The organism is Anaerobacillus sp. 63XJN7_5_ISO-PGPR-S23-430, assembly GCF_056173695.1.
In genome coordinates, this window is record NZ_CM149686.1 from 3,684,039 (window position 1) to 3,741,709 (window position 57,671).

Below are 57,671 nucleotides of genomic sequence, written 5' to 3' on the forward strand. Positions count from 1 at the left end.
CCTTCAAAATGAAACTGACCCTTCTTCGGTTCATGAAAATTCCATGGTATATACGTTTCTACTGTATTCAGTCCAAGTGCCTTCAGCTTCTGAAGGCGATCTCTCCAATACTCAGGGACAACTCTGAAGTAATGAAGACCTCCTGAAAGAATTTGGAAGGGTTCGTCATTTAAGTAAAAGTGGTTCTTTCTCGCTTCCAGCATAACAGCCTCCTACTATTTCAAGGCGCTTCCGAGCATACCTGAAATAAATTGTTTTTGCAGTGTTAAGAAGAATGCAATGATCGGAACAGTCGCTAACGTAACGCCCATCATCACTTGACCGTAGTCGATATAAGAGAGTCCCATTAAGCTAGATAGCGCAACAGGGAATGTGTACATATCGTTCGTATTCAATACAACGAGCGGCCACATAAAGTTGTTCCACTGCGTCATGAAAAGGAAGATCGAAGCAGCTGCTAAAGCTGGTCGCATCGATGGAATGACGATCGAGATAAAGATACGCGTTTCGCTTGCGCCATCAAGACGTGCTGACTCCATCAACTCTGTAGGGAATGCCAGGAAGTTCTGTCTTAATAAGAAAATCGCAAATGGGAAGCACAATTGCGGTGCGATAACTGCAAAGTACGTGTTTAATAGATTAAAATCAGACATCATTTGGAACAACGGTATCAGTGTTGCCTGGTAAGGAATCATCATGGAAAGCAAGAATGCAGTAAAGATGAACTTTTTCCCTTTGAAGTTGTACTTCGCTAGAACGTAGGCTGCGCTCGCACAAACTGCAAGGGAAATCACTACATAAAGTCCTGAGACGAAGAGAGAATTAAACAGTACTCTGAAAATACCAATTGACTCATTTAGATTGGTTAAGTTCGTCATAAACTGATCGCCAGGTAAAAGCGTTGGCGGGTTCGTAAACATTTTACTAGAGTCGTTCGTCGCCCCGATAAACATCCAGTAGAACGGGAAGATCGAAACAACAAGGAAGATGCTTAGTAGCGTATACATCCAAACGGCTTTTAGCTTATTTTTCTTTTTCTTAGGTTTCTTTTGTTGCCTTTGAGCAAGGGTGAGTTTATTCGTCGACTGTTCAATTACCTCAAGGTTCTTAGCCATTAATCATCACCTGCTATCTTAAATTGGATAATGGAGAGAATACCAACCATCACAACAACCGCGTATGCAATTGCGGAAGCGTAGCCGAAATCAAAGTATTCAAATCCACTCTGGTAAATATAAAGTCCAAGGGTCATCGTTGAATCCGCCGGTCCACCGCCTGTTAAGTTGAATGGCTCGTCGAAAAGCTGAAGCGTTCCGATGGTTGACAGAATACCTGCAAAAAGAATAACGGGTTTTAGTTGTGGAACAGTAATGTAGAAAAATTGCTTAAACTTATTCGCTCCATCAAGAGAAGCGGCTTCGTATAAATCTTCTGGAATGTTTTGAAGAGCTGCTAAGAAAATAACCATGTTATATCCTGTCCATCTCCACGTCATGGCGATAATGATCGAAGCCTTTGCCCAAAACGGATCAGATAACCACGGAATTGCGGTAATCCCAATGTAGCTTAATGCCGTGTTAATAATTCCTTCTTCTTGAAGCATGATCGAAAATAAAATCGAGTAAGCTACAAGCGATGTGACAGCCGGAAGAAAGAATGAGACGCGGAAAAATCCTTTTAGCTTTAACAACTGGTTGTTCAACACGTTGGCTAGTACCATTGCAAGAATGATCATAACTGGGACTTGAACAACAAAGATAATGAATGTGTTCTGCATCGCCGTCCAGAAAATATCATCATTCCAGAGACGCGTATAGTTTTTCAATCCTGCAAAAACGTATTCTCCACCAACTCGTTCCTGAAAACTGAGAACGAAGGAAGCGATAATCGGATAGACGGTAAATGCTAGGAAAAGCAGAATGGCCGGAGCTGCGAATAAATATGGAAAACGTTTCGCTCGATTCATGAATATCCCACCTTAACATGACAGGGGTCGAAATGAATCAACCCCTGATGATTTCTGTAGCTTATTGAATACGGTTTTTCAAACGATCTTCTGAAGCTTTTAATGCTTCTTCAATGCCTTTACCGTTCGCAATTTCAGATTGCGCTTTAACAGCTTCATCCTTCGCTACGGCATAGTCTCCTGTGTAGTTAACAGCAGGAATGCTATCCATTTCGTCAGCAAGTAGACTCCAGATCGGCTGATTGTTAAAGAACTCAACTTCTTTTGTAAATGCCTCGTTACCATAAATCGTGTTTAGTGAAGGGAACAAACCACCTTCCATTGCAGTTAATTGAACATCTTCATCTGTTGAGAAGAATTCCATAAAATCATACGCTAGATCAGCATTGTCGCTTGCACTAGGAATCATGTAGTTACTTCCGCCCAAGTTAGATGCGCGATTGCCACCTTCTTCAAACGCCGGTAGCTCAATTAATCCCCATTTTCCTGAAGTATCCTTGCCCTGCTGAGTGATCGAACCGTACAACCATGCACCCGATGGAGCTGTCGCAACATCTCCACTAGTCATAGCGCTAATCCATGCGTCCCAACCTACTGTTTCTTTAACTAGTCCTTCTTCATTTAGATTCTTTTGTACTTCCATTGCTTTTTTTGACTCTTCTGAAGTGAGGGCTACATTTTTCTCATCGTCAAAGTAGAATGTGCCTTGCTGATTGAGCATCATACGATAAAGACCGTCATCACCGTTCAGATCAAGACCAATCATTGCTTTATCCGTTTTTTCTTTAATTGTTTTACCAGCTTCGATATAGTCATCCCACGTTTTAATATCTTCCGCATTTACGCCAGCTTCTTCAAAAATATCGGTGCGATAGAAAACTCCTGTTGGTCCACCGTCAAACGGGAATCCGTACATGGCGCCGTCTTTTGAAACAAGCTCTGTCTTATAAGACGGGAAGCTCTCTTTCATTTCGTCAAATCCTTTATCGGAAACGTTTACAAATGCGTCCGGAAAAGCACTCATATAACCTTGAACGCGGTCATCTTCCACAAGAACGATATCTGGTAAACCTTTACCTCCTGCTTGAAGACCAGTTGTTAACTTCGAGTAAACATCGTCAGTACCCATTTCAACAACTTCTAGTTCAAAATCCGGATTTTCTTCTTTAAATTTCTCGGCTGCTTCTTCAAGCACCGGTACATTAATATTCCAAGCCCAAGCTGTTACTTTATTGCTATCGCCTGATCCTTCACTATCATCTCCACCATTCCCACACGCCGCAAGAAACAGACTTAAGACAAGCATCATACTTATACTAACTAGACCCGTTACCTTCTTCATCGACTACCCCTCCAATTAATTACTGAAAACTTTCAAAATTCGTAATGAAAGCGTCTACACTTATTAGAATAGTCGAAGAGGTAAACATAGTCAAGTAAACTTTTACTAAAAGTTTACTACTTTATTTACTTAACAATTAATGGAAGTTGTTACACAAGAAGAAAGTGTCCATCTATGACGGACACTTTCTTCTTTTTGTCTTTATAGGGGGTCAGGTGCGTACCTGACCCCCGCACTATTATTGAATCCGATTCCTCAACCGATCTTCAGCCGCTTTATAAGCCTCTTCAATCGATTTCTGACCATTCATCACTTCGGATTGTGCTTTGATTGACTCATCACTTGCAAGCGCATAATTACCTGTATAGTTCACAGAAGGAATATCATTCATCTCGCTTGCAAACAGCTCCCAGATTGACTGATTGCTAAAGAATTCCACATCCTTTGTGAATGCATCATTTTCATAAATCGTGTTCAGCGTTGGAAATAAACCATTGTCCATCGCCGTTAGCTGTACGTCATCACTAGTAGTAAAGAATTCCATGAAATCGTAAGCCATATCCTGATTCTTGCTCGCGCTTGTAATCACATAGTTACTTCCACCAAGGTTCGCTGCACGGTTTCCATCTTCTTCAAACGCCGGAAGCTTAAACACTCCCCAGTTACCTTCTGTGTCTTTAGCTTGCTGTGTAATAGAACCGCTCAACCACGCGCCAGAAGGAGCCGTCGCAACATCACCTTGTGCCATTGCACTAATCCACGCGTCCCAACCCACTGTATCTTTAACTAGTCCAGCTTCTTTCATCATTTGTACTTTTTCTGCCGCCATTTTAGATTCTTCAGAAGTGAAGTTCACATTCTTTTCATCATCAAAATAGAATGTTCCTTGCTGCGTCATCATCATACGATAAAGACCGTCATCACCATTCAAATCAAGGCCAAGCATTGCTTTTCCTGTAGCTTCTTTGATCTTTTTCCCCGCTTCAATAAAGTCATCCCATGTCTTAATATCATCGGGATTTACACCAGCTTCTTCAAAGTAATCTGTTCGATAAAAAACGCCCGTTGGACCACCATCAAATGGGAAACCATACATTGCATCTTCTTTTGAAAGAAGGTCTGTTTTATAAGTAGGAAAGCTATCCTTGCTTTCATCAAACCCCTTATCAGATACATTTACGAACGCATCGGGGAATGTTTCCATATAACCCTGAATACGATCATCCTCGACAAGTACGATATCTGGCAACCCTTTCCCTCCAGCTTGAAGGCCAGTCGTTAATTTCGAATAAACATCTTCACGACCGAGTTCCACAACCTCTAGTTCAAAATCCGGATTTTCTTTTTTAAACTTCTCTGCCGCTTCTTCAAGAACTGGAACATTAATGTTCCATGCCCATGCTGTCACCTTTTTACCATTACTATCTCCGTCTCCCGCCGACCCTTCACTTGAGCTATTATCACTAGAACAAGCACCGAGAACTAACATCAGAATAAGCAAGAAACTAACTCGACCGATTACCTTTCTCAAAATAACCCCTCCTGTTTGTTTACTAAAAAACACCGAACAACATAAATGAAAGCGCATTCATATTTATAGATTAAGGTACAAAAGGACTATAGTCAAGTAAATATTTACTGATTAATTTACTTTTTGACGGCTATATTCTTTTCATTCTGCCTCATGTATTTTAAGTTTTTGTAAAATATTGAAGAAAAGCAAATTTCAAAGGTATAAATGCTATAGTATTAGGTGGATTATATTTAATTATTGGAGGAGCTATATGGTATTTAGTAATCTCGTTTTCTTATTTGCTTTTATGCCGATCGTCTTATTTTCTTATTTTTTTGCTAGAAAAAGTTTTCGAAACATCGTGCTTCTTATTGCTAGTCTTGTTTTCTACGCATGGGGAGAACCACAGTATGTCTTTCTGATGCTCTTCTCTATTATAATGAACTATGGTTTTGGGAGAGGAATTGGCTATTTTCATAATCAGCTCGCAATAAAAAAATTCCTCCTAACGTTATCGATCGTCGGTAACATTGCAATTCTTGGTTACTTTAAGTACGCAGGCTTCGTATTAGCTAATGTTAATGGCTCCTTTGGGACAAGTTTTGAACTTGGAGAGCTGCCTCTTCCAATTGGAATCTCGTTTTTTACATTCCAAGCGATGAGCTATGTCATTGATATTTATCGAAAAGACGCACCCGTTCAGAAAAATGTTTTCTCACTAGCTCTTTATATCTCTCTTTTCCCACAGCTCGTTGCAGGGCCAATTGTTCGATACAACACCGTTGATCAACAAATTCATTCTCGCTCTATAACTGCTGATAAGGTACACGAAGGAATCAAACGATTTATTATTGGTTTATCAAAAAAAGTACTGTTAGCTAATAGTTTCGCAGTTGTTGCGGATCAGGCATTTAACACTCCCGCAGGTGAAATGAGCGTGATGATGGCGTGGATTGGTGTTATTGCTTACACACTACAAATTTACTTTGATTTCTCAGGGTATAGTGACATGGCCATTGGTCTAGGAAAAATGTTTGGCTTTGATTTTCTAGAGAACTTTCGATACCCCTACATATCTAAAAGCATTTCAGAATTCTGGAGAAGATGGCACATTTCTCTTGGGACATGGTTCAAAGATTACGTTTATATCCCACTAGGTGGGAATCGCCATGGAAAGCTTGTGCAGGTACGTAATCTTCTAATCGTGTGGACGATTACTGGGTTCTGGCATGGCGCTAGCTGGACGTTTATGGCCTGGGGATTCTACTACGGGGCAATTATCGTAATTGAAAGCCTCGGATTTGGTAAATGGTTAAGTCGCCTATGGTCGCCTCTTCAACATATCTATGTCCTACTGCTCGTCATGATCGGCTGGGTCTTTTTCCGCGCTGATAACTTTACGTATTCATTTGAATACTTACAAACGATGTTCGGCTTTAATCAGGCTGCTTTCGCAGATTCAATGTTCCTATTGCAGTGGAATGATAACTGGGTGTTATTCCTAGCTGGCGTTATTTTCAGCACACCTTTCATAGCGAATATCGGCAACATTTACAATCGAATGGCGACGAAAGCAAAGGGACTACAGGTCGTCACGCTTTTCTCAGAACCAGCGATTTATATGACGCTAATGATTTTCGCTATGGTTCGATTAGTCAATTCTAGTTACAACCCATTTATTTATTTCAGGTTTTAATGCCAATAAAGGAGCTTTGCTATGATTCAGCGACTTGAAAAGGCAAGGAAGTGGATGCTCATTATCTTATTCTTTGCGTTTATCTTTACCGTTTTCTTCTATCTTACAGTTTCAGCAGATATTGAAGTATCTGACGTAGAAAAAAGAGAACTAGCTCAAAACCCTGATCTTTCAATTGAGAATGTTTCGAACGGAGAATACATGAACGATTTTGAATCGTATTTTCTTGATCAGTTTCCCGGTCGAAATATCTGGTTGAAATCATATCTTCAATATCAGCAAATGACGAACAAAACCTATATTTTTGATTACTATGTATCTGACTCGAATTGGATCATCCCAAAACCGAGTTATAGTAAGCCTTCTACCCATATTGATGAGGCAGTTGATAACTTAAATGAATTTGCGACAACGATAAAGGATGAGGGTAAGGAAGTTTATTTTGCTTCTCTTCCTCATAAAGTGAATACCATCGACATCCTGCCGTCTTATATTGAAGAGGGAACAGGAATAGAAAAGAAAGATTACTTTTTCTCAAAATTTAACCAAAAGAGCATCCCAACAGTTGATGTTGGGAAAGAATTTAAAGAAGAATATACTGATGATGAATTGAAAGAGCGCTACTTCAAGACAGACCATCACTGGAACATGTTTGGGGCGTTTGAAGGCTATCAAAAAGTAGCAGACCTTCTCTCTGAGAATTCAACTTACTACACAAACATGAACGAAGACGACAGTGACTATGAATTAAAGTGTTATAACGACAAACAATTTATTGGAAGCTATAATAATCAGCTTTATTTAACGGTTGATGCAACAGGTGAAAAGATCTGTCACATGTTACCTAAAGATAATCTATTTGATAACTATCAAATTACCTGGAACGGCAAAGAGCGTACATTTAAACAGGTCTATGGTACAGACATATTTAGAGATAACGATCCTATCGATTTTGGTGGGCTGTACATGAACAATACAGCTGAAATTACAATCGAGAACCCTGCCGTTCAAGAAGAAAGTCGACTATTGATTTTAAAAGATTCCTACGCAAACCCAATTGCGTTCCACATTGCCCAGCATTTCTCCAATACGACTGTTTATGATATCCGTTATAACGATGATCAGATATTAACAGAGTATATGGCGGATAAGGATTTTGATGTAGTCCTGTTCTTGTATAATGACGCCATGCTTCAAGGCGAATCCTTCCGCTTCTCAACACCAATGGAAGACTAAATCGAACGAAGTTTTAGTTGAGCAAAATAAATGAAACCAGCTCTCAATGAAGAGAGTTGGTTTTTTTGTCTTTGTTTTGAGAACAGCTGTCTTTTGTTGGGGACAGGTACGCACCTGACCCTCCCCTCATACTTCCGCAGTTACCCCATATACAGACTCATGAAAATGGTGTATTTGAGGTTCAAGTCCATTCTCTTTAAAAATCTGCATCATCTTCTCAGAAGAAATTCGCTCATGAAGTGGTGGGCCCATATCCATTTCAATGGCTTCCCATTCAAGTACAAGCAATTTCTGTCCCGCCTTAATAATTCGCTTAAATTCTTGGAATGCTCTCGTAAGATCGGGCACTTCATGAATCACAAACGCCGCAATCGCTTTGTCAGCGACGTGATCTGCCAAATTCATCTGCTCTAGGCTACTGACAACGTACTCGATATGTCCAGCTAGATCTTCTTCTGAAACACGCTTCTGAAGAAGATCTAGCATCTGCTTTTCAATATCAACCGCATAAACCTTTTCAGCTGCTTCCGATAACGGCAATGTAAAATACCCATTACCCGCTCCTAAATCAGCTACATGATCGGTTGCCTTTACACCAAGATGAGCGATAACTTGTTCAGGTGAAATAATTTCCTTTCGTTTCGGATCAAGTAGTCGATCCGCATTACCTGGTTTGAATCGTTTACCAGCCACAACGAGAACCTCCTTAGAATTTCTTTCTAATTCTTCACAACCCTACTGGCAGATATACAATATTTAAACACTAAAGCCCACTCATTAATGAGCGGGCTTTAGTGTCCTCTATAGAAAGACAGCTGTCCTCCGTGGGGGTCAGGTACGCACCTGACCCCTCTTATACCCATCAGGATTTTCCGACTGCCAGCGCCACGTGTCGCGGCACATTTCTTCAATGCCTTTTTCCGCTTTCCAGCCAAGCTCAGCTTCAGCTTTCGCCGGATCTGCATAGCATTCTCCAATATCGCCAGGACGGCGCGGAGCAATGGAGTACTTCACTTCTTTCCCAGTCGCTTCTTCAAAAGCCTTCACCATCTGAAGCACGCTATACCCATTTCCCGTGCCAAGGTTATACGCTTCTACTCCCGTTGTACCTAGGATATGCTCTAACGCTTTCAAATGCCCGTTAGCCAGATCCTCCACATGGATATAATCACGAACGCCTGTACCATCTGCTGTATCGTAGTCATCTCCAAACACGCTAAGCTTTTCGAGTTTTCCAACCGCAACCTGACTAATATACGGCATGAGGTTATTTGGAATCCCGTTAGGATCTTCCCCAATTCTTCCGCTCACATGAGCTCCGATTGGATTGAAATAGCGAAGAAGGGCAATGCTCCAGTTTGAATCAGAAACATGAAGATCACGAAGAATCTGTTCAATCATGAGCTTCGTTTGTCCATACGGATTCGTTGCGCTTAAAGGGGCTTCTTCAGTGATTGGCATAAGATCAGGCATACCATAAACGGTTGCAGATGAGCTAAACACAATGTTTCGAACGTTAAATTTCTCCATCACTTCACAAAGAATGAACGTCCCTGTTAAGTTATTATGGTAATAATGAAGTGGCATGGAAACCGATTCGCCAACAGCTTTCAAGCCTGCAAAATGAATGACTGCTTCAATTTCATTTTCTTCAAACACCATTTCTAAAGAAGATCGATCAAGTAGATCCACTTCATAAATCGGAAAATCTCGCTCAGTTAACTCTTTCACACGATCAAGCGATTCCATTTTACTATTCGAAAAGTTATCCACGACAACAATATCGGAACCTTGATTAAGTAACTGAACACACGTATGACTTCCAATATATCCAGCACCGCCTGTTACTAATATAGCCATTCTTACTCCCCCACTTCTTGTTATGTCACCAAAAAATTCCTTCTCATCATATCACATTCATTCCCATAAATTCAGCGCAAATAATGAAAAAATCGCTCTCTATGAGAGCGATTCTGCTATAGAAGGAAGCAAATCATCTAGACAAGAGTCTGGATTTCTTTCGTTTTCCTTTCTCTTCTGAATCAGCAGCTAAAAGACCTTCCTGCTTCTTCATTCCTTCTTCTTTGAAGCGACGCTTTTCTTCTTTCGACCACGATTTATACTCTTTAATAAAAGCTTCATACTTCGGCATGATATCTTTCATTGCGCCATACTCACGGATCGTGCCATGTTCAAGCCAGATTGCTTTATTACAAAACTTCTTCATCTGGCCGTTTGAATGACTAACAAAGAAAATTGTTTTTCCTCGTTCCTTAAACTCCTCCATTTTGACAAGGCACTTATCGGCAAACGTCTTGTCACCTACAGAAAGGGCCTCATCGACGATCAGAACATCTGGGTCAACGCTAATGGATATTGAAAAACCTAGACGTGATTTCATACCACTGGAATATTTTTTAACAGGCATATCGATAAATTTACCGATATCTGCAAAATCAATAATGTCAGGCTTCATCTTTTCAATAACGTCTTTCTTATATCCCATCATAAGCAGCTTCAATTCGATATTCTCGCGCCCTGTTAGCTCTTTATTTAAGCCAGCAGAAACAGCGATAAGGGAAACATCACCTTTTACGTCAATTTCCCCACTAGTTGGTGGCGTGATATTAGCGACAAGGTTTGAGAACGTTGATTTCCCGGACCCGTTCACTCCGATGATACCAACGACATCACCTTCACCTGCTTCAAATGTTAAATCACGAATGGCATAGAAATCCTCCCCGTAGCCACCAGGGAGAAGAATATCCTTGAGCTTATCAGAGTTCTGCCTGTGCATTTTATATTTTTTCGTAATCCCGTTTAATTTAACTGAATAACTCATAAACGACAGTCCTTATTAAATATAGTCTACGAAATGACTCTTGAACTTCATATGCAGGTAGGAACCAATCATCAGTAAGAGCACAACGACTACCCAGTAGTAAAGGGTATATTGCAGTGTCTGATGAACCCAGCCCATGCCGAGAAGTGCATCTCTGTAGCCTTCCACTATATAGTATAGCGGATTAAGTTTCATCCCAATCTGAATAAATCCAGGAAGATCATCAATTGTCCATAAAATTGGTGTTAAATAAAGAAACATCCGAATAAACGACTGAAGCATTTTGTGCACATCTCGAACGATTGTCGATAGCGTCGACGTAATGAGAGAGATGGCAAAAATGAGAATAATTAAAGCAAACATATAATACGGTAGTTGAAGCAAATGCCAGGATACCCCCTGGCCAGTTAATAACACTGCTGCAAAGTATATACCAAGTAAAATCAAATGTTGATAAAAGACTGACATAATCACATAGCTCGGAATCGTACTCATTGGAAAGTTCATTTTGGATACCATTGATATCCTAGTATAAATCGACTTTGATCCTTGAATAACAGCAGGATTAAAGAAGAACCATACAACAAGACCAGCGGACATCCATAGAACAAATGGGACGCCATCAACCGGGTTCCCGTTTCGTATTCCAAAGCCAAATACAAACCAGTAAATACTCATTTGGAAAAGGGGATTTAGAATCTCCCAAACCATACCAAGATAATTATTGCTATTCGTGCTCTTTACCTGATAAACCGAAAGCCGATTAATTAGGTAGAAGTTGCTAACTTGTTCTTTTAAAACTGCAATCATAGAATTCATGCTTATTTTGCCTCACTAACAAAAATTTGGTCAACAACCTTTTTGGTAGCAGACCCTCCTTCAAGGTAACAATAAGTGTTATAGAAATCGTTATACTTTTCTTCAAATACGCCAAATCCTTCATTTTCAAACGTTTGAATGGCGTGTAAAACTTCTTCAGATGTTGTCACGACAGGACCTGGCGCCTCTTCTTCAAGATCAAAGTAAAAGCCACGCAATTTATCACGATATGAAGCAAGATCATAAGCGAAGAAAATAATTGGTCTCCTCAAATTAGCATAATCGAAAAAGACAGATGAATAATCTGTAATCAACACATCAGAAATTAAATAGAGATCATTGACATCGACACCAAGTGATAAATCAAAAACAAATCCTTCATATGGAGAAAGATCAAACTGCTCTGCAATTAAATAGTGCATCCTTAATACAATAACATATTCCTCGCCGATTTCACGTCTCAATAAATCAAGATCTAATTTCAGCTCATGTTTATATTTCCCCGGTTGATAAAATTCATCATCTCTCCAGGTTGGGGCATAAAGAACCACTTTTTTTTCTGTAGGAATGCTATACTCCACTTTCAATGCATCAATTTTTTCTTGATGATTTTCAAGATGAAGACGATCATTACGTGGATAGCCCGATTCTACCATTTTTTTCTTAAAACCAAATGCTCTCTCAAAAATCTCAGATGAGTACCGATTCGGCGAGATTAAGTAATCCCACTTCGCTGCTTCCTTATAGAAATTATCTTTATAGGAAAGCGTGTTTGTTCCAGGCATGTACACTTCTTCCATATCACCTGCAAGCTTCTTAAGCGGCGTTCCATGCCAAGTTTGTACATAGACAGTGTGAGAAGGCTTAGGAATCCAAAGCGACATCCGACTATTAGTCACCCAATAACGAGCACGAGCCATGAGATAAAACCATCTTAGCGAAAAACGCTTTACAGTAGGTATACCCCTTTTACGGAAAGACTCAGCATGAGATTCTTCAACACTCCAAATCATGTCTAAATCATAGTCGTGCTCTAACAGATATTCGTAGATCGCCCTTGGATTACAGCTGTACTGCTTTCCAGAAAAGCTCTCAAAAATAACAAGGCGCTTGTTTGCTGGAAAACGGCCCAACGCCACAAAAAGAAGTCGACTAAACGCCTTCATTAACGGATATATTTTCAACATTCTCAATAGCTTTTTCATGAAATGGACACCATACTCCCGACTAGTAGTAGATTACCTCTATTCGAAATGCGCTGTCGCTTTGAAAAAACAGGATAGTGCCATATCGCCTTCACCAGCGGCAGTACCCTGTTTCTCTAAAGTCTATCTACATTTCAGCTTTCTCGGGCTCAAATACCCTATTAATTACTTTTCTAGAAGCGTGCCCATCATCAAGATGACAATATTTATCATAGAATGCATCAAAATTGCTTTGATAGGTAGCTTCTATTTTATCGATATGCTCAATCGCATCTATGACACCGTCCGACGTTTTAAGAAGCGGACCTGGTGCTTCATTCTCAAAATCCATATAGAATCCGCGAAGAGAATCGCGATATTTTTCAATGTCATAAGTGAAAAATAAAATGGGACGACGTAAATTTGCGAAATCAAAGAATACGGATGAATAATCAGTAATCAGAATATCTGATAATAAATAAAGCTCCGCAATATCTCCGTAGTCAGATAAATTGTATACAAAATCGCTCATTCCAGTCGTATCAATATGCTCTGCAATTAAATAATGCATGCGTAGACCAATCACATATTCGTCACCAAGACGTTCCTGCATTTCGCTAAGGTTCAGCTTTAAATCAAACTTATACTTCCCCTTACCGTGAAACTCGTCATCCCGCCACGTTGGGGCATAAAGAATGACTTTTTTATCAGCAGGAATACCAAGTTTAGCCTTTATTTCCTGCTGACGTCTAGCTTTTTCTTCATCCTCAAGATAGAGGATATCGTTTCTCGGATAGCCCACATCAAGAACTTCTTTCCCGAACTTAAAGGCTCTTCTGAAAATAGAAGTCGAATAATCATTTGGCGAAACGAGATAGTCCCATTTTTGTGCTTCATTGTAAAAGTTCCGCTTATATTTTTCTGTTGTCGTGCCAGGCATACGTACTTCTTTCATATCAGCTGCCAGTTTTTTGAGCGGTGTACCATGCCATGTTTGTAAATAAACTGTCTCAGGACGTTTAATCGCAAAGTTTGGCATTCTGGCATTCGATACCCAGTACTTGGCAGTCGCAAGATGGTAATAGTAAGCGGGGCTTAAGCGTCTCACCTGCTTAGGATTCCCCGGTATATCCTTTTTCTTTTTATCATAAACCCATAAATAATCATACTTATGATCGCTTTTTAACAGTTCTTCATAAATGTAGCGAGGGCTATCTGAATACCCCTTACCACCGAAGCTCTCAAGAAGTACTTTTTTCGGTTTCATTGGCATTTTCACAAGAACCGTTCGGTAAAGCTGACGCATGAGTAAGTGTTTCTTCCTCAATGATCTACGCCACTGCCTTAAGCGTACTCGAAACATCATTGACTTCAGAACGGCTTCTTTTTTCCCCTTTTGTAGAAGACGATGCTCTCTTCGTTCGATGATATTCCGTCTCTTAATCCTTCCAGGTGCTACTAAAGAGAGACTGTTCTTTAAAGCAGTGAAATGATCAAACAAAACGTTAGAGTTCTTCACGGCTTTATTAGTTATGCTCTTTGAATAATAATTTAACAAGAGAAGGTCCAAATAGCGACTAATGCTTTTCGTATCAGCGTACGACATCTTCATTTTATGATAGACATAAAATAAATCAGGCAACTTCTCCTCTACAGAATGGAGCATGAGAGTTGGGTGGTCGATCGGATCATAGCATTCTCCTTTTAAATAAGTGGGAACGCCTGTAATCATCGGAATCTCCTCTGTATTTACTATTGCTGGAATGGAGAAGGTAAGGTCCGTGTAAAAGGTAGCTTGTTCATCAAAACGAAGCTCATGAACATCCACAAAGTCTTTGCGTAGCAACAAGTTAGTAGCACTCCTACGACGAAGTGCTTTGATTTTTCTTCCACCACTTAATCTACGCAAATAGTAGGAATCTTCCCCGATTTCCATTGGAATAGCAATTTTTCCAGCTTTGAAAATAGAACCACCAATGAAGTGATCTTCTCCTATGTTGTTTAGGAGAAGGTCTAGTGTGTATGGCGCCAGGTAATCGTCACCGTCAACAAAATAGATAAACTCGCTTGAAGCGTACTCGATCCCCATGTTGCGCGCTTTTGAGACACCAACATTTTTATCTAGATGATAGCAAGTCATTCTCGAATCGCTGTAACGCTCAATAATCCCCTTACTATTATCAGTTGATGCATCGTTAATCAGAATGATTTCTATATCCTGAAAAGTCTGCTGTAATAGGGAATCAAGGCATTTTTCGATATAGTCTTCTTTATTATAAACGGTTACTATTACACTAATTTGTCCCATAACAATTCCTAGCACCTCAACTATTTATTCTTTCTTTCTACAATTGCTTATCCGTTAGATACAAGTAGCTCTTTCTTGATTTTCGATGTCGAAATTCCCGCTGTGCGAGGAAGATAAATGACTTCACAATGATCTTTCAAGAAATCAAATTTCCCTTCCCAATCATCACCCATCACAAAGATGTCTACATCGTGATTTTTTACGTCATCTACTTTTTGCTCCCAGTGTTCTTCTGGAATCACTTCATCAACATAGCGAATTGCTTCTAATATCATTTTGCGATTTTCATAGCTATGATATGCTTTTTTATTTTTAATTTCATTAAATTCATCTGTTGAAATAGCTACAATAAGATAATCACCAAGATCTTTCGCTCTCTTCAATATATTAATGTGGCCCCAATGCAATAAATCAAATGTACCGTAAGTCAAAACCTTCTTCATTTCGACCCCTCCAGTTAGTAGTGTTTAATAATTTTTACGAGACGTGAATTAACATACAATTTACAATCTTTAATAACACTTAACATCACGCGAGTTCATTATGATTTATAATGGATTTATATTGAATATTAGCTTTTATCAAATGAACGTGATGTAATGAAGACCCGTAGGCCTGTCTTTAATACAAGCATGGCAAGGAAAAAGGATATATAGTAAAGTAGCAGATCTACTCCTGTTAGTTGTTCAACAATGATGATAACAACGACAGCTACAAAGAAACCAGGTAGACCGAGCAGAACAGCTACAATATCAAAGAATAATGATCCATCTCGAATCGAATTAACAGGATCTTGAGTGGTTGATTGTGACATCGTCAGCTTCGTTAATTGATAAGCAATCGGAACGAGTAATGCCATAATAATCGCAACAAACGTCGCATAAACAAGAACCATTTCGAGAATACTAACATCTAGCATTCCAGCTTGTCTTAATACCGTTAAAACCATCGATAAAAAGACAGGTAGAGCAGCTGCTTGGATAATAATATCAATATAATAACCTTTCGACGACGTTTGCTTCGTAATGCGAGCAACTTCACCATCTACACAATCAAGTAGATAACCGAGATTGTAGAAGAGCGCCGCAAGTATAATGGATAGTGGTGTAGCGATCACAAGTGATAAGCCTGAAATGAGAATGAAGAATACACTCATCCAGCTTATCGTATTTGGTTTTATACGCATCTTACAAAAAAGAATTGTAAGGTAAATCGAAATTCGACGCAGTACGTACCATGACCACAGGTCTTCTTTGTAACTTAATGTTTGAGACTGCTTACGATATGCAAGGATCGTCTCATTATCAAGAAATGTGGTCGGTAGTAATTCTTGCCCATTTTTCATGACCGGTCTTCACCTTCCAGTATTGTTTGCTAAAGTATCCGCCTACTAGTCCAAGTCCTCTCGTAAAGTGAAGCAAAAAGAACTGCATCACAGTTGGGAAATAAGCGCGGAAACCATGTTTTTTAATAACTCCTAGCGAAGAAATGCCGATCATCATCATATAAATAGTAACGAGCGTGATTAAGCTGATTAGAAACCCATTGTTAAATAGCGCTCCAATTCCAAGACCTGTTCCAGTTAGAAATGCTATTAACGGAGCAAGCTGTCGGAATCTCATCACACCTCGAGTACTTCTCGATGCAATAATACCCCATTTTCCATCTGCATAGGATTTCTGAACAAATGCTTTCAGACTATCTCTTGCGTAGTAAGTGGAAGCAATTTCGCTTGATAAATAAAACTTGCCACCCTGATTCCGTACTCTCGCATGAAATTCAATATCTTCACTTCTTCTTAAGTTTTCGTTGAATAATCCGGCTTTCTGGAACACTTCACGTTTGTAAGCGCCATAGGGCACGGTATCTACTCGCCCTTCCCATTTGCTAGAGCTCTTTGTGATGCGGAACATAGAGTTCCCAACGCCCATAGGATGTGAGTAAACATAAGCATTAATCGTTCCCCAGAACCCTTTTCCTTCTGTTCGAATGACTCCACCAACGCAGTCCATATCTGGCTGACGCTGAGTTAAGTCGTAATAACTCGTAAGGAAATTAGTTGGAATCATAGTATGACCATCTACTCGAAGAATGTATTGCCCCTTCGCGTTTTGAATGGCAAGATTCCATCCTGTCGGCAACGTCTCTTTCGGATTTTCAAACAACCGTATTCTTCCCGGGTTCTTACTACTAACATCTTCTATAATATCCTTCGTTCGATCGGACGACATTCCATCTACTACTAGAATTTCATATGAATCTTGAGGAAACTCCTGTTGCAAGACACCTTCCAGCAACTTTCGTATATACCTCTCTTCATTCTTCACGACGAGAAGCACGGAAAAGAACAATTCTTTCATTTCTTTTCATCCCTTCACAACTTCGCCTTATCTCTCTTTTAATCTAAGAGACTTACATAAACCTTTTCAATCTAATATTTAAGTATACATGATACAGGTTAAAGAATCATTGTAAAAATAAGGGAAAAGTAATTTATTTTCTTTCAATTGTGTGAACAATCATTGGCCATTGCTGTCGTTTTCTAAGAATAAACAAAGACTTATCGCAGAAAAGCGAGTTTGAAATGAGCAGTATTTTAATATTTCATAATGCATTTACGTCTTAATTAACATACTGACATCCTTCGTCACTCTCATTAAGATTGTGGCCCTACAATCACTTGCAATAAATGGATGCTTAGTTAGAATCACGTACTTTAGTGACCTATGCAATCTAAATCCGGCACATACTTTTTGATTGCTATGGGAATAGGAGATTCTATCGTTGAAAAAAATGATCCATTTTATGCTTAAACAGACTTATACATAGTTAACCTACATTACCCTTTTAGATGTAATTAAAAACAATGAAGAAATGAGAAGTAAAGGTCAATAAAAGCAAACAAGACCCAATAAATACAAAGGAAAGCGTTATTTCGTTATGCTTTATCATAACATTACCCAAATGAGAAGGATACCGACTATCGCTGTCGAAAAATCTGTTATGGAGGCTAACGATAATGAAGAATGGCTTCTTATTTGGAAAGCTACGTTAGCTTAAATTGTTGATTCTTGATTTTAGGCTAATTCGAGTGAAGTCTTCCTATCGTCATGTCTTTTCATTATGAAAATGCAGGAAAATAGTCATGATATATGTTAATATTAGTAAGCACTTATTGGGATTTTGAAAACAATTAGTTACTGGGAGGATTCAACATGAGAGTTAGAAAGGCGATTATACCTGCCGCTGGTCTTGGAACAAGGTTCTTACCAGCAACTAAGGCACAGCCAAAAGAAATGCTACCAATCGTGGACAAGCCAACGATTCAATATATTGTAGAAGAGGCTGTCGCTGCTGGAATTGAAGACATTATCATCGTTAGCGGTCGCGGAAAGCGTGCTATTGAAGATCATTTCGATAAATCATATGAGCTCGAAGAAACGCTTATCAAGAAGCAAAAAGACAAGATGTTAAAAGAAGTACAACAAATTTCTAATCTCGCTAACATTCACTACATTCGTCAAAAAGAACCTAAAGGACTTGGGCATGCCATTAATTGTGCTAGCCGCTTTATCGGCAATGAACCTTTCGCTGTTCTCCTTGGTGATGACATTGTAAAATCAGACCAACCATGTATCGGCCAGCTAATGGATAGCTACAATCGTTACCGCACTTCAATCGTAGGTGTTCAACAAGTGGCTGACGATGCTGTTTCTAAATACGGAATCATCTCTCCTAAGGGAGAACAAATTGACAACGGCATTATTCCAATTAAGTCACTCGTTGAGAAACCATCCCTTGAAGAGGCACCTTCTAATTATGCCATTCTTGGACGTTATATCTTAACTCCTGAAATCTTCTCCATTCTTGAGAACCTACCTAAAGGTGCAGGCGGAGAAATTCAGCTTACAGATGCGATTAAGGTGCTAAATGAGCAGCAAGCAGTCTTTGCTCATGAGTTCGAAGGTCAGCGTTATGACGTTGGTGATAAATTTGGATTCATAAAAGCAACAGTTGATTTTGCCCTTAATCGTCCAGATCTCCAAAAAGATGTGATGAACTATTTAAAACAAGTTGTGGATCAAGAACTCACAACAAAGAAATAAATAAGTAAGTAAGACAAAAACCGCACTCCTCCCATAATAGAGGAATGCGGTTTTTATTATTTGATTTTCTCTAGCTGTTTCTCTGCAAATTCACCACCAATCGGTAGCTTATACATCTGTCCCTGATAAGCTTTTACCATTAAGACAATCCAAACAATTAAGCTTAGCGGTGGCAATATAAGAAGAGAGACAAGCGATCCTATAATTGGAATCACATTCATAACAAGACTTGCGACAAATAATGTTCCGAACACAACGATCGACTGCATGGCATGAAAACGCACAAACTTGTTTTCCTTTTCAATCAACAAGAAAATAATACCTGTCACGAACCCCAGCACATAGGTCAACAGTCCTGCGACATTTTCCTCCATACCACTCGATGTTTTGCGAGGGGTTTGGCCCATTTTTTCAGGGTTATTCCCTGTTTCCACTGCGATACCTCCCTTATTTTGTAAATTCTGAATATTGTTTAAATTAATTTTATCAAAAGAAGGAATTGGAGGGTAGTATACGAAAGTATACTACTTAGACAAAAATCGAGTACTTTTTCAGTGGAGTGTGATAAGGATGAACCTTCCAGATAACCCCAATCAAGAACAAATTCAGTCGAAGGCTTTTCCGTTTAATATTACGAGAGAAAAAGAGTTAGCCGTATTTTCTCGTTTGCTAGATCAAAACGGTAGCAGCATTCTATCCGTATATGGACAGCCCGGGACAGGAAAAAGTGAGCTAATGACGCATTATCAAAAGGAAGCGTCAGACAGAGATATTGTTTTCTACCTTGTAAACGCACAGTATTCAAAGGCTGAACCATCCGCTTTTCTCCAATTACTATTGGAGCAAATGGGAGCATCTAACCTATACATTTCGCCTCTTGAGGCAATTAATATGCATATTCAACATCTTGAACAACAAGGAATTCGTTTCGTCATAGCCATTGACTCCTATGAACGCTTTGAGAAATTAGATGAATGGTTTAGACAATCTTTCCTTCCATCTCTTCCCTCTTCAAGCATTCTTATTTTTTGCGGACGTAAAAAGCTCAGGGAATCCTGGAGGGCATCGATCTGGTATCCGTTCATTACTTCCATTGAATTAAAAGGTTTCAGCATCGGACAGTATGATTCTGCCTTTCGCACTCTTAAACCAGAGCTCACTAAGTTAGCCTGGCAATTTTCAATTGGTAATCCCTATGCATTATCGCTTTGCGTTCAGAAACTAAACGAGACGCAGGAATGGAATGAAAAGGATGAGCAGAAAATTTATAGAACCGTCGTCCAAGAATGGCTAAGTGAACTTGAAGATGATCGCCTCCTTCCCTACATAGAAGTGGCGTCGATTGGTCACTACATTCAACAGGAAAAGCTTGAAGTAATGCTGGATCAAACGATCTCGCGAAAAGATTTTGAAGCACTCGTATCCCTTTCCTTTTTTGAGGAAACAGAGTCAGGGTGGCAGCTTAACACTCTTTTTCAACGGGCAATGAGAGACGACCTGCGTAGAAGAAAACCCACGTATTATCATCAATTATGGAAACGCGCCCTGCTCTATTGTCGATCCTTTTTTAAGCATGACCGTGTCATGGATTCCACCGAAATTAGCGAATTCTTCTACTTGCTTGGTGAACCTATGATGCGTGCTTCTTTATTTGATCATGACACGCTTTCTACCTATAGTATGACATCTGCTAGCTCAGACGATTGGGACGTGGTTCTGCCTTATTTGAAGAGTCCTCCCACGATGAATGACGCCGGCGAAGTCTCGTTCATTAATGATCAAAGTAGCCAGGATTTTCATCAACGTGCTCCAAAGAGCCGTGATAAGCAATCAGCCTATATAACGAAGGAAATGATTGAGTCTGTAGGGATTCAGCATGTGAAACTGCTACGTCACCGTGGTGGAAAAGTCATTGGAATCGCGTTTCTTATTCCAATCCAGTCCTGCACGCTTAAGAAGCTACAGCAAAGCCCTGTTACAAGAAGTTATTTTAAGAGGCTGTCTTCTGCAGAAGAAAAACATATTTTATCTCAGGATAAGCCGGCAGGGTGGGTCATTCGATACCTCGGTGTTAAAAATGTGAGTCAAATGGAAGATCGCCAGGCACTTTTGTATCATCTTCTGCCTCTTGTTCTAACAGAAGGGATTCTCGTTGCATCGACACCGCTTCCTTTTTATCAAGATTTATTAGAGCAGTTCCGTTTCAGCGAAGTACACGAGGCAATGCATTTTGACTATGGTCCAGACCGACCTTCCAGGACTTATGAACTTGATTTAAGAAACGCTCGTCTTTCCCAGTACCTTGAAACATTCGCCCAGGCGCTCGGCGTAAATCTAACCGAAACACCACACCATCCATTTCAGTTTACTCCGCGTGAAGAAGAAGTTGTTACACTCGTCATCCAAGGATACTCAAATGCTAATCTTGCTGCTGAACTCTCCTTAAGCGAAGTGACTATCAAAAAGCATTTAAGTCGAATTTATGAGAAAACTGGTGTAAAGAACCGCACGCAGCTAACGCGTATTATGCTTGAGAGGAAATAATGGAAGAGCGGGGGTCAGGTGCGGACCTGACCCCCGCTCCTTTAAAGAGGTGAAGCACTAAATGAATGAAACGAAAATTTATCTTGTACGTCATGCTCATTCTTCTTATACACCTGATGAATACGGACGAGGATTATCACCGAAGGGCAACAGGGATGAAAAGAGCCTTACACATCTAATGAAAGAAAAACAAATTGATGTTGTGCTTTCTAGCCCTTATAATCGAGCGATTCATACAGTTGAAGGCATCGCAAAACATCACTCGATAGACATTCAAGTTATAGAAGCATTTAAAGAGCGAACACTTGCTGGACAACCTGTTGATGATTTTCAATCCGCGATCGACGCTGTTTGGCAAGATGAAACGTTTAGCTACCCTGGTGGTGAATCCAACGAACTCGCTCGTAGCCGAGGAGTGAGCGCCCTACAAAACGTACTAAAAACATACAAAGGAAAAAGCGTAGTGATTGGTACTCATGGGAATTTAATGGTTCTCATGATGAGTCATTTCGATGATCAGTACGATAGACACTTTTGGGAAAATCTCGATATGCCTGATGTCTATTGCCTCACCTTTCAAGGAGAAGAGTTAATGAAGGTGGAGCGTATTTGGGAAAGAACAGCATAAAAAATGACAGCCCTTATGCGCCGTCATCTTTTATGCTGTTCAAGTGTGTGGTTTACTTTCTTGCGAAGAACTTGAACCCTCGATATGTCTCAATTTAAAGAACCTTACTCTAAAACCCCCTCTTTCTTTAACTTCTCCTCTACGCTAGCGAGAATGTTTCGATTCCCTTCATTTTCAGGACCTTTACCATGAAAATCTTCACTACAGTGTGACTCTGTTAAATAAAAAGCATTATAAAGGAGGCGGCGATCTTCTATAGTGATTCCGCTATTTGGGAACAAATACGTACAGCTTGTATCAATTTCAGTACGCTTGTCTTTTTGATCCACATAATAGAATTCATCCGTTACTGCCCCGTATTTCATATCTTCCGTTGAAGTTAAATACGTACCGTCTTCGCTATAGGGAATAACCGTAAAGCCTTTTTCTTGTTTTAATTTCGGAGCGCCTTCCACGTTGTAAATCACGATCAATTTCCCCTCAAACCCTTCAGGAACTAAATGAACGGTATCTGTTTTTTCATGATGAACGGTAGTAGCCTTAGACGAACATGAAGCGGCCATCAACATTATCAAAACCACGATGAGTAATCTGATCGCATACATACGCTTCTCCCCCTGACCGTTTGTACCTTTATCTTTTTCGACGGTGATGGTTGCACTTCCTTCACATGGAAAAATTCCTAACAACAAGCTGACTGGGTTTTGACGATGCACTATGTCAATCGAGTTATTCTTCTCATAAAAAAAAGCCCGCCTTCTTTGGAAAGCGGGCTTCATCCGTTAGTTAAACGGCAATATCTTTTTCAACAGCATTTGAATCATTGAACTTATCGTGGTTCAACTTGCCAAGAATTCTTGATGTTAGTGTACCTGAAGTCATCGCACCATTCACATTTAACGCCGTCCGCCCCATATCAATGAGTGGCTCAACAGAAATGAGAAGACCGGCTAAGTAAACGGGTAGGTTCATAGAAGAAAGAACGATTAACGCAGCAAATGTCGCTCCGCCTCCCACTCCAGCCACACCAAACGAACTAATGCCAACGATTAAGACAAGTTGGATTAAAAAGCCAGGACTGAGCGGATCAATACCTACCGTTGGCGCAATCATAACTGCGAGCATCGCTGGATAAATTCCCGCGCAACCATTTTGGCCAATCGTTGCACCAAAGGATGCAGACATGTTCGCTGTTCCTTCATCAACACCAAGGCTATTTTTCTGAGCGGAAATATTCAAAGGAATTGTCCCTGCACTTGAACGAGAAGTGAAGGCAAACGTAAGAACAGGTAATACCTTCTTCAAATATGTTAGTGGATTTAATCCACCTGTCGCAACCAAAATCAAATGAATGATAAACATCACAAGCAGTGCTAAATAGGATGCAAGAACGAATTTCCCGAGTTCGAGAATACCGCCTACGTTCGTTTGAGCGACGGTAGTTGCCATCAAGCCCATAATCCCGAATGGAGTTAACCGAAGAACTAGTGTGACGATTCTCATAACGATCGCATAGACAGCATTCACACCTTTCGTGAAGATGGCTGCTTGCTCTGGATTTTTACGACGTACACCTAGTGCCGCGATTCCAACAATAGCTGAGAATATAACAACGGCAATCGTTGAGGTCGGGCGAGCTCCTGTCATATCTTCAAACGGATTTGCAGGGATAAACGCAAGAATTTTATCTGGCGTACTCATATCTTTCACACTACCAAGCGTTTCTTCTAGATAGCTTCCACGATCCTGTTCCGCTTGCCCTGCTTCAATTTGCTCTGCATTTAAATCAAAGACGAGCGAGCTACCTACACCAACAATCGCTGCAATCATCGCGGTTGATACAAGGATTCCAATAATCCAGCCTGACATTTTGCCAAGCTCTGAAGTCTTCTCAAGGTTCGTAATCGATTGAATGATCGAAACCATGACAAGTGGTATAACAATCATCATTAGAAGGCGTACATATCCGCTCCCTACAATGCTATACCAATCTGATGTTTGACTCACAATCTCTGAGCTAGCTCCGAAGACAGCTTGCAAGTAAACACCTAACACAACCCCAAATCCTAAACCAGCAAACACACGCTTACTAAAAGACACATGCTTCTGCTGCATCTTAATTAAAACACCAATAAGAACAAGTAAAATGGCAATATTCACAATGACTAAAAATGTATCCACGCTATTTCCCCCTTTTATTTTCTCTATAAAACCAAAACTTTATAATCCATATAAGTTTAGTCGGCATTAATCTAAAATACTACCAATTTGTGGCACTGTCAAGTGCTGGTGCCTGTCACTCCCCGCTATTTGTCGAATGGAGGAAAAGGCTTAGGAAATCTCCATCTTAAGTATGAGTTGAAAACCGAACTGGTGACTGGTTTATTTGATACGCATACGGCGTAGACTGTAATTAACAAGGAAAGAGAGAAACAAGGAGGTGCTGGACATGGAGAACATTTACGTTCTTGAACAGGAAATTATTAATAGGCGCTAAACAACACATTCGTTGAATCGGAGGGGAACATTTCAATGATTTTATTACTGATCAAGAACTATTTTCAGCCAGGTGCTGATCAACAATGTCAATGGAAGGAACATCGCAATCGCCCTCTTGATCTACTCGCAAAATCCATCTATCATATTTAATCCCCTGGGCGTTGAACCGTAACTTCCAGGGGACTTTTTTACTCACTAGATATGCCTAATCAACTTAACGTAACTTGTAATGCTTCTAATCCAAGAATCGCTTCAACTACATCATTTTTCGTCACATGACCTGAAGGGAAATGAATAGACTCCCCATCTCTCGTAGCGTATTCTGCGATGACTTGACCTATGCTCTCCACATTTGTTGGTTCAATGCCAATTGACTCTAACGAGAGGGGCAAACCAATTTCTTTATAATAGGCAAATAAACCTCTCACCTCTTCCCACTCACCTTCTAGTACAAGTTGCACAAGTATGCCATAAGCTACCTTCTCACCGTGAAGAAACGAATGAGCTTCAGATACATGTGTTAATCCGTTATGAATGGAGTGTGCCGCTGCAATCCGACCATAGCGATCTCCAAGACCTCCTACCATCCCTCCTGATAAAAGATTTGTTTCAATCACCCGAATAAACGCATCACTCAAACGACCATTCTGTTGATCCTTAACCGCTTTTTCACCATCTGCCACAAGGACATCACGGCAGCTTCTTGCTACTTCATACGCTAGTTTTACTGGGATTGGCGTCGAAGGCAGTTCCTCAATGAGTGCTCTCGCTTCATACCATTTGGCCAGCGTATCACCAATCCCCGCTTTCAAATAAGCGATTGGTGCCTGCACAAGAATTTCAGGTTCTACAAGAACAAGATATGTACTTCTTGGAAAAATAGTATACTCAATAAACTCTCCCTCGTCTGAATACTTCACACTAAGTGGCGTCGTTGCCGCACAAGTAGACGCAAGCGTCGGCACAAGAGCCACATCTTTGTTTACTTCATTACCAACCGCTTTCGCTACATCCAGAACCTTTCCACCACCTACACCGAGTATCAAATCGGCACCGTGTATATTGGCTAATTCAGATTGTCTTTTAATTTCTGTTTCTGAACATTCACCACTGTACGTAGAATAAGCTACATGAAAGGCAGATAGATCTGGAAAATAACCCTGGGCTGCTTCCCAAGATTGCTGTCCAGAAATCACAAACACTTTTTGAAACTGCCCTTCCTTAAGCAATCGTGGTAATTCTTGAAGGATACCTGATCGACATTCATAATGTCCTGGCGTTGCTCTTACCTGAATTGATTCCATCTTTTCTTCCTCCTAAATCTGATGAACAAACTGATCATGAAGTTCATTTATTGAAGACACACCTGCTAATGACAATAAAACAAAAAGATTTTCTTTTAACTTAATCCTTCTTCAAACGAGCGGAGAGAACATTCCCAAACGATTGTAGTCCCTGAACAAGGACAATAAGGAGAAATACCGTAACGTACATCACATCGACTTCATATCGCAAATGACCGTATCGATAAGCGAGATCACCAAGTCCACCTGCTCCAACGAGCCCAGCCATTGCCGTTGCCCCAATCAGTCCAATTGTCGCAATCGTTAATCCAAGAACGATCGATGAACGAGACTCCCTTACAAGAACATGCCAGATAATGTGTCTGGTTTTTACCCCCATTGCTTCGTAGGCTTCTACTACTCCACGATCTACCTCAAGAAGAGCGGATTCCATCAACCTTGCGATATACGGCGCCGTAAAGACAACGAGCGGCACAATCACACCTTTTACTCCAATTGTTGTACCTGCAATCATTTTTGTAAAAGGTAAAATGAAAAACAGTAAAATGATAAATGGAATCGACCTGATCACGTTTATAGCCGCATTTAATATACGGAAAAGAACTTTATTTTCTAATGCTTTTTCAGGTCTAGTTAAAACAAGTAGCACACCAAGCGGGAGCCCAATCAACACTGAAATCAGTAGTGAGATCCCAACCATTTGAAATGTTTCAATAATCGCGTTCCAAATGTCTGCACCCCAAAGATCAATAAACTCCGATACCTTAGCTGACATGAGCTTCCACCTCCTGAACATAGCCTTCTACTACGACGCCACTTTCCTCTAAAAACGCAACGGCCCGAGCCGTCTCTTCCGCTTCCCCATCTAAATGAACGACTAGCCTACCAAAAGGCTGATCCTTCAGTTGTGTAATGTTCCCTGCTAAAATGGACGGATACACGTCGAACTTCTTACTAACAAGCGCAAGAGCGGGACTACCTGATTTCTCCCCAATAAATGAAAGATTCACGATCTGACCACGCTCTTTCAATCGAGACACAAGCGACTCTGGAAGCTCATCCTGGAATAACGACTGAACAAATCGTTTGGCCGTCGTTGTAGCAGGCTTACTAAAGATATCGATCACTCGCCCCTGTTCAATCACCTTCCCGTTCTCCATCACAGCCACTTCATGACATATTTTCTGGACAACGTGCATTTCATGCGTAATGAGTAAAATCGTGATTCCAAAATCACGATTGATTTGTTCCAATAAAGATAGGATTGATTCTGTCGTATCTGGGTCAAGGGCACTCGTTGCCTCATCGCACAGTAGCACTTCAGGTTCATGAGCAAGCGCACGGGCAATCGCCACACGCTGCTTCTGACCACCTGATAGCTGGGAAGGATAAGCATCCCGCTTATCCGATAACCCAACGATACCTAAATATTTATCAACTCGCGCTTCAATCTCTTTTTTACGAAGACCCGTAAGCTTCAGCGGAATGGCAATGTTTTGATACACAGTGCCTGTTTTCAATAAATTAAAAGACTGAAAAATCATCCCGATGCGCTGTCTTGTTTTTTGAAGCTTTCCAGTAGACAAAGAAGTGAGCTCAATGTCATTGATAAATACCTTTCCATCTGTCGGTCGCTCCAGAAGATTCACCATTCGGACAAGCGTGCTCTTTCCAGCACCACTATAACCGATGACGCCATAGATGCTTCCTTTCTCAACTTCTATGGAAACATCATCAACCGCCTTCGTAATCGTCTCACCGCTTTTATACGTTTTCGTTATATTTTCTAATCGAATCATCGTGCTCACTCCTCTTTCGAATTACCAGGATGCAACAACAGAACCGTTAAATTCGTCCTGGATAAATTGCTTCACTTCATCTGATTGATAGTAGTTCACTAGCTTTTGAATACGTTCATCATCTTTGTTCTCTGTTTGTGTTGCAATCACGTTCACCCACGGGGAATCTTCGGGTTCCATTTCAAGAGAATCTTCTTTCGGTACGCGTCCACTTTCCATTGCAAAGTTCGTATTAATTGCTGCAATCGCAAGCTCACCAAGCTGTCTTGGAATTTGTGAAGCTTCTAATGGAACAAATTCGAGATTATAAGGGTTCTTCTCAATATCTTTGATCGTTGCTTTAACACCAACGCCATCTTTCAACTCAATAATGCCAGCTTGCTCAAACAACATTAGCGCTCTAGGTTCACCTGTTGAATGGTTAGGCAAGCCAACTTTGTCGCCTTCTTGCAATTCATCAAGACTCTTATATTTGTCAGAATAAATTCCCATTGGGAAAGTAATCGTAGTTGCTACCTTGGAAAGCTCGAGTCCTCTTTCTTTTACATAATCATTCAAATAAGGTTCATGCTGAAATACGTTCGCATCCAATTCCCCTTCATCAAGGGCTGTATTTGGCATCACATAATCATTAAACGCAATCACTTCAATTTCAAACCCGTCTTCCGCTGCGATTTCCTTCACCTTGTTCATCACATCTTCATGCGGACCAGCCGTTACCCCTACCTTCAGTGGGCCATCTTCTGAATCTCCAGAAGCCTCATTTCCAGAACAACCTGCCAAAAAGACTAAAATAAGTGCACCTAATAAATACAATGATTTCTTCATTTCTCAATCTCCTTTAAAGTTCATATAGTAATGTAAAGCGTTTTAGCGCTAAAATATAAAAGCGCAAAAGTGCTTCGATCTGCTAAAATCCCCTCCCAATAAAAAAACTCCCTCTGTAAAGTACAGAGAGAGTTGTATCATTTCATCATTATCAGCAGCGCTGAACTCTCTCTCATCTTTCAAACGATTGCTCGTCTGCTGGAATTAGCACCTTTCTCACGAACTGAGATGGTTGCTGGGCGTCACAGGGCCAGTCCCTCTGCCACTCTTGATAAGAGTTTTCAATATTATTTAACTATTTTCAATAGTATAGTATCTTTCTCGAAGGGCGTCAAGGGAAGATCTCAAAAAGTGCCTGTCACCGCCCGCTATTTGTCGAAAGATTTCTTATTGTCTTCCTTCTAGGTAATTGTCGAACCAGTTTCCTAGATGCTTAAGTCGTTCCACTCGTAGTTCTGGATGACCGCTTCTTGATAAATTATGATCAGAATCTGGGAATCTTACAAACATCGTTTCCTTCCCACGATGCTTTAAAGCCACATATAACTGTTCTCCTTGCTCTATAGGGCACCTGTAATCATTTTCGCTATGAAGAATTAAAAGTGGGGTTTCGATTTGGTCCACATACTTAAGCGGTGAATGATGCCATAGCTTAGCAGGGTTTTCATCTAAATCACTTCCAACTTCCCACTTTGTGAAAAAGTATCCGATGTCACTAACGCCATAGAAACTCTGCCAATTCGAAATGGAGCGCTGGGTAACCGCTGCTTTGAATCGATCGGTTTTCCCAACAATCCAGTTCGTCATAAAGCCACCGTAGCTTCCTCCCGTCACGAAAAGTTGAGCTTCATCAATAAAGGAATACTTGTTCAAAGCGGCATCAACACCCGCCATCAAATCCTCATAATCACCCCCACCATAATCTCCTCGGCAACCATTCACAAACTCTTGTCCATATCCCTGACTACCACGTGGATTCGTATAAAGGACAACATATCCTTTTGCTGCAAGAAGCTGAAATTCGTGCATAAATGAATTACCATACATCATATGTGGTCCACCGTGAATTTCAAGAATAAGGGGATGTTCCTGATCTTCCTTAAAATCCTTTGGCTTCATGAGCCAGCCCTGAATCTCCAAACCGTCTTTCCCAGCGTATGTAAACATTTCTGGTGTCGAGAGATCCAGGCATTCGAGAACGTCAGCATTTGATTGAGACAAACACAGTTCATTTACCCGATCTCCATGAAACGAAAGCGTATAAATATCGCCAATGTTAAGTGGATCGCTAATTGCAACAGCCGCTTCATTCGCGCCTGGCAAGTAGTGAAATGCATAATGGTGCCTGTCACCACCCGCTATTTGTCGAACCGTGCAATCTTCTCCGACGAAATAAACACCAGTGTTTCCTTCTTTACTAGCAAGGAAATAGAGTCCATCTCCATTTTGGCTCCACATCGCACCAGGAGAAGCGCCTCCCCAGTGCATATCTGAAATCAATACATCCGAACACTCTAAATCAACCTCCTCTGTTAAACAAGTAAACTCTTTCTTCGCTATGTCAACAGTCCAGATTTTATTCAACGTAGCTCCTTCATGCTCAAAGTTATGCCCAATGAATGAGAGCTTCTTCCCATCTGGTGACCAGTTCGGTGTGCTAAAGCTCCCACCCTCACGATTTAACTGATCAGGCTCTGATCCTTCATTCAGACCCTGAATAAAGATGTCGGCTCGCATGTAGGACCCCTGTTCTTCATATCGATCTCTCACATATACAATGGATTGTCCATCCGGTGACCAGTTAGGGCTAGAATGATTAAATGGTGCATCTGTTAGCCATTCTATTCTCTTTTCACCTGAGGTTACCTCGATCAAGACAACTTGCATATGGTGATTGTCAAGCAAACCACTGCTGTCTGCTTTATAGCGTAAGTCAGTCACAACGAGAGGCTTACGTCCTTCTTCTTTCTCTTTTGTATCCTTACTTAAAACAAGTAGCGAAGAACCATCGGGTTTCCAAACAGGAGCGGAAACACCACTTTTAAAATCAGATAGTTGTCGCGCTTCGCCACCATCAGTTGAGATAAGCCATATTTGATTTTCTCCTGATCGATTCGAAACGAAAGCAATCGTCTTCCCATCAGGCGACCAGCGCGGAGAGTGATCTTTTTTCTCCCCAGAAGCATATGTCCAATCATGCTCAATTTCAGTATCGCGATTTACTATGACTAAATTTGAAGTATATTCTTTGTTCTCATTTATTACTTTCTTTACATAAACAACGTAGCTCCCATCCGGTGAAAGTTGGGGATCACCAACAAAAGTAAAATCATAAAGGCTTTCTTCCAATTTCTTTTGTTTCTTGGCACTTCCAATTTCTATTTCCATCATCCACACTCCCTTTCTACATCTTCTCTACTTCCATTGAATAGGAAAAAACTCCTGCAGAGGGAACAAATCTCCTTCTAAATCCATCTCTAATTTTGATTCTAACCATCTCTTCTAGAATAAAGATCACTTCATCCAGTTTGTTTAAAAGGAGGAAACAACCAAAATACACATTTTTTTCAAGCCAAATCCAAAAAACAAGAACATACATTCTCTTTATTACTCTTATTCCCCGAACTTCCGCTCACTTTCATAGCAATTTCACATCGGTTCCCTGCAATATATCTCATTTTGGTATTTGAATCATCTCATTGTGAGATGTATAATAAAATTAACAAATTGAAAGCGGTTACCAAACAGGAATTGCCGCTTAAAATACAGGGAGGATTTACAATGAGCCAGCAAGCACGAAACCAATTTATTGATCTTTTGTGCGACAAAACGACAATGAACAGAGAAGAAGTTCTGAGAATGTCTGATGCGGAAGTAGAATATTTTCACTGGCTCTACTTTGATGACTCACCAGCGGACTTAATGATGTAATAAATATTTACAGCCCCTGCGGTAACTCCGCAGGGGCTGTTTTAATAGAAAGAATGCGATGTGTCTTTGTTGAGAAAACAGATGTATTTAATAGGGGTCAGGTACGTCACCGGTAACGCACCTGACCCCTTACCTATCTTCACCCCTCCATCGCAGCCACAAAATCCCCATCCTTCTCCTCAAGCAGTTGCCTCGCTCGATCCGCATCAACTCTCCGCAAAATCATCAGCACCGCTACCCGCGCATCACCTTCTGCCTGTTCACTGTAGCGTTCAGCTTCTGCTTCACTCACTCTCGTTAACTCCTGAATAATCGAAACTGTTCGCTTCCGTAGCTTTTCATTCGATGCTTGAACGTTCACCATTAAATTACGATAGACCTTCCCAAGCTTGATCATCGATGCTGTCGTAATCATATTTAATACCATCTTCTGTGCTGTTCCTGCTTTTAGTCGAGTTGAACCTGTCACCACTTCGGGACCTACTGGTAATTCAATCGGATATGTAACCATTTTTGAAAGCGATGCGCCTGTATTACACGAAATCCCTGCTGTCACTACACCCATTTTATTCGCTTCTTCGATAGCGCCAAGCACATAAGGGGTTCTTCCGCTTGAAGCAATACCGATAACCAAATCGTGTGCACTTACATGCTTCCTTATATCCTCTCCCCCCGTTTCCCGACTATCTTCGGCCCCCTCGATTGGATACCTGAGCGCTCGGTCTCCTCCAGCAATTACCCCATTCACTAGGTCAGCCGCAACACCAAATGTCGGCGGGCACTCAGAAGCATCTAACACGCCGAGACGCCCGCTCGTACCAGCTCCAAAATAAAAGAGCTTTCCGCCTTTTTTCATCACAGCAATAGCTTGACCAACCACTTTCTCAATCTCGGGAAGGGCGGTTTTTACAATTCCGGCTACGCTCCCATCCTCTTCGTTCATCAGTTCGATTATTTGAAGCGTTGAAAATTGGTGCAGATTTTCCGATTTAGCATTTCGCATTTCTGTCTTCATCTCATTCACATCTGTCAACGTCATCTCTCCCCTAGTTTAGCCGTCCATTACGTGATGAGACGACATCAGATTTACTTTTCGTTCGTCTACGATCGGTACGCCACAACAAAGCAGTGCACAAATGCATGCCCCTACAGCTGGAGATAAGTTAGGGTAATACACATCGCTTACCCCTCTTGTTTTCAATTCTTCAAGAAACCCATTTCGAAAGAAGGAGGATTGCATTAGCCCTCCGCAAATCACAAGTTGATTGCCCCTAATCTCGATAGCACGAACTAATTCACTCAAACTTTCACAAGCTCTCTGAACGATCTTCAACGCCGTTTGATTTTGTCGCTCAGCAAGCTCGATGACGTTCTCAGCAACAGAAGCGATTTTCATACGCGCATAGGAATCCTCATAAATCGCCGTAATTATTTCAGGCGCACCGTTTACCTGTAAGAAGGAAAGGATGTTACTACAAAAAGCTTCGTCCAACATCATTCTTCCATCATGCATCATCGCAACTGTCCGGAGCGCCTTCCGCCCAATATCGTAGCCGCTTCCTTCATCACCAAACAAATAGCCCCAGCCTCCCACACGACGGGAACCATTTGCATCGATCGAATAGGAAATCGAACCAGTACCAGCAATGAGAACGGTCCCTTCCATCGAAAATGTACCGCTTGCAAGCGCACCGTAAGCATCGTTCTTAACCTTGAGAATCCCTTCAAAACTCGGAAGCCTTTCCCTCAGCCATCTTTCCCAGCGCTTCTGATCCTCTTCTCGGTCACCACCCGCCGTTGAAACAAAGATTCCTGCAAGCTTTCCATCTTTTAATCCCGACGTTAATTCTGTAATCACGTGATGAATGGCAGATCGCACCTCTTGTTCTGCGCGAGATTTTAGATTTGTCGAACCTGCCGTACTTTTAGCTAAAATCACTCCATTTTGATTGCACAATAACCCAAGAGTTTTCGTTCCTCCGCCGTCTATGCCAATGTAGAATCGCTTATTTAATTGCACCTTGAGTAAGTCCTTCCATAAATTGTTTTGATGCGATGAAGAACAGGACAATCATCGGAAGTGACGCAAGGGTCAGACCTGCAAAAAGGGATCCCCAATCTGCAGAGTATTCGCCAAATAAGGAAAGCATGCCAACTGGGATTGTCTTTTTCATGTCATCGGTAATAAAAATAAGTGGGAAGAAAAAATCGTTCCAGGCTTGGATAAATTGGATGATCATCACGGTTCCAAGCGCCGGTCTCATCAGTGGTAGCACAACACTCCATAAAATACGAAGGTTTCCAGCTCCATCAATACGTGCAGCTTCTTCTAGTTCACGAGGCATCGTTCGAAAGAATCCAGTCAAAATCAAAATCGACAGTGGTATTCCCGTGGCAACATACATAAAGATCAGTGACCAGAGCGAGTTTAGTAGATTAAGATCTTTCATTAAAATAAACAGCGGCACAATGCCTAGTTTGATCGGAAGCATCATTCCCATTAAGAAGAAAAAGAAGATGATGTTATTCCATACAAACGTGAAGCGTGCGATATAGAAGGCTGCAAGTGACGAGGTAATCAAAATTAATAGAACAGAAACGACGCTCACAAACACGCTATTCATGAAATACGTTGTAAACGGTATAATCTCTAGTAAATTCCGATACGTATCAAGCGTGAACGTCTTCGGGAATGAGAGTGGACTTGTGAAAATCTCTGCGCTTGTTTTAAAGGAAGAGAGGATCATTAATAGAATTGGATAGATGCTAATGGATGCGATGAGAAAAGCAAATACATAGTAAAACGGTCTCGTCCAAATCGTATGGTTCATAGTATCGCCTCCTTACATGTCCACTTGTTTTTTCTGCATATAGCGTAAATAGAGTGCGGTAAAGAATGAGATAAAGAGAAAGAGCACCACCGCAAGTGCTGATCCTAATCCGACTGCCGTTGTCGATCCTCCTGCAGAACCTCCGAATGCGAGACGATAAAAGTAAATCGCAAGCGTATCAGTAGAATGGTAAGGTTCTCCCTGCGATCCCTGCATCGCGTAGACGAGTTCAAACGCTTCAAATGACTGAATAAATGTGAGGACTGTCATAATCATGAACGAAGGAACCATTAACGGAAGCACGATTTTACGTATCATCGACAAACCATCTGCGCCATCAAGCTTGCCTGCTTCGAACAGTTCTTTCGGGATCGACTGAAGACCTGCAAGAAAAATAAGGACACCGAACCCAATACCATACCAGCAGTTAACGAGAATAATAGAAATCAAAGCTGTATCTGGATCACCAAGCCACGCTTTTTGAAGCTGTTCCAAACCGAGCTTTTCAAGAATCACATTCAGTGCACCGTAGTTAGGATTTAGAATCAGCTTCCAGAGAAAACCGACAACGATGACGGATAGAAGTCGCGGCAGGAAATAAGCAATTTTAAGAAATTCCGATCCCTTCACTTTTTTATAAATAATATAGGCAAGTACAAAAGCAAGGCCGTTCTGGAAAATCATCTGTAGTACAAAATAAAGAATGTTATGGCCAAATGCGCCCCAAAACAGTCCCGAAAAAGGCTCCAGCGTAAACAGATCTTTAAAATTTTTCAGCCCCACGAACTCCCCACGTACAATTCCTTTCCAATCAAAAAAGCTGTAGGTTAAGGCTGCAAACAAAGGATAAACAATGAAAAGTCCATATATAATCAGGGCAGGAATCGGGAAAAGGTGAATGGTCCACCTTTTCCAGTTCCTTTCTTTTTTGATTTTCACGATTGAATTTGTAGCTAGTTTCATATTGTCCGCCCCTTATTACTGTAGTGGCTCATACCAGGACTGTGCGCTTTCTTGAATAGTCTTTGCTACTTCCTCTGGTGTACGTTCGCCAAGATACATCCCCTGAAGCTCTGTTTCGATCGTCGCTTTTGTGGAAGGATTTCCACCAGCGAACTGAACGAGCATCATGTACGGTGTTGACTGTTCTTCTGCTGCTTTTCCAAGCGCATTGACAAGTTCATCTTCCGACTCAATACCAGGGATTGCGCTGATCATTTTAAATTCTTCTGTGAACATCGTGCCAAACTCTTCTGTTGTCATAAACTGAAGAAATTTCTTCGCGGCATCTTTATGCTCCGAGCTTGCATTGATTGCATAAGATCCATCTACCCAAGTTGTAATCGTAGGTTCTTTTCCTACAGCAGACGGCATTGGGAAGAAGCCAAGTTCAAGATCAGGATTCATTTCACGTAGCACTTCAATTTCCCAGCTTCCAAGTGGGAACATCGCTGCATCACCTGTAAAGAACATCGTACGAATATCTTCCATTCCAAGACCTTCGTAATTTTCTGGGAAGTATTCTTTCAGTTCATCCATCGCGTCAATCGAACTCTGAAATTCATCACTTGTAAAATCCGTCTCACCAGCTGTAATTTGATCAACAAATTCATTACCACCATAGTGAGCTGGACCAATAATTCCGTGCGATAATGATAAGAGCCACCCTTCCTTTGTTCCAAGAGCGATCGGTGTAGTACCTTCCTTCTTTATTTTTTCATTTAGCGTCATGAACTCTTCCCACGTTTGCGGTTCTTCAAGACCCATTTCTTCAAACATTTTCTTGTTGTAGAACATTTGCGTCGTGCTCATATTTAGCGGGACACCGTACTGCTTATCATCCGATCCTTTCGAAGCAGCAAGGGTTTCCTCTGGATATTGATCTAGTCCTTCCAGATCATCTAGCGGCTCAAGGTATCCAGCATCCGCAAGCTCGATGCCCGGTGTATAAGGGCGAAGGTGAATGATATCAGGACCTTCCCCACTTTGAAGGGCCGTATTTAAGATCGTGTTATACTCCGTATTCTTTGAAGGTTTGAATTCCACGTTAATATCCGGATTTTCTTCATTAAAAGCATCAATCATTTTTTGATAGCTTGCTTTGTCTTCTGTTCTCCAGCTTCCGATCGTTATCGTAACGCTATCTTCACTTGCTTCAGAGTCTCCCGAATTCCCACCACTTTCTGAGCTACACGCAGATAGAACAAGAATCAACGCTAGAAAACCAGAAAAAGTAAACGCTTTCATTTTATCCATAATATTTCCCCCTCATTTAATTAGTAAAAGAGTCATGAATCAAAGAATGAAGATGAGGTCTAATCTGTCTCATGTTGTGGTTTCTTCCGTAATGCACGATATTCGTTAAAAAAGTGACGATCAGCTCTTCTTTAGGATCAATCCATAAACTAGTACCAGTAAACCCCGTGTGGCCGAAGCTTCCTTCTGACCACCCCCTTCCACATGATAATGCCTTTCCTTCTCCGTTCCAAACCTCAAAGCCAAGCCCACGATTTTGTATCACATGCTTTCTAGCATTCCTAATCGTCTCTGGTGACAGCACCTGCTGCGTTTCTGGATACAGAAAATATCGACCGAATTTTCCGACATCTTGAGCTGTAGAAAATACACCTGCACTTCCGCTTGCTCCGCCGAGGTGGAGCGCTTTCTCGTCATGCACCTCCCCCTGAACGTAATGATCGTTATGCCATTCTGTTGAAGCGATTTCTCGGTGTTGCGGAGGATTGAACATCGTTTTCGTTAACCCCCATGGCTTGAAGAGTTTAGTATTCGTGAAGGTAGGTAAATCCACGCCGCTCACTCGCTCTATTACTTCTCCAAGTAAAATCATGCCTAGATCACTATACTGCACAACGCTCCCTGGTTGATGGATAAGATCTGCGTTGACAACTTCTTGCAAAATCAACCGATTATCGACTCGTTGAACAGGCGGATCAATGTCTGCAGGTAAGCCTGTTGTATGTGTAAGTGCTTGGTGAATCGTGATATCTGAATGGTTCAATTCTGGGATGTAGGTTTGAATGGTGTGATTTAATTCAACTGACGTGTTGTCGATCAGCCATAAGATAGAAGGAAGGGTTGCCACCACTTTTGTTAGGGAGGCTATATCAAAAAGCGTTGTGATATTCATGGTGTGAGATTGTTGTATCCTGTCTTGAAAACGACCGTAAGCTTGATGAAAAACAGTGCTCCCTTTATGTTGAACATGAAGAACAGCACCAGGGAGCTCCTTTTCGTCAATTAATATTTTTAAGTAAGTATCAAAGTCATACATGCTTCTTCACAACCTCAACTGCTTTTCGCGTTCGCTCAAGTGCAGCAACGCTCTCATCGTAGTTTCGACTGGTCATGCCAACATACAAAATATCAATGACGTTCAGTTGAGAAATACGTGAGCTCATCGCACCACTTCGAATGCTCTTTTCAAGAGAGCTTGTGAAAAGCTTAATATCAGCGAGGTCAGAAACTGGATTTGTACCGTATTTGGTTAAGGTAATCACAATGGCACCATTGTCTTTTGCGATTTTCAGAGATTCAATAATGTCTCTTGTTTGGCCAGAATAAGAAATGCCGAAAACGACGTCAGCTTCTCCGAGGTTTGCGCTAATCGTCCCTTGTGTATCATAATCGACTGCAGCTTCACACCAGCGATTAATACGAGAAAGTTTTTGTTTGAAATCCTGGGCAATTAATCCTGATGCTCCAATACCATACAGCGCAATTTTCCTCGCACGACTTAAAACAGTGATTGCTTTCTCTACTTCCTCTTTTGATAGAACAGAAATTGTATCATTAATCGATTGAATATTATTGTTTGATACATTTTCAATAAACGAATCCACCGTCCCATCAATCGATATTTCTTGATAAGATTTGCTCGTCTGCTTCGTTGCAAGATCACCCGCGATTCGAAGCTTCAATTCTTGAAACCCTTTGTAGTTCAGCGTTCGAGCAAGGCGGATAATTGTCGCTTCACTCACTTCTGTTCGTTTCGAGAGTTTCTGAATGGAAAGGTTGATTACTTCTTCCGGATAATGAATGATGTATTCCGCTACTTTTCGTTCTGAAGGTTTTAATGAAGTGATTGATTCCTGAATACTGATCAGGCCTCCGTTCATTCCTAGCCCACCTTTACCTGAATAGATTTTCAATCATTTCATTTTAGCATATCTTATTTAGCGATTCTTACCTTAGCTTGTCACAAAAGCAGATTCAATCGCTTTTCGCAAATGCCCATCATACCTTTCTAATGTCGAATGAACGATTTCTCCTTTTAATCCTGTTAGTAACGAAAGAATCGCTCCTTTCGTTGATCCGTATTCTTCAAGAGCTTTCTCCGCCTCCTCAGCAGATACACCTGAAATTTCTGCAACAATGTTCTTACCACGCTGAACAAGTTTACTATTTGTTGGTACAACATCAACCATCAAATTGCTATAAACTTTTCCAATTTTAATCATCGAAGCAGTCGTTAGCATATTTAATACAAGCTTCTGGGCCGTCCCCGCTTTCATCCGCGTCGATCCCGTGACAACTTCTGGGCCGACATTCGCAACGATGCTGTGGTGAGCGACTTCTTCCATCTTTGTATTTTCACTACACGTAATCGCCCCAACCGTTGCACCAATTTCTTTGGCATAAGCCATTGCAGCTACCGTATAAGGTGTGCGTCCACTAGCTGCAATCCCTACGATCACGTCTTCCTTCGTAAGCGACAGCTCTTTCATGTCTAAGACAGCCTGCTCTTCATCATCCTCAGCACCTTCAAGCGCATATTGAAGAGCTTTATCGCCACCCGCGATCACACCAATCACCTGATCTGACGGCGTTCCGAACGTTGGAGGGCATTCAGAGGCATCAAGAACGCCAAGTCTCCCACTCGTCCCTGCCCCAACATAAATTAAGCGACCATTATGTTGAAAGCCATCTACAATTCGATCAACAAGACGTTCAATAACTGGTAGGGTTTCTTTAATAGCGTCTGGTATAACATGATCTTCCTCGTTTATGATGTTAAGAACTTCATATGTTGTCATTTGATCAATGTTCAGTGTGTTTTGATTTCTACGCTCGGTCTGGATGTTATTTAAATTCATTGTCTTAATTCCTTTCATGAGTAGCATCAGTTTTCAAAAGTAATTCAAATGGTTGAGATGCCCCAATGTAATTTAATAGAGGCAAATCTTCTCTAATCACATTTCCAATAACATTCACACGATCGTCCTCCGGAAGATCGTGCTTTACAAGTTGAATTTCACCAGCATAGCGGCCATAGTTCATATTATCAATCGTGATGGCGCCGCGTTTTCTTTTTAATGAAGGTATTGGTACAGGACGATGTTGTAATTGTCTCGACTCTACTGAACGGATCACATCCCGCGCTGGATCGGGACGGTTCTTATGTTTTCCCTTCACATGAAAACTTTCAAACTGATCATCCACTTTCGAAACCTCAAGCGGAATCACTCCTTTTGCAAGGAGTGAAAGCTTTTCTAATTGGTTATCACTGACTGAAATATCTCCTATCAGAACTTTATCAACTTGATAATGATAAAGTAGCTCAGCACAGGCCATATGAGGAGACATAGAACGATGTTTCTCAAGTGTTGGAAGGCCAGAGTAAATCGGTCCTCGAAGGTTTTGATCGCCTGGAATAAATGCCATTGTTTGAATGCCATATTCTCTAAATAAGCGATTTCGTTCTGAAAAAAAATCAACGTCTAATCCAGTTTCTGGTCTTGGGTAGTAGTTATGCCACGCCTCTAGGTTCGAAACGTTTGCACCCAATTCAAGCCACGTCTCAATTTCCTCTCTAGAAACAGTACTTGCATTTAAGCCCACTTTCATCAACTGAGATAAAGAAACAATTAGATCATCAGTATAACCATAGTCCGGACGAACGCCATTCACTCCCCAGTCCAATAACTCTTCATAATGTTGAATATTTAAATGGGTAATGGATTCTGGCGAAATATCTGCAACAAGCTCCACCTCAAATTTCCTTGCTAATTGACCAAGCTCTTTCAAACGAGTTTGATAGAGCGAATGATCATCCTCAGGAATATGGAGGGATGTAAAGATAGCATCGAATCCAATTGATTTAGCTCTTTCTAAGCGTTGCTCAACATCTCCTCCATCACTTCCAAGATAAACAGATATTCCAAGCATGACATCTGACCCTCCATTTTCTTATGCAGCTGTGTTCGTTGAAGCCCCTTTATCAATCGCAACGGTCATTTCTTCTTTAAACCCGAAGAGATACGTGAAGACAAAACCAAAGAAATAAGCAACAACGAGAGAAATAATATAATATAAAATTTGATTCGAATTCACGAGGAAGATCAGCGGTAAGCCAGATACTCCGATCGCAATTGTCGCCACTTTAAAGAATGCGGCAAACGCGCCTCCAATAGCTGCGCCAAGACATGCTGTAATAAATGGACGACCAAGTGGTAGCGTCACACCGAAAATCAGTGGTTCTCCGATCCCTAAAATGCCGACTGGCAAGCCAGCTTTGATCACTTTTCTTAGTTTCTTATTTTTCGTTTTGAAATATATCGCGAAGGCTGCCCCTACTTGACCAGCGCCTCCCATGGCAAGGATCGGAAGCAATGGATCATCACCAATCGTGTTGATTAATTCCATGTGAACAGGCGTAAGCCCTTGATGAAGCCCTGTAACAACTAGAGGAAGGAACGTTCCTGCTAGAATCAATCCGGAGAAAATACCTCCTGCGTCAATCAATCCTAGTAGCCCTTTTGTGATAAGGTCTGATACAAATCCACCAATTGGCTGTAGGACAATTAATGTCGCAAATCCCGTAATCAAAACAGAGATCGTTGGCGTCACGATAATATCAAGAGACGATGGAACAAAACGACGCACGCGGCGCTCGGTCCATGCCATGAAAAACGCTGCAAGCATGACGCCTACTAAGCCGCCTCGACCAGGTACAAGCTGTTCACCAAAAAGCGTAATATCAGCAAGTGCTGGGTTAATGATTAAAATACCAGCGATACCGCCGAGTGCAGGGGTTCCACCAAATTCCTTGGCTGCGTTTATCCCAACGAAAATACCAAGGTAGCTAAACAAGCCCCAACCAATAAAATTTAGAATAGAAACAAGTGACGTTTCCGGATCAACACCTGATCGAATCACAATATTCGTTATTCCAGCAATTAATCCTGACGCAACAATAGCTGGAATAAGTGGAATGAATATACTAGCTATTTTTCGTAAAAATAACTTAAATGGCGTTGCATTCTTTTGCTTAAGATCTGATTTTGTTTGATCTGCGAGTCCTTCAAAAATGTTCTCATCATCTTCCAAATCCTCCGCATCAACACCACTCAGCTTTGAAACTTCTTCAGCTACCTTTGTCACAATGCCAGGACCTAAAATAATTTGGATTGTTTCGGCTTCCACAACGCCAAGCACGCCGTCAATTTCTTTCAATCGATTAAGATCTACTTTTGTTTCATCAATCGGTGTTACCCTGAGTCTTGTCATACAACTTGTTAACGAGTTAATGTTCGATGGTCCACCTAAATGTGGTAGAATCTCCCCTGCTAAGCGTTCTTCTTTTCTCACAAGCCTTCCCCATTTCTTCTTATGATTTCGTGATGTATTCCGTTTCCTCATATTGATGGAGCCTCTGGCTATGTAGTAACTGTCTACAAATGTGCCCTAATCAATCCTGTTTATTTCGTTCGTGATCCGCCCTCCTTTATATCTGTTCATCGAATTGAATTTTCTAATAATTTCAGTTTAACAAGTTTTATTTAATAATGTAAGTGTTTTTGTGAAGTTTTATTACATAAAATAAAAAAAGCACTCGACGCTATGCGAGTGCTTATCAATCTATCTAGTATAGTAAATAGTCTTCTCTTACTTCTTTAAAATCTTTTAAATCATCTTCCCACTGCTTCTCCATCTTTTTCACGCTGTCTCCATTTTCAATGCCTTCTCGAATCCATCCGTTTCCAACGAGAAGGTCAAAGAATGAGACGCCTGCGCTATTTTCTGCGCGAAACTCAAAGTCTTCAGGATAGAGATCGTGAATGGTTTTCACGAGGCTTAATCCTGTTTTGACTGGCTTGAACGCTTCTTTATCAGTCACATGAATTTGAACGCCATGTGTTAACTCTCCCGCATGCTTCGAAAACGAAGGAGTAAAGGAAGCTGCCCTAAAATCAACGCCTGGAAGTTTCAATTCGTTCAGTTCACTGGCAAGTTCTGTTGCGTTAATAAATGGTGCACCAATTAATTCAAATGGCTTTGTGGTGCCTCGACCTTCGGATACGTTTGTTCCTTCGATCAAGGCAGCTCCAGGATAAGCGAGTGCTGTATCGAGCGTTGGCATATTAGGCGAGGGCAATACCCATTCAAGTGGCGTATCATCGTAATACATATCCCTCTTCCACTTATCCATTTCGACGACTGTTAAATCAGCACCGATTTCAAATTCTTCATTGAAAAGTGAAGCAAGCTCACCTACTGTCATGCCATGACGAAGTGGAATTTCATATTTTCCAACGAACGAAGAGTATTCATCATCAAGAACGGGACCTTCCACCGCTTCCCCACCTAGAGGGTTAGGACGATCAAGCACGATAAATTCAATGTCATTCTCGCTGGCAGCTTCCATAGCATAGGCCATCGTATAAATGTACGTATAGAAACGCGTGCCTACATCCTGAATGTCGAAAAGAAGAACATCAATGCCTTCTAGCATTTCTGGCGTCGGCTTTTTAGTAGATCCATAGAGACTGTAAACGGGTAACCCTGTTTCCTCATCCGTATAATACTCGACATATTCTCCTGCCTGTGCGCTTCCACGAACGCCATGTTCCGGTCCATAAAGTGCCTTTAAATCAACATCGGAATCATTGTGAAGCAAGTCAACAATGCTATTAAGCTCCTGATCTACCCCTGTAGGATTTGTAATCAGGCCAACGCTTTTTCCTTCGATAAGCTCTTTTTGATCTTCGAGTAGAACTTCCACACCAAGCTTAAACTTCTTACGCTTATCATGACCGTGTCCTTTCCCATTGTTATCAGCGAATGCCACAGATAATGATGATAAGACAAGCATCGTAGTTAACACCATCACAAGCCACTTTTTCATGTTTAAAACGCCTCCCCATTTTTTAAGAATCGGGAAGAACAAGTCTTCCCGATCACAATTTTAGTACGTTAATCCATGACCAAAGTTATAAAGCACGCCGCCCGTTTCCCCCGGGATCGTTATTGGTAGCTTACCTGACGGGGCATTTTCACCAAAAATGGTAGCTGCTGTTGCTTCAAAGCTAGCTGTTCTAAAACCATACTGAGCAATATAACTGTCAACGTTCGGATAAGCCATAATGTCATATGGATTTCTGATTCCAATCGCAATCACATCCGCATCCGTTTCACTCATAATCGTATCGACCATCATCATCTGTGGATGCTCAGGCGAACGCGTACTCACACTGTACGTATACGTGCCAATGATAATTTGATCAGCGGACGCAAGAGTTTCACGCTGTTCATCTGTTAGTGTGTAGCTTGCATTTACTTCAATAACCGTCGTATTGTCATGCGCTGCTTTTACTGAGTTACCGAGTGATTCAACAAAACTTCGTCCGATAACGACAACGTGATCATCACTGTTCCCGTCAAGAGGAAGGACATTGTCATTCTTTACAAGCGTAATGGATTTATCCGCCGCTTCTTTCTCAACGGCTTTATGCTCGTCTGACCCTACTGTCTCGAGCGCATCTTGAATTTGTTCATTTACGTCACTCGGGTTCTCCGACTTGATGATTCCGCGATTTACTTTTAATGTTAGGATTCGTTTCACTGATGCTTCGATCCGTTCTTCAGATATGTCACCTGATTCAACTGCTCCATATAATCCTTCTGCCACTTCTTGAAGTCCAACTGGCATCAAGACGATATCGGTACCCGCTTTCACTGCGCGAATCGCTGCGTCAACAGATCCGAAGTGATCCTGGATAGCACCCATGTTCATCGCATCCGTTGTAATGACGCCTTCATACCCCATCTCATCACGCATTAATTCTGTTAAAACTTTGTGCGAGAGTGTGGCCGGAAGAGAAATTTCTGTACCATCTTTTTTGGAAATCACTTTCGTATCATCGATTTTAGGGAACGTCACGTGCGCTGTCATAATCGCGTCAATCCCAGCTTCCATTGCCTTCTGAAATGGATAGAGTTCGACTTCCATGAGACGTTCTTTATCATAAGGCACTTCTGGAAGTCCTAGATGTGAATCAACTGCTGTGTCTCCGTGTCCTGGAAAGTGCTTAGCCGTTGCTGCAACGCCAGTTTCCTGAAGACCTTTTGTATACGCAATACCAAGGTCCGCAACAAGCTCTGGATCTTCTCCAAATGAGCGAACACCAATAACAGGATTATCGGGATTGTTGTTCACGTCCATATCAGGTGCGAAGTTCATGTTAATACCGAGGGAGGCAAGCTCCTCCCCAATCGCATGTCCAACTTCCTTCGTCAGATCTTTAGAACGCGTAGCACCGAGCGCCATGTTCCCTGGCATATCTGTGCCCGACTGAAGACGCGTTACAATGCCTCCCTCCTGATCAATTGTCATAAGCAGACCGTACTTCTCGGATGCTTCCTGATAATCAGCAACAAGCTTTGTCGTTTGCTCGGTTGTAACCACGTTTTCTCTGAATAAAATCACGCCTCCAAGATGATATTCTTCAATTTGCGCTTCAATTTCCGGAAGCATCTCTGTTACATTTTCACCGTTCCAATTTCGATAGTCCGGCATCAGCATTTGACCGACTTTTTCTTCCATCGTCATACCGTCAATCGCATTTTCGATAATGTCGTATTGCTGCCCTTTCTGTTTAATCAAAGACGGAGCGGATGATTTTTTATTTGATTTATCCACTTTATAATCAAGGGCAATCCGATCTTTGTTCTTACCATCTGAAACCGTAATGAACGTCCGGCCACGCTTACCTGTCAGCGTTACGTTCCCTTCACGATCTACTTTTGCCACCTTTTTATTGGATGACTTCCACTTCAGATTTTGATCTGTTTTCATAAAGTGACCATCATCGTAAATGTGAAGCGCATGCAATGCAATGCTTTTCCCATCAAATTCTGAACTCACTTCAGGAACATTTTCCATTAAAATCAACTCGGGTGAACCTGCTTTTTTTGCGGAAGCTTTCCCCGGTAACATAACTGCCTGGGAAAAGATCATTAACAATGCAAGAAAAGTGACAATCATCCGTTTCTGTCTCGTTCGCATGCTATCCCTCCTGGTTTTTAATATGATCGCTTCATCCATTCATCACTCGTCAGCGTGACTGTTGAGCCATTCACCTTCAAATCATCAACATACCAACCACGTTTGTTTGTAGAGCCATCTGTCTTATATGTGAAGCGAACGTACTTTGTGTTTGCAGGAAGAGCGACTTCTCTCGCCTCCCATTTCTTACTGCTTCCTGTTAGCTGAAGCGCTTCGGTCCATTCATTCCCATTCTCTGAAACCTCTACTGTTCCCATGTCGTAGCCTTCCTCAATTTGGTACCACGTATCAAAAGTAATAATAGATTCTTTGTGCACGTTAACTTTAGCAGTCAGATACTTCGATTCGTTATCTCCATAGCCGGCAAACCAGGGATCAGCTTTCTTGTTCATCGCAACTGGAATCGCATCGGCTACCTTTCTTGCAAACTTCCGTCTCGTTGGAGAAGTAGATACGGTTTCACGCGTCGGATGAACCCGATTCGTTAATAAGATCGCAATTGTCTGATTCGTTGGACTGACAACGATTGACGTCCCTGTATAACCTGTATGACCGAGCGTTGTGCTTTCAGATAGAGCATCCATGAACCAACCTTGTTGAAGCTCCCAACCGAGGCCATGATCGTCACCTGGAAACTCTGGAATCCGATTTTCTGTTAAAAGTTTCACCGTCTCCGGTTGAAGAATGCGTGTCCCACCATAGCGTCCTTCCATCAGAAACATATGAGCAAATTTAGCGAGATCGGATGCTGTCGAGAAAACACCTGCATGACCAGCGACTCCGTCCAATGACCAGGCACTCTCATCATGAACTTCCCCCCAGACAAGCCCTCTGTTCGTCCATGGCTGGTATTCCGTAGCCGCAATTCGTTCCTTTAATTCAGCAGGAGGATTGTACATCGTATCCTTCATATCAAGCGGATTGGTGATTTCTTTTTTTACATATTCATCTAGACGTATCCCAGACAATCGTTCAATGAGAGCACCGAGTGTAATCATGTTAAGATCGCTGTATGTATACTCACTCCCCGGCTCTGATTGAAGTGGATAGCCAAAAACATACTCCAGGCGATCTTCTCGATCGCCTTCGATCGTATAGAGTGGAATCCATGGTTTGAATCCCGATGTATGTGTCATCAGTTGTTCGATGGTAACGCTTTCCTTTCCGTTGGCTGCAAATTCCGGAATATACTTCGCTACCGGATCATCCAACTTAAATTCCCCATCTTCATAGAGCGTCATTGCCGCCGTTGTTGTGAAAAGTTTGCTAATTGAGGCAAGATCAAAAATGGTTTCCTTACTCATCGGAATTGGGATGTTCATTTCAGTAAACTCATCATCTGTGTATTGCGCAGCATAACCGTAAGCTTCTTCCTTTACGATATGTCCTCTTCTCGCTACAAACGCAACCGCGCCAGGCATAACCTGTTCATCGATGGCGCCTTCAATCAAATCATCAATCTCATTAAGTGGTTCTTCTCGCATTCCGGCCCCTTTGACTGAACCAGGATGCAGCACAGGCGATGTCGGTCCAGGATTGTCCCACGAAAAAGTTGGATGACTTTTACTTTGACTCATGTTGATCTTACCCGCTTTCTCAATCGTTGGACCAGGTGCAGCCAAACCAGATCCAGGAGCTAAAAGTGACGTACCAAGCGCGGTGGTCAAAAGCAGTGACAGCGTTTTTCTTTTCATAGTGCCCTCCCCATTGTTATTGAATACAAGTAATAACGAGCTACCTCCTCAATGAAACAAAATAACATTCAGAATATTCTATTCAAATCGTAACCTCTTCCTTTATAGTCGTCTATACCACTTAAGTCATAGATAAGAGAAAAACACCCTGATTTATCTATCTTTATACCCGGGTCATTGGAATGATTTTGGAGTTTTATACCGTTTTATTTATTTTATTTCTGTAGCTTTATTTCAGAATATGAGTGTATACGTTAAATAAACGTTTGTTTAGTAGCGGTATATTAGGTGGTGCCTGTCACTCGCGAATTCGCGAGTGACAGGCACCACGAATTCCGCCCTTCTCACTTCAACGCATTAATCAACAATCCCCAAAACTTCTCTTGATTAATGCCATGCGCAAACTTCACATTCGGCTTTCTTCTCGTCACATGCAGACGATCAACGCACGTTGTACCGTATGTAAATTCTCCTTTTGTCTCAATATCCACTCGAACCGTCTCGAATTCAAAAATCGATTCATCAATTAAATACGCTATCGTGCAGGCATCGTGAATGGGAGCTCCTTCAAAACTAAAAACCTCTTTATACGTTTTCGTGAAGAATACAAGAAGATCCCCCACAAATTTCGAAACATTCGTGCCAATAGAAGAAATCTCCTGAAGAATCGCTGGCGTTGTAATCGCCTGATGCGTAACGTCTAGACCAAACATTGTCACAGGCACTCCACTGTTAAAAACAACATCCGCCGCTTCGGCATCGACATAAATATTAAATTCCGCCGTAGGTGTCCAATTCCCAAACGTCCCTCCCCCCATCAGTACAATTTCACGAATCTTTCCAACGATCGCAGGTTCCTTTTCAATCGCTAAAGCGATATTCGTGAGGGGACCTGTCGGAACTAGCGTGATCTCTCCATCAGAAGCTATCAATCTCTCAATGATAAAATCGACAGCATGCTGATCGATCATCATTTTCTTTGGAACTTCCGGAAGCTCTGGTCCATCAAGACCAGAATCTCCATGAATGTCTGGTGCGAATTCACGCGTTTTAACTAGTGGCTGCTCAGCTCCACGAGCAACTGGCACGTCGAGCCCTATGAAATCACATACTTTTAACGCATTAAGCGTTGTCTTCTCAACATCTACGTTCCCCGCTACCGTCGTAATGCCTTCAATCTGAATCTGATCACTAGAAGCTGCAAGAATAATCGAAATCGCATCATCATGGCCTGGATCACAATCTAAAATCACTTTTCTCTTTTCCCTCATTCAGCATCTCTCCTCGTTGTTAAAATAGAAGAACCCTGAGCACCTCCAAGAAAGGAAGCTAATCAGGGTTGAGTTATTATTGAATAGACTCGTATACGATATTCGCGATATGTTTCGAAAGTCCTCCAGTGCTTGGATAGGATCCAGATTCGAGAGGGCCGTTATTTTGTTTATTAGTTAACACAATAATTTGGAGATCATTAGATGGGTCAAAGATCACTTGGGTCCCTGTAAAACCTGTATGCCCAAAAGTCGCTTCTGAATGTTTGTCACCCATGTACCAGCTCTTGTCGAGTTCCCATCCATAGCCCTGTCCAAAACGCTGTGGGGTTGTGAAGTCTTCAATAACCTCCTGATCATATAGCTTCACTTTACCGTAACTCCCACCATTCAACATCGCCTGTCCAAGTACGGCAAGATCTCGTGCCGTGGAGAACAAGCCAGCGTGTCCAGCTATACCTTCGTTTGCATAAAAACTATTACCGTCATTAACTTCTCCAACAAGTGTTTCAGTTCGCCACCTTCCAAAATCCTCAGCTCGCTCAGGAACGTTGTAGCCGAAATCAGGATCATCCACCATTTTATATTCAAAAGGATTCCCCCATGAGGTGGCTGCGATTTTATCATCAAGGTGATCTAAAGGAGTAAACATCGTATCTTTCATTTTCAATGGCTCATAAATATTTTTCTGAAGATAATCATCAAGCTTCTCTCCGCTTATTTCCTCAATGATAAACCCTAGCGTCATAAAACTAAAATCACTATAGCGACGATCTGTACCGGTTTCGTATTCGAGTGGAAGTGCATTAATATAGTTTAGAACTTCTTCCGAATTCTTAGCATGAAAATAAGTCGGCTGCCAAGGAGTTAAGCCAGAGGTATGTGTTAAAAGGTCTGCGATTGTAATATCGTCCTTACCATTAGAAGCAAAATTAGGAATATATTTTGCTACTCGATCATTTACTGATAATTCCCCATCACTGACAAGCTTCATAATTCCTTGCGTTGTTCCCATTACTTTAGTTAAAGAGGCAAGGTCAAACATTGTTTTCTTTTTCATTTTCCTTGGTCTTTCTAATAGATTTCCCATATCATATTTTTGTGCATCTCCATAGGCAGACTCTTTTACGACTTTACCACTTTTAGCCACAAGTACCACTGCTCCAGGAGTTATATCATTACTTATAGCTTCTTGTACTACGTCATCAATTTCCTCAAGTGTAGTAGCATTCATTCCAGCACTCTTCGGACTACCATGACTCAGCTTCTCTCCGTTGGCAGTAGCTGAAGCTGTGGAAAAGACAGAGATATTCAACAGCAGAACCACGATCGGTATTATAAAAATTCGTTTCTTCATATATACTCCTCCTTAGTTTTTGAGGATTTGATTAAGAAAGCTAGTACCTGCTTCAGTGGATTCAATACGAAAATAATCACTCAAGGTTGCCCCTATATCTGCCATAGTATTTCTTGTCCCAATCGATACTGGCTTCACTTTAGGACCAGTAACCATAAGAGGAGTATACTCTCTTGTATGTTTTGAGTGTCCGATCGTAGGGTCATTCCCATGATCGGCCGTTACTATTAAAATATCATCTTCTTTAAGTAGAGGAATAAAATTCTCCAGCCAATCATCTACTTCTTCAAGAAGTGATGCATACCAATTCGTATCTTCTGCATGACCAGCAAGGTCCGTTTCTTGTACATTTACTAGAAAAGCCCCATGCTTTTCTTTACTAAATGCTTCTTTTAGTTGTTGAAGCACCTCCGCTGTATTCACAATAGAATAAGCCAAATGCTTTCCTTCGAGTACATCTGCCGTTTTCCCAATTCGATAAACTGGAATTTTAGATTCAGCTAGGGTCTGGAATTGTCTTTGTACGTTAACACCATATCCCAGGTGACGAACTTGATAGTCTGGCCCATACAAGCCTGCTTTAGGGCTATCAATTCCCCACTGCCCCGCTTCCCCTTTTTTTACTACTGATAGAAGTCGCTCGACCGAAGTGTGAGGACCGCCTAATGTAATAACTCGACTTGTATCAACGACTTTCCTTACAACGCTTCCTACTTTAAGCGCATACTCAAACGAAACCTTTGTCAGGTCTGCCGTAACATTAATAATATTTCCAGGGGTTGATTCAATGTTATCTGCAACAATGATTGCATCGTCAATTAACAATATTGGCAAATCTTTAAAAGGATAAGTTACTTTGAAATTTTCCCTTAGTAGACTCGTAGCTATATTCTTATGAACGTCTTTCATCAATCGTTTGGCAGGACGTTTCGGAAGACTTCCTACAATCTCTTGGTGTCCCATATAAGTATCAGCTCCGTAGTGTGCGAGTCGTGCTTTTCCGTAAGCTCCTTTTGGTGTTCCGGTTTCATCTACAAGTTGATTAAGTCCAAGCGAATACATGGTGGGAATGGCCATCGGTACTTTTTTTCGAATATGCTCGTACGTATTTGCTATGCAGTCCCCTGGCTCAAAATCTGCACAGTCATCCATTGCTCCAATCCCAAAACTATCGAGAACGAGCACTACGATACGTCCCATCGTTAACCTCTCCTTTCAAAATGTACAATTTCTGGAACACCATCATGTAACCCACGAACAAGGGCAACATTTGCCCTTGTTACAAACACTTGCGTCCGAAAAGCATATATTGCCGTATCACCGATAGATACTCTTGAGTCACGTTCAAGTCTTCCATAGTAATCAATGTACTCAGAATTTAAAGGCTTGCCTTTTAAAAATGTATCAAAAATACGTTCAGGGGAGCTTCCGACGTAAGCGCCTGTCATATTTCCCCTTTCATAAAACCCTCCTCCAATCACATAAAAATTCTCCTCGTCTTCATGAGAGACTTCAGATACATAGATAATAGCAGGATCCTCAGGAAGAGTTCGAACCGCATGAAGTGGGGTAGTCCCTGTTAGAGCATGTCCAGGTTCCCCATGTGTAACCCCGGCTTTTTTTAGCATTGGAATCGTTTCTGTACTTGTTGCACTTGGACCATTTACCTGACGAATGCGAAATCCCGATGCTTCAAGTATTGCTTTTGCCGAAAGTATTGTTTTCAGGTTTTCTGTAAATAATAGCTCCTTACGTTCTTTGTCCATTAGCAATAACGGAAATGAAGTAACGCCCATTACTTCGATTCCTTTCAGCTGCTTTAGCTCTGAAATAAAACCTTGAAGCTCCTCTACCTGAAATCCTCCCCACTGTCCAGGATAAATCGTGTCTGATGAATTGATTACTCGCAGAATGACCTCCTGTTTTTTTCCCAGTTTCATAGCTGCATCTGATACTTGTCTTGCTCGCTCAATCGAAAAAACCGTCACAACTTCTGGATCGAAACTAAGAACCTCATCCCACTGATGTTTCCCAGGTTGGACAAGATGACCCACGTTACCAATACTGACACCGGAATGATATAGTCGGTAAGCTTCTTCAAATTCAACGGCAACAGCTTTTTCAATTCCATGTTCCGCAATCCAATTCCCGAGATCGCCTATACGACCAAGCTGCTTACTCATAAAATACAATGTGAAATCATTCTCTTTAGCAGCTTGCGCCATTCTTCTGACATTGTGGGCTATTGTGTCAAGGTCGAGAACATACGTATTGGGAGGAATAAGCCCAGATTGGTGAAGTTTTACTCCCGCTTTAATGAGTTCTGGATTTCTCTTCTTTGTAAGTGAAAGAAACAATGTAGTAGCCTCCTAAACAACAGCGTATAGATTATGTCTTGATGTATACTTACTCTCCTCGCAATGATTCTCGAAGAATACGAATAACAGTCTCTGCTCCAGCCTTCATAGGGTTAATCCGTAAACCATATTCAAGTAATGCGGGTGTACTTTCGAGGAAACTACCAGAAACTCGATAAATCATTGGAACAAGTTCAAAACGTGATTCTGCTCCAATTGGATATGTTGCTGCTCCAAAGGCCTTACTTCGCTCGATTACTTCACGGGCAACTGGCTCTTTCAGTTCAACAATGACATTCTTTGATTGAGAGTTTGTAATATATGCCTCTTTTACTCCATACACTTCACCTTTATTTAACAAGTCACATAGAACTTCAACTTGCTGACTCTGAATAGCTAATGAGACAGGTGCAAAAGGTAGGGATCGAAGTAACTCCATCGCTTCTGGTCCCTGAACTTGACTGCCTCCAGAATAATTTCGCTGTTGAATTGTTTTAATGGCGCTCTTCCCTATCACTACTCCAATTCCTTCAGGTCCAAGTAGCTTAAATCCGGAAAAAGTGGAATAATCAGCGCCAGCCTCTACACCAATTCCATGCATTTTCAATGCACAATAATTATCATCAACAACTACAATCATTTCAGGGTTGATCGTCTTAACTAACTTAATCACTTCTTTAAGACGATAAGTGTCGATTGGTTGCTGCCTTGCATGTTGGATATAGAAAACCTTTGCTTCTGAATGAGGAAGACTTTGTTTAATAGCATCTAAATCATTGAAATTCACTTCTTCCGTTCGTAACCCAAGCATTCGGATCGTTTCTTTAGTCGTCATATAAATAGGTGCAGTGTGAATAATCATAGATTCTCCCGGTTCAAGGAGGGCACTTAAGAGAGATCGAATTGCACCGGTACCCGATCCTCGTACAAGTACTGCCTGATCACCTCCAAAAATACTAGCAAGAACGTTCTCAACTTTCGCAGTTGTTCTAGGTCGTTTATAGATCGGATGCACACCGCGATCGCCATCATGGAACATTTCATTGTCTTTAAATTCCTTTGTGATATAATCCACAATTTCAAATTGTTTATTTGTTGCTTCTGCAAGTGACATCTGAGGTATAACAGATTCCTGGTGTTTCAATGTTATGCAATCCCCTTTCGACTGAAAGCATGAGCAGGATTATCGATTAACATCATTCTGATATCCTCATCAGACAAGCCTGCTTCTTTTAAACGAGGAACAAATTCATTGAGAACATAGTCATATCCAATACCTCCGTGCTTATGCCAATGTGACTTTCTAGTTAAATCAGCTGATAATAAAATCTGCGCACCATATCCTCTTTCAAATAGATGACAAATTGTATGAATTCGCTCTTCATCAGGTCGATAATTAATTTTTCCAATCGTATCAAATCCTACAAATGCCCCTGCTTCCACAACAGAAAGTACTCGTTCATCATCTTGATTAAGGTCTTGATGCCCCACAATCAATTGGTTCATTGGCAATCCAAGGGCAGAATAAAGTTCAACTTGCTCGACTCCCATCGTTCCGAGCGTTGTATGTGTGGTGAGCGGAAGCCCCGTTTCCATTGCTGCGATTCCCGCACCAGTTAAGAGCTCTTCTTCAATAGGCTTGATTTCATAGTGACTGCTCCCTATTTCTCCAATAACGCCAGGATAAACGTCTGTTCCTTCAATTCCATTCTTTATTTCATCAATCATGTATTGTGCAAACTGATCGCGATTCCACTCAGTCGCTTGGTTTGGAAGGAATGGGTCTTTGTAAAAACCGGTACTTGCGATCAAATGCACTCCTGTCGTTTCGCTTAACTTTCTAAGGAGACTTGCATTACGACCCATTCCGTCATTCGTAACTTCTATCATCGCCTGCCCACCTGAAGCTTTAAAATAGCGAAGTTCTTCTTCCATTCCGCCTATATCGTCAAGAATAGTGTCAGGATCATTTTTAATTCGTGATAAATCAATACAAAGATGTTCATGAGCGGAACAAATCCCGAGCTCAGTAGGATCAATTGGTCCTCTAACCGTTTGAATCATCTTATCTCCTCCTTCTACTGTGGTATTTGCATGAGGCCAAGTACGACAAGAACATTCGCCAAGATACCAACTGCTATTGCGCCAATCGGTCCTACTGCCATTCGCACAACTGGACGGCCTGCAATCTCATTTAACAAATAGAACCCTGCAATGATAAAAAATCCAAGCCCTGGAGCAATAGCATTAGCTGCGTTTGCACCACCAATTAAAAGAGCCACTTCTAAAATTCGACTCATCGCTGTACGAATATTTTCTCCTGATTGTCGTACTCCGGGATATTTGTCAAGGAAACGTGCAATCTGACTCAATAACATAACCTCAAGAAAAACAGTAATAATACCAAGGATAGCCGCAACCCATACATTAGGAACAAGCAACCCTACAACGAAAATGATTGTAAACCCAACTGGACTATACACCCCTGTTGCAATCGCCGTACTAGCAACAAGTGGGATGAATCCCAGCGCTCGGGCTCCTGCAGCGATAGCAGCATCTGTTATTTTTCCGTCTGCTATTAAATTTAAAGATATTGGATCTCCAGCCATAATCAGAAGGTTCGTAGCCGCAGCAATAAGCCCACCCATAATCATGAAATAAACCACATGCTTTTTAATGCGATCGACTCTCTCACTGAAAACCGAAGCAAGATCAATCCCGCTTCCGTCCCCTTCAGGTTTTTGACGCACAGCATATGTAATTAAGAAAATCATTCCAGTAATGAGAGCCATTCCTTCTTGATTTAACGTAACCGTCGTATCACCAAAAGTCATGGCACCGCTTTCATTTAACCATACAGCTAATTGCCGAATAATGGCTGATGTAATAAACGTCAAAACACCTTTTTTAACACTGAATTGCAACGCCACTGCTAGAGCTGGAAATGCCATGAAGGTTACCACGACCGGCGATCCCACTTGCCCCATCGCATCTAGAAAATTCAATGGTAGTTTTTCAAATAAGGTGACAAATCCTTCTAGTCCAACTAACAAACCTGCACCATATGCGCCACCAACAATTGCTGCAACAGGCGTACCCCATTTATTTCGCGGGGTGATTAATCCAATAATATCTGTTCCAAGCAGAATGCTATGGATAAGAATAATACTCGCTGTAATGGTAAACGGAATCCCAAAACCAACTACAAGTCCAAAACTCATAGCAAAAGCCGTTAAACCAAGCTCTTTACGTCCCATTCGCCCTTCAGTATTTTCAGGTACAATTGGTCGTAAGCCGTCATTAAACACAGCTAAATTTAAATTTGCAAGAACAGCTGCCATAGCCCCGATCAAAATGACGAGAACCATTTCCATGTGCCGAACCCCCTTCTAAATTAAAGTGCTTTAATTGCTCTCATAATCATTGGAACGACCGTTTCCATATGATCAGCAGTAAAACCGAATGCTTTCTTTCCGTCCTTAACAGCCTGTTGAATTTTCTCTTCACTCGGTTTTCTTCCTGGCATTGAAACAGTTTCACAGCTTGGTTTTCCAATAATAGCAATCGCCATTGCTAACGCACCTCCACCACCAGTGTGACACGCTCCAACATAGTATTCTGCTTGACCTGTTTTTACTGCCATTGCCGCTTCTACATCTGATTTAATGGAAGTTTCCACTCCATTTGGTCCATGTTCCTTCACTAGGGCTTCGACTTCCTTTTTATCTACCTGTCCACCAATAACAATTTTCATAAAAAATCTCCTCCTATTTCATTTCTTTAAAAATAGATACATAGTGCATTTTTAAAAAAGCGATCTCAGATTTTGGAATTTCCTCACCCCAATTGGATTTAAGCCAATTAATCTCTCTATTCGCTAGATCAATTTGCTCAGATTTCTCTATTTCTGAAAAAAGCTCATCAGGTGGGCCGTCGACCGATTCACCGCGGGACATACGCGTTAAGGCTGATGCAAGATGAGTAACGAGCATTTCTACTTTATTTTGAGGAAGCGGCCTTTGCGTATGGTCACTTAATCTTTGCACCGCTTCCTCAGCGATAGTTGATGCTTCCTCACTAATCACATCGCCAGCTTTCAGAATATCTAGTCGTTCCTTAATCGTTGACATAAAAACCAACCTCCAATATACAGGATTTAGTATATTAAAATCATAGGGATTCAAAATGAAATCCCGCCTAATATCGAGGATAAATTTCCCCCTTTTCTACTCGAACTTGTAGCTCCTTGACGTTAAATACTGACAGGTCGAGTAGTGCATCTCTAAGTTCTATCCTCTCCCTATTTAAGAGCATAGTTGCTTCATTCACCTTCCGACTTAATTCCTGAGCTTTTATCGAACGAAACGATCCTTTGCCCATTCCTTCAGAATGAATAATCTCATCCTTATTCCAAACTGCTGCATCAATTTCATTGTTCTTAAGCATCTCCATCATCTGCATGTAGTTCACTTCAATTAGCTGAACATCAATACCTTCTATTTCATACTCCGTTAGAAGATGCTGATCAGCTGAAGAATAATCAATACCTACCCGCATGCCGTTTTGAATATGCTCTGTTTTAGAGTCTGAAAAAAAGATTTCATGTCCTGAAACATATGAGTTATTTCCAAATGTTTTTGCCATTTCGATACGAGTGTCATTCCGAACAGCAAGCTCAGCCGCATGCCTTGAAACAATCACAAAATCATATCTTCCAGCTTTCAATGCCTCTATTCTATTCGATGAGCCTCTCATGAAAGCCAAATTAAAAGGTATTTTCATCATTTCAAGCACCTGAACTAAACCAGTAGCAAGGCCTTCATATTTTCGCGAATATGGTAAAGGCATTGCCCCCATAACAGAACCAAGTCCTGCAATATCCCAAAGTAGCTCTCGATCCGTTCTAACAAGAAACGTACCAAGGTGTCCTCTTGCTTCAAGAACAATAGCTCCTATTTCTTCGAGTAGACGTAACGCTCCCTGAATTGTCCCCCTTCCAAGTGATGTTTCTGTAACAAAATCACTTACGCGAGGAATACGGCTTCCTGGCTCGATCGCTATTAGATTAGCTGCAATTCTCCTAGCTGCCAGTCCATTCTTGCTGTATAATTTCTCCCATTTGCCTTCCATATCCTCACCTCAATATACAATTTTTCGTATTTTCACTTTAAAGAATAAATCAAAAATCTGAAAATTTCAACTGATTTCCTAAAAAAGAATGCGCGGTGTAATTAGTCACCTCGCATTCTTACTGTCTTTTTAACTATTCTATGCTAATAAAACTTGTTGATTTCTATAGGTTTGACACCTT

The 57,671-nt window shown here is 41.3% G+C and carries 50 protein-coding genes, 1 pseudogene and 1 riboswitch (1 of these 52 only partly in view); of the genes and pseudogenes, 6 read left to right on the top strand and 45 right to left on the bottom strand.

Going from position 1 to position 57,671, the window contains the following annotated elements; all coding sequences use genetic code 11:
• The 5 genes from AC0VYJ_RS19130 to AC0VYJ_RS19150 all read right to left on the bottom strand — a co-directional run.
• A protein-coding gene (locus AC0VYJ_RS19130) for a glycoside hydrolase family 35 protein (RefSeq protein ID WP_475365915.1) crosses the window boundary here: on the bottom strand, positions 1-203 show its 5' end (the start). It extends 1,516 nt beyond the left edge of the window; 203 of the gene's 1,719 nt are visible here — the first part of the coding sequence; it begins with the start codon at positions 201-203; its stop codon lies off the left edge, out of view.
• Between the two features lie 12 nt (positions 204-215).
• Positions 216-1,007 carry a carbohydrate ABC transporter permease gene (locus AC0VYJ_RS19135; protein WP_475367522.1) on the bottom strand — a complete coding sequence of 264 codons (792 nt, stop codon included), beginning with the start codon at positions 1,005-1,007 and terminating at the stop codon, positions 216-218.
• A gap of 107 nt (positions 1,008-1,114) precedes the next feature.
• Positions 1,115-1,966: a carbohydrate ABC transporter permease gene (locus AC0VYJ_RS19140; RefSeq protein ID WP_159785293.1), complete on the bottom strand. Its 852-nt coding sequence runs from the start codon at positions 1,964-1,966 to the stop codon at positions 1,115-1,117.
• A gap of 61 nt (positions 1,967-2,027) precedes the next feature.
• Complete coding sequence (locus AC0VYJ_RS19145) at positions 2,028-3,308, bottom strand: ABC transporter substrate-binding protein (protein WP_430243389.1); 1,281 nt, start codon at positions 3,306-3,308, stop codon at positions 2,028-2,030.
• Positions 3,309-3,546: 238 nt separating this feature from the next.
• Positions 3,547-4,839, bottom strand: coding sequence for an ABC transporter substrate-binding protein (locus tag AC0VYJ_RS19150; RefSeq protein WP_475365916.1), 1,293 nt, complete (start codon positions 4,837-4,839; stop codon positions 3,547-3,549).
• A gap of 253 nt (positions 4,840-5,092) precedes the next feature.
• Between AC0VYJ_RS19150 and AC0VYJ_RS19155 the strand changes: the two genes are divergently transcribed.
• Together AC0VYJ_RS19155 and AC0VYJ_RS19160 are read left to right on the top strand one after the other, a co-directional pair.
• Positions 5,093-6,517 (top strand): MBOAT family O-acyltransferase, encoded by a 1,425-nt coding sequence (locus tag AC0VYJ_RS19155; RefSeq protein WP_475365917.1) that lies wholly within the window; start codon positions 5,093-5,095, stop codon positions 6,515-6,517.
• Positions 6,518-6,538: 21 nt separating this feature from the next.
• Entirely contained in the window at positions 6,539-7,753 is a 1,215-nt protein-coding gene (locus tag AC0VYJ_RS19160; protein WP_475365918.1) for a DHHW family protein, read from the top strand.
• 126 nt (positions 7,754-7,879) lie between these two features.
• Here AC0VYJ_RS19160 and AC0VYJ_RS19165 read toward each other — a convergent pair whose 3' ends face one another.
• The 9 genes and pseudogenes from AC0VYJ_RS19165 to AC0VYJ_RS19205 all read right to left on the bottom strand — a co-directional run bounded on the left by AC0VYJ_RS19165 (position 7,880) and on the right by AC0VYJ_RS19205 (position 17,266).
• A complete protein-coding gene (locus tag AC0VYJ_RS19165; protein WP_475365919.1) occupies positions 7,880-8,446 on the bottom strand; it encodes a class I SAM-dependent methyltransferase in 567 nt (188 codons plus the stop codon).
• 138 nt (positions 8,447-8,584) lie between these two features.
• A complete protein-coding gene (gene galE, locus AC0VYJ_RS19170) occupies positions 8,585-9,613 on the bottom strand; it encodes a UDP-glucose 4-epimerase GalE (protein WP_430243381.1) in 1,029 nt (342 codons plus the stop codon).
• 196 nt (positions 9,614-9,809) lie between these two features.
• Positions 9,810-10,595: pseudogene (tagH, locus tag AC0VYJ_RS19175) on the bottom strand (teichoic acids export ABC transporter ATP-binding subunit TagH); the annotation flags it as partial.
• 15 nt (positions 10,596-10,610) lie between these two features.
• The gene (locus AC0VYJ_RS19180; protein ID WP_226615391.1) at positions 10,611-11,414 is read right to left on the bottom strand and encodes an ABC transporter permease; all 804 of its coding nucleotides are present in this window, start codon (positions 11,412-11,414) and stop codon (positions 10,611-10,613) included.
• A gap of 2 nt (positions 11,415-11,416) precedes the next feature.
• Positions 11,417-12,619 (bottom strand): CDP-glycerol glycerophosphotransferase family protein, encoded by a 1,203-nt coding sequence (locus tag AC0VYJ_RS19185; RefSeq protein ID WP_475365920.1) that lies wholly within the window; start codon positions 12,617-12,619, stop codon positions 11,417-11,419.
• A gap of 127 nt (positions 12,620-12,746) precedes the next feature.
• Entirely contained in the window at positions 12,747-14,906 is a 2,160-nt protein-coding gene (locus tag AC0VYJ_RS19190) for a bifunctional glycosyltransferase/CDP-glycerol:glycerophosphate glycerophosphotransferase (protein WP_475365921.1), read from the bottom strand.
• Between the two features lie 47 nt (positions 14,907-14,953).
• Entirely contained in the window at positions 14,954-15,349 is a 396-nt protein-coding gene (gene tagD, locus AC0VYJ_RS19195; protein ID WP_194218652.1) for a glycerol-3-phosphate cytidylyltransferase, read from the bottom strand.
• 128 nt (positions 15,350-15,477) lie between these two features.
• A complete protein-coding gene (locus AC0VYJ_RS19200) occupies positions 15,478-16,251 on the bottom strand; it encodes a CDP-alcohol phosphatidyltransferase family protein (protein WP_475365922.1) in 774 nt (257 codons plus the stop codon).
• The gene (locus tag AC0VYJ_RS19205) at positions 16,211-17,266 is read right to left on the bottom strand and encodes a glycosyltransferase family 2 protein (RefSeq protein WP_430243374.1); all 1,056 of its coding nucleotides are present in this window, start codon (positions 17,264-17,266) and stop codon (positions 16,211-16,213) included. Before AC0VYJ_RS19205 ends, AC0VYJ_RS19200 begins: the two co-directional genes overlap by 41 nt.
• Before the next feature lie 855 nt (positions 17,267-18,121).
• Between AC0VYJ_RS19205 and galU the strand changes: the two genes are divergently transcribed.
• Entirely contained in the window at positions 18,122-19,012 is an 891-nt protein-coding gene (galU, locus tag AC0VYJ_RS19210; RefSeq protein ID WP_303534280.1) for a UTP--glucose-1-phosphate uridylyltransferase GalU, read from the top strand.
• A gap of 56 nt (positions 19,013-19,068) precedes the next feature.
• Here galU and AC0VYJ_RS19215 read toward each other — a convergent pair whose 3' ends face one another.
• Positions 19,069-19,446, bottom strand: coding sequence for a DUF4870 domain-containing protein (locus AC0VYJ_RS19215; protein ID WP_430243373.1), 378 nt, complete (start codon positions 19,444-19,446; stop codon positions 19,069-19,071).
• Positions 19,447-19,582: 136 nt separating this feature from the next.
• On the opposite strand from AC0VYJ_RS19215, the gene AC0VYJ_RS19220 reads away from it, so the two are divergent.
• Both AC0VYJ_RS19220 and AC0VYJ_RS19225 read left to right on the top strand, forming a co-directional pair.
• Positions 19,583-21,556, top strand: coding sequence for a LuxR C-terminal-related transcriptional regulator (locus AC0VYJ_RS19220; RefSeq protein ID WP_475365923.1), 1,974 nt, complete (start codon positions 19,583-19,585; stop codon positions 21,554-21,556).
• Positions 21,557-21,617: 61 nt separating this feature from the next.
• Complete coding sequence (locus tag AC0VYJ_RS19225; RefSeq protein ID WP_430243368.1) at positions 21,618-22,184, top strand: histidine phosphatase family protein; 567 nt, start codon at positions 21,618-21,620, stop codon at positions 22,182-22,184.
• 104 nt (positions 22,185-22,288) lie between these two features.
• Here AC0VYJ_RS19225 and AC0VYJ_RS19230 read toward each other — a convergent pair whose 3' ends face one another.
• From AC0VYJ_RS19230 to AC0VYJ_RS19260, 7 genes are all read right to left on the bottom strand, one after another.
• Positions 22,289-22,789 carry a DUF6843 domain-containing protein gene (locus AC0VYJ_RS19230; RefSeq protein ID WP_475365924.1) on the bottom strand — a complete coding sequence of 167 codons (501 nt, stop codon included), beginning with the start codon at positions 22,787-22,789 and terminating at the stop codon, positions 22,289-22,291.
• 181 nt (positions 22,790-22,970) lie between these two features.
• On the bottom strand, positions 22,971-24,365 hold the full coding sequence (locus tag AC0VYJ_RS19235; protein WP_475365925.1) for an L-cystine transporter: 1,395 nt from the start codon (positions 24,363-24,365) through the stop codon (positions 22,971-22,973).
• Positions 24,366-24,892: 527 nt separating this feature from the next.
• On the bottom strand, positions 24,893-25,987 hold the full coding sequence (locus AC0VYJ_RS19240; protein WP_475365926.1) for an iron-containing alcohol dehydrogenase family protein: 1,095 nt from the start codon (positions 25,985-25,987) through the stop codon (positions 24,893-24,895).
• A 100-nt stretch (positions 25,988-26,087) separates the two neighbouring features.
• Positions 26,088-26,762, bottom strand: coding sequence for a methionine ABC transporter permease (locus AC0VYJ_RS19245; protein ID WP_194218643.1), 675 nt, complete (start codon positions 26,760-26,762; stop codon positions 26,088-26,090).
• The gene (locus AC0VYJ_RS19250; RefSeq protein ID WP_194218642.1) at positions 26,752-27,786 is read right to left on the bottom strand and encodes a methionine ABC transporter ATP-binding protein; all 1,035 of its coding nucleotides are present in this window, start codon (positions 27,784-27,786) and stop codon (positions 26,752-26,754) included. Before AC0VYJ_RS19250 ends, AC0VYJ_RS19245 begins: the two co-directional genes overlap by 11 nt.
• Positions 27,787-27,807: 21 nt before the next feature.
• Positions 27,808-28,614, bottom strand: a complete 807-nt coding sequence (locus tag AC0VYJ_RS19255; protein ID WP_475365927.1) for a MetQ/NlpA family ABC transporter substrate-binding protein — start codon at positions 28,612-28,614, stop codon at positions 27,808-27,810.
• Between the two features lie 169 nt (positions 28,615-28,783).
• Positions 28,784-28,892: riboswitch (SAM riboswitch) on the bottom strand.
• Positions 28,893-29,001: 109 nt separating this feature from the next.
• The gene (locus AC0VYJ_RS19260) at positions 29,002-31,002 is read right to left on the bottom strand and encodes an alpha/beta hydrolase family protein (RefSeq protein ID WP_475365928.1); all 2,001 of its coding nucleotides are present in this window, start codon (positions 31,000-31,002) and stop codon (positions 29,002-29,004) included.
• A gap of 393 nt (positions 31,003-31,395) precedes the next feature.
• Here AC0VYJ_RS19260 and AC0VYJ_RS19265 point away from each other — a divergent pair, with 393 nt between their 5' ends.
• Positions 31,396-31,545: a BH0509 family protein gene (locus tag AC0VYJ_RS19265; RefSeq protein ID WP_159785356.1), complete on the top strand. Its 150-nt coding sequence runs from the start codon at positions 31,396-31,398 to the stop codon at positions 31,543-31,545.
• Positions 31,546-31,684: 139 nt separating this feature from the next.
• On the opposite strand, the gene murQ (AC0VYJ_RS19270) is transcribed toward AC0VYJ_RS19265, so the two are convergent.
• From murQ (AC0VYJ_RS19270) to yhfZ, 23 genes are all read right to left on the bottom strand, one after another.
• On the bottom strand, positions 31,685-32,584 hold the full coding sequence (gene murQ, locus AC0VYJ_RS19270; RefSeq protein WP_475365929.1) for an N-acetylmuramic acid 6-phosphate etherase: 900 nt from the start codon (positions 32,582-32,584) through the stop codon (positions 31,685-31,687).
• 12 nt (positions 32,585-32,596) lie between these two features.
• Positions 32,597-33,565, bottom strand: a complete 969-nt coding sequence (locus tag AC0VYJ_RS19275; protein WP_475365930.1) for an N-acetylglucosamine kinase — start codon at positions 33,563-33,565, stop codon at positions 32,597-32,599.
• Positions 33,552-34,376, bottom strand: coding sequence for a carbohydrate ABC transporter permease (locus AC0VYJ_RS19280; RefSeq protein ID WP_475365931.1), 825 nt, complete (start codon positions 34,374-34,376; stop codon positions 33,552-33,554). The genes AC0VYJ_RS19275 and AC0VYJ_RS19280 overlap by 14 nt, the downstream gene beginning before the upstream one ends.
• 12 nt (positions 34,377-34,388) lie before the next feature.
• Positions 34,389-35,339, bottom strand: coding sequence for a carbohydrate ABC transporter permease (locus AC0VYJ_RS19285; protein WP_475365932.1), 951 nt, complete (start codon positions 35,337-35,339; stop codon positions 34,389-34,391).
• A 15-nt stretch (positions 35,340-35,354) separates the two neighbouring features.
• Complete coding sequence (locus AC0VYJ_RS19290; RefSeq protein WP_475367523.1) at positions 35,355-36,623, bottom strand: ABC transporter substrate-binding protein; 1,269 nt, start codon at positions 36,621-36,623, stop codon at positions 35,355-35,357.
• 25 nt (positions 36,624-36,648) lie between these two features.
• The gene (locus tag AC0VYJ_RS19295; RefSeq protein ID WP_475365933.1) at positions 36,649-37,668 is read right to left on the bottom strand and encodes a serine hydrolase domain-containing protein; all 1,020 of its coding nucleotides are present in this window, start codon (positions 37,666-37,668) and stop codon (positions 36,649-36,651) included.
• Entirely contained in the window at positions 37,661-38,512 is an 852-nt protein-coding gene (locus AC0VYJ_RS19300) for a MurR/RpiR family transcriptional regulator (protein WP_475365934.1), read from the bottom strand. Before AC0VYJ_RS19300 ends, AC0VYJ_RS19295 begins: the two co-directional genes overlap by 8 nt.
• A 72-nt stretch (positions 38,513-38,584) precedes the next feature.
• On the bottom strand, positions 38,585-39,490 hold the full coding sequence (murQ, locus tag AC0VYJ_RS19305; protein ID WP_475365935.1) for an N-acetylmuramic acid 6-phosphate etherase: 906 nt from the start codon (positions 39,488-39,490) through the stop codon (positions 38,585-38,587).
• Positions 39,491-39,494: 4 nt separating this feature from the next.
• Entirely contained in the window at positions 39,495-40,562 is a 1,068-nt protein-coding gene (locus AC0VYJ_RS19310; protein WP_475365936.1) for a DUF871 domain-containing protein, read from the bottom strand.
• Between the two features lie 21 nt (positions 40,563-40,583).
• Positions 40,584-41,984 carry a PTS transporter subunit EIIC gene (locus AC0VYJ_RS19315; protein WP_475365937.1) on the bottom strand — a complete coding sequence of 467 codons (1,401 nt, stop codon included), beginning with the start codon at positions 41,982-41,984 and terminating at the stop codon, positions 40,584-40,586.
• A 274-nt stretch (positions 41,985-42,258) separates the two neighbouring features.
• Entirely contained in the window at positions 42,259-43,521 is a 1,263-nt protein-coding gene (locus AC0VYJ_RS19320; RefSeq protein WP_475365938.1) for an exo-beta-N-acetylmuramidase NamZ family protein, read from the bottom strand.
• A gap of 60 nt (positions 43,522-43,581) precedes the next feature.
• Positions 43,582-45,681 (bottom strand): glycoside hydrolase family 3 protein, encoded by a 2,100-nt coding sequence (locus tag AC0VYJ_RS19325; protein ID WP_475365939.1) that lies wholly within the window; start codon positions 45,679-45,681, stop codon positions 43,582-43,584.
• Between the two features lie 17 nt (positions 45,682-45,698).
• Entirely contained in the window at positions 45,699-47,375 is a 1,677-nt protein-coding gene (locus AC0VYJ_RS19330; protein WP_475365940.1) for a serine hydrolase domain-containing protein, read from the bottom strand.
• 344 nt (positions 47,376-47,719) lie between these two features.
• Positions 47,720-48,646 (bottom strand): nucleoside hydrolase, encoded by a 927-nt coding sequence (locus tag AC0VYJ_RS19335; protein ID WP_475365941.1) that lies wholly within the window; start codon positions 48,644-48,646, stop codon positions 47,720-47,722.
• 76 nt (positions 48,647-48,722) lie between these two features.
• A complete protein-coding gene (locus AC0VYJ_RS19340) occupies positions 48,723-50,003 on the bottom strand; it encodes a serine hydrolase (protein ID WP_475365942.1) in 1,281 nt (426 codons plus the stop codon).
• Positions 50,004-50,015: 12 nt separating this feature from the next.
• Positions 50,016-51,203 carry a phosphopentomutase gene (locus AC0VYJ_RS19345; RefSeq protein ID WP_475365943.1) on the bottom strand — a complete coding sequence of 396 codons (1,188 nt, stop codon included), beginning with the start codon at positions 51,201-51,203 and terminating at the stop codon, positions 50,016-50,018.
• A gap of 2 nt (positions 51,204-51,205) precedes the next feature.
• Positions 51,206-52,360, bottom strand: a complete 1,155-nt coding sequence (locus AC0VYJ_RS19350) for a YhfX family PLP-dependent enzyme (RefSeq protein ID WP_475365944.1) — start codon at positions 52,358-52,360, stop codon at positions 51,206-51,208.
• A gap of 49 nt (positions 52,361-52,409) precedes the next feature.
• The gene (locus AC0VYJ_RS19355) at positions 52,410-53,504 is read right to left on the bottom strand and encodes an aminotransferase class V-fold PLP-dependent enzyme (RefSeq protein WP_303534964.1); all 1,095 of its coding nucleotides are present in this window, start codon (positions 53,502-53,504) and stop codon (positions 52,410-52,412) included.
• A gap of 2 nt (positions 53,505-53,506) precedes the next feature.
• The gene (locus AC0VYJ_RS19360; protein ID WP_475365945.1) at positions 53,507-54,424 is read right to left on the bottom strand and encodes a phosphotriesterase family protein; all 918 of its coding nucleotides are present in this window, start codon (positions 54,422-54,424) and stop codon (positions 53,507-53,509) included.
• 14 nt (positions 54,425-54,438) lie between these two features.
• Entirely contained in the window at positions 54,439-55,734 is a 1,296-nt protein-coding gene (locus AC0VYJ_RS19365) for a YhfT family protein (RefSeq protein ID WP_475365946.1), read from the bottom strand.
• A 20-nt stretch (positions 55,735-55,754) separates the two neighbouring features.
• Positions 55,755-56,114 carry a DUF2620 domain-containing protein gene (locus AC0VYJ_RS19370; RefSeq protein ID WP_226615500.1) on the bottom strand — a complete coding sequence of 120 codons (360 nt, stop codon included), beginning with the start codon at positions 56,112-56,114 and terminating at the stop codon, positions 55,755-55,757.
• 13 nt (positions 56,115-56,127) lie between these two features.
• Positions 56,128-56,490 (bottom strand): PRD domain-containing protein, encoded by a 363-nt coding sequence (locus tag AC0VYJ_RS19375; RefSeq protein WP_475365947.1) that lies wholly within the window; start codon positions 56,488-56,490, stop codon positions 56,128-56,130.
• A 67-nt stretch (positions 56,491-56,557) separates the two neighbouring features.
• Entirely contained in the window at positions 56,558-57,490 is a 933-nt protein-coding gene (gene yhfZ / locus AC0VYJ_RS19380) for a GntR family transcriptional regulator YhfZ (RefSeq protein WP_475365948.1), read from the bottom strand.
• Between the last annotated feature and the right edge of the window lie 181 nt (positions 57,491-57,671).

Coding starts and splice junctions, on each gene's coding strand:
- AC0VYJ_RS19135 (WP_475367522.1), bottom strand. CDS start 1,007: ATGTATACGCTACTAAGCATCTTCCTTGTTGTTTCGATCTTCCCGTTC.
- AC0VYJ_RS19140 (WP_159785293.1), bottom strand. CDS start 1,966: ATGAATCGAGCGAAACGTTTTCCATATTTATTCGCAGCTCCGGCCATT.
- AC0VYJ_RS19145 (WP_430243389.1), bottom strand. CDS start 3,308: ATGAAGAAGGTAACGGGTCTAGTTAGTATAAGTATGATGCTTGTCTTA.
- AC0VYJ_RS19155 (WP_475365917.1), top strand. CDS start 5,093: ATGGTATTTAGTAATCTCGTTTTCTTATTTGCTTTTATGCCGATCGTC.
- AC0VYJ_RS19160 (WP_475365918.1), top strand. CDS start 6,539: ATGATTCAGCGACTTGAAAAGGCAAGGAAGTGGATGCTCATTATCTTA.
- galE (WP_430243381.1), bottom strand. CDS start 9,613: ATGGCTATATTAGTAACAGGCGGTGCTGGATATATTGGAAGTCATACG.
- AC0VYJ_RS19180 (WP_226615391.1), bottom strand. CDS start 11,414: ATGAATTCTATGATTGCAGTTTTAAAAGAACAAGTTAGCAACTTCTAC.
- AC0VYJ_RS19185 (WP_475365920.1), bottom strand. CDS start 12,619: ATGAAAAAGCTATTGAGAATGTTGAAAATATATCCGTTAATGAAGGCG.
- AC0VYJ_RS19190 (WP_475365921.1), bottom strand. CDS start 14,906: ATGGGACAAATTAGTGTAATAGTAACCGTTTATAATAAAGAAGACTAT.
- tagD (WP_194218652.1), bottom strand. CDS start 15,349: ATGAAGAAGGTTTTGACTTACGGTACATTTGATTTATTGCATTGGGGC.
- AC0VYJ_RS19200 (WP_475365922.1), bottom strand. CDS start 16,251: ATGAAAAATGGGCAAGAATTACTACCGACCACATTTCTTGATAATGAG.
- AC0VYJ_RS19205 (WP_430243374.1), bottom strand. CDS start 17,266: ATGAAAGAATTGTTCTTTTCCGTGCTTCTCGTCGTGAAGAATGAAGAG.
- galU (WP_303534280.1), top strand. CDS start 18,122: ATGAGAGTTAGAAAGGCGATTATACCTGCCGCTGGTCTTGGAACAAGG.
- AC0VYJ_RS19220 (WP_475365923.1), top strand. CDS start 19,583: ATGAACCTTCCAGATAACCCCAATCAAGAACAAATTCAGTCGAAGGCT.
- AC0VYJ_RS19225 (WP_430243368.1), top strand. CDS start 21,618: ATGAATGAAACGAAAATTTATCTTGTACGTCATGCTCATTCTTCTTAT.
- AC0VYJ_RS19230 (WP_475365924.1), bottom strand. CDS start 22,789: ATGTATGCGATCAGATTACTCATCGTGGTTTTGATAATGTTGATGGCC.
- AC0VYJ_RS19240 (WP_475365926.1), bottom strand. CDS start 25,987: ATGGAATCAATTCAGGTAAGAGCAACGCCAGGACATTATGAATGTCGA.
- AC0VYJ_RS19245 (WP_194218643.1), bottom strand. CDS start 26,762: ATGTCAGCTAAGGTATCGGAGTTTATTGATCTTTGGGGTGCAGACATT.
- AC0VYJ_RS19250 (WP_194218642.1), bottom strand. CDS start 27,786: ATGATTCGATTAGAAAATATAACGAAAACGTATAAAAGCGGTGAGACG.
- AC0VYJ_RS19255 (WP_475365927.1), bottom strand. CDS start 28,614: ATGAAGAAATCATTGTATTTATTAGGTGCACTTATTTTAGTCTTTTTG.
- AC0VYJ_RS19260 (WP_475365928.1), bottom strand. CDS start 31,002: ATGGAAATAGAAATTGGAAGTGCCAAGAAACAAAAGAAATTGGAAGAA.
- AC0VYJ_RS19265 (WP_159785356.1), top strand. CDS start 31,396: ATGAGCCAGCAAGCACGAAACCAATTTATTGATCTTTTGTGCGACAAA.
- murQ (WP_475365929.1), bottom strand. CDS start 32,584: ATGACGTTGACAGATGTGAATGAGATGAAGACAGAAATGCGAAATGCT.
- AC0VYJ_RS19280 (WP_475365931.1), bottom strand. CDS start 34,376: ATGAACCATACGATTTGGACGAGACCGTTTTACTATGTATTTGCTTTT.
- AC0VYJ_RS19285 (WP_475365932.1), bottom strand. CDS start 35,339: ATGAAACTAGCTACAAATTCAATCGTGAAAATCAAAAAAGAAAGGAAC.
- AC0VYJ_RS19290 (WP_475367523.1), bottom strand. CDS start 36,623: ATGAAAGCGTTTACTTTTTCTGGTTTTCTAGCGTTGATTCTTGTTCTA.
- AC0VYJ_RS19295 (WP_475365933.1), bottom strand. CDS start 37,668: ATGTATGACTTTGATACTTACTTAAAAATATTAATTGACGAAAAGGAG.
- AC0VYJ_RS19300 (WP_475365934.1), bottom strand. CDS start 38,512: ATGAACGGAGGCCTGATCAGTATTCAGGAATCAATCACTTCATTAAAA.
- murQ (WP_475365935.1), bottom strand. CDS start 39,490: ATGAATTTAAATAACATCCAGACCGAGCGTAGAAATCAAAACACACTG.
- AC0VYJ_RS19310 (WP_475365936.1), bottom strand. CDS start 40,562: ATGCTTGGAATATCTGTTTATCTTGGAAGTGATGGAGGAGATGTTGAG.
- AC0VYJ_RS19320 (WP_475365938.1), bottom strand. CDS start 43,521: ATGAAAAAGTGGCTTGTGATGGTGTTAACTACGATGCTTGTCTTATCA.
- AC0VYJ_RS19325 (WP_475365939.1), bottom strand. CDS start 45,681: ATGCGAACGAGACAGAAACGGATGATTGTCACTTTTCTTGCATTGTTA.
- AC0VYJ_RS19330 (WP_475365940.1), bottom strand. CDS start 47,375: ATGAAAAGAAAAACGCTGTCACTGCTTTTGACCACCGCGCTTGGTACG.
- AC0VYJ_RS19335 (WP_475365941.1), bottom strand. CDS start 48,646: ATGAGGGAAAAGAGAAAAGTGATTTTAGATTGTGATCCAGGCCATGAT.
- AC0VYJ_RS19340 (WP_475365942.1), bottom strand. CDS start 50,003: ATGAAGAAACGAATTTTTATAATACCGATCGTGGTTCTGCTGTTGAAT.
- AC0VYJ_RS19345 (WP_475365943.1), bottom strand. CDS start 51,203: ATGGGACGTATCGTAGTGCTCGTTCTCGATAGTTTTGGGATTGGAGCA.
- AC0VYJ_RS19360 (WP_475365945.1), bottom strand. CDS start 54,424: ATGATTCAAACGGTTAGAGGACCAATTGATCCTACTGAGCTCGGGATT.
- AC0VYJ_RS19365 (WP_475365946.1), bottom strand. CDS start 55,734: ATGGAAATGGTTCTCGTCATTTTGATCGGGGCTATGGCAGCTGTTCTT.
- AC0VYJ_RS19370 (WP_226615500.1), bottom strand. CDS start 56,114: ATGAAAATTGTTATTGGTGGACAGGTAGATAAAAAGGAAGTCGAAGCC.
- AC0VYJ_RS19375 (WP_475365947.1), bottom strand. CDS start 56,490: ATGTCAACGATTAAGGAACGACTAGATATTCTGAAAGCTGGCGATGTG.
- yhfZ (WP_475365948.1), bottom strand. CDS start 57,490: ATGGAAGGCAAATGGGAGAAATTATACAGCAAGAATGGACTGGCAGCT.